49 protein-coding genes and 2 pseudogenes (2 of these 51 running past the window's edge) are annotated in these 57,671 nt (G+C 69.8%); 28 read left to right on the top strand and 23 right to left on the bottom strand.

Going from position 1 to position 57,671, the window contains the following annotated elements:
- The 5 genes and pseudogenes from OG538_RS07585 to OG538_RS07605 form a co-directional block, all read left to right on the top strand.
- Positions 1-424 (top strand): annotated as a pseudogene (locus tag OG538_RS07585) (dihydrofolate reductase family protein) (it extends 763 nt beyond the left edge of the window).
- 310 nt (positions 425-734) lie between these two features.
- On the top strand, positions 735-1,508 hold the full coding sequence (locus OG538_RS07590; RefSeq protein WP_386300859.1) for a hypothetical protein: 774 nt from the start codon (positions 735-737) through the stop codon (positions 1,506-1,508).
- A complete protein-coding gene (locus OG538_RS07595; protein ID WP_406091388.1) occupies positions 1,505-2,632 on the top strand; it encodes a PD-(D/E)XK nuclease family protein in 1,128 nt (375 codons plus the stop codon). Before OG538_RS07590 ends, OG538_RS07595 begins: the two co-directional genes overlap by 4 nt.
- Positions 2,633-2,841: 209 nt before the next feature.
- The gene (locus tag OG538_RS07600) at positions 2,842-3,330 is read left to right on the top strand and encodes a hypothetical protein (RefSeq protein WP_037830884.1); all 489 of its coding nucleotides are present in this window, start codon (positions 2,842-2,844) and stop codon (positions 3,328-3,330) included.
- A gap of 35 nt (positions 3,331-3,365) precedes the next feature.
- A complete protein-coding gene (locus OG538_RS07605; RefSeq protein WP_037830882.1) occupies positions 3,366-4,427 on the top strand; it encodes a serine/threonine-protein kinase in 1,062 nt (353 codons plus the stop codon).
- A gap of 821 nt (positions 4,428-5,248) precedes the next feature.
- Here OG538_RS07605 and OG538_RS07610 read toward each other — a convergent pair.
- Positions 5,249-5,632, bottom strand: a complete 384-nt coding sequence (locus OG538_RS07610) for a hypothetical protein (RefSeq protein ID WP_332416792.1) — start codon at positions 5,630-5,632, stop codon at positions 5,249-5,251.
- A gap of 73 nt (positions 5,633-5,705) precedes the next feature.
- Here OG538_RS07610 and OG538_RS07615 point away from each other — a divergent pair, with 73 nt between their 5' ends.
- Positions 5,706-6,473, top strand: a complete 768-nt coding sequence (locus tag OG538_RS07615; RefSeq protein ID WP_406091391.1) for a transposase — start codon at positions 5,706-5,708, stop codon at positions 6,471-6,473.
- A gap of 157 nt (positions 6,474-6,630) precedes the next feature.
- Here OG538_RS07615 and OG538_RS07620 read toward each other — a convergent pair whose 3' ends face one another.
- Positions 6,631-6,864 carry an AlpA family transcriptional regulator gene (locus tag OG538_RS07620; protein ID WP_078863285.1) on the bottom strand — a complete coding sequence of 78 codons (234 nt, stop codon included), beginning with the start codon at positions 6,862-6,864 and terminating at the stop codon, positions 6,631-6,633.
- 418 nt (positions 6,865-7,282) lie between these two features.
- On the opposite strand from OG538_RS07620, the gene OG538_RS07625 reads away from it, so the two are divergent.
- The gene (locus tag OG538_RS07625; RefSeq protein WP_406091393.1) at positions 7,283-8,557 is read left to right on the top strand and encodes a tyrosine-type recombinase/integrase; all 1,275 of its coding nucleotides are present in this window, start codon (positions 7,283-7,285) and stop codon (positions 8,555-8,557) included.
- A gap of 610 nt (positions 8,558-9,167) precedes the next feature.
- Here OG538_RS07625 and OG538_RS07630 read toward each other — a convergent pair.
- Positions 9,168-9,425: a hypothetical protein gene (locus OG538_RS07630; protein WP_406091395.1), complete on the bottom strand. Its 258-nt coding sequence runs from the start codon at positions 9,423-9,425 to the stop codon at positions 9,168-9,170.
- 440 nt (positions 9,426-9,865) lie between these two features.
- On the opposite strand from OG538_RS07630, the gene OG538_RS07635 reads away from it, so the two are divergent.
- The 3 genes from OG538_RS07635 (at position 9,866) to OG538_RS07645 (ending at position 13,275) form a co-directional block, all read left to right on the top strand.
- Positions 9,866-10,816: an RDD family protein gene (locus OG538_RS07635; RefSeq protein WP_406091397.1), complete on the top strand. Its 951-nt coding sequence runs from the start codon at positions 9,866-9,868 to the stop codon at positions 10,814-10,816.
- A gap of 915 nt (positions 10,817-11,731) precedes the next feature.
- Positions 11,732-12,511 (top strand): hypothetical protein, encoded by a 780-nt coding sequence (locus tag OG538_RS07640; RefSeq protein ID WP_406091399.1) that lies wholly within the window; start codon positions 11,732-11,734, stop codon positions 12,509-12,511.
- 98 nt (positions 12,512-12,609) lie between these two features.
- On the top strand, positions 12,610-13,275 hold the full coding sequence (locus OG538_RS07645; protein WP_406091401.1) for a hypothetical protein: 666 nt from the start codon (positions 12,610-12,612) through the stop codon (positions 13,273-13,275).
- A gap of 115 nt (positions 13,276-13,390) precedes the next feature.
- Here OG538_RS07645 and OG538_RS07650 read toward each other — a convergent pair whose 3' ends face one another.
- Positions 13,391-13,615: a hypothetical protein gene (locus tag OG538_RS07650; protein WP_406091403.1), complete on the bottom strand. Its 225-nt coding sequence runs from the start codon at positions 13,613-13,615 to the stop codon at positions 13,391-13,393.
- A 402-nt stretch (positions 13,616-14,017) separates the two neighbouring features.
- Here OG538_RS07650 and OG538_RS07655 point away from each other — a divergent pair, with 402 nt between their 5' ends.
- The 9 genes from OG538_RS07655 (at position 14,018) to OG538_RS07695 (ending at position 23,650) form a co-directional block, all read left to right on the top strand.
- On the top strand, positions 14,018-15,112 hold the full coding sequence (locus tag OG538_RS07655; protein WP_406091405.1) for a sugar ABC transporter substrate-binding protein: 1,095 nt from the start codon (positions 14,018-14,020) through the stop codon (positions 15,110-15,112).
- A gap of 98 nt (positions 15,113-15,210) precedes the next feature.
- On the top strand, positions 15,211-15,987 hold the full coding sequence (locus OG538_RS07660; RefSeq protein ID WP_406091407.1) for an ATP-binding cassette domain-containing protein: 777 nt from the start codon (positions 15,211-15,213) through the stop codon (positions 15,985-15,987).
- Positions 15,984-17,264 (top strand): sugar ABC transporter permease, encoded by a 1,281-nt coding sequence (locus OG538_RS07665; protein WP_406091409.1) that lies wholly within the window; start codon positions 15,984-15,986, stop codon positions 17,262-17,264. The genes OG538_RS07660 and OG538_RS07665 overlap by 4 nt, the downstream gene beginning before the upstream one ends.
- Before the next feature lie 37 nt (positions 17,265-17,301).
- The gene (locus tag OG538_RS07670; RefSeq protein WP_406091411.1) at positions 17,302-18,537 is read left to right on the top strand and encodes an ROK family protein; all 1,236 of its coding nucleotides are present in this window, start codon (positions 17,302-17,304) and stop codon (positions 18,535-18,537) included.
- 325 nt (positions 18,538-18,862) lie between these two features.
- Positions 18,863-20,077, top strand: a complete 1,215-nt coding sequence (locus OG538_RS07675; protein ID WP_406091413.1) for an MFS transporter — start codon at positions 18,863-18,865, stop codon at positions 20,075-20,077.
- A gap of 255 nt (positions 20,078-20,332) precedes the next feature.
- The gene (locus tag OG538_RS07680; protein ID WP_406091415.1) at positions 20,333-20,848 is read left to right on the top strand and encodes a hypothetical protein; all 516 of its coding nucleotides are present in this window, start codon (positions 20,333-20,335) and stop codon (positions 20,846-20,848) included.
- Positions 20,849-20,931: 83 nt separating this feature from the next.
- On the top strand, positions 20,932-21,777 hold the full coding sequence (locus OG538_RS07685; protein ID WP_406091416.1) for a DUF4097 family beta strand repeat-containing protein: 846 nt from the start codon (positions 20,932-20,934) through the stop codon (positions 21,775-21,777).
- Positions 21,778-21,884: 107 nt separating this feature from the next.
- On the top strand, positions 21,885-22,868 hold the full coding sequence (locus OG538_RS07690; protein ID WP_406091418.1) for an ABC transporter ATP-binding protein: 984 nt from the start codon (positions 21,885-21,887) through the stop codon (positions 22,866-22,868).
- A complete protein-coding gene (locus OG538_RS07695) occupies positions 22,865-23,650 on the top strand; it encodes an ABC transporter permease (RefSeq protein WP_406091420.1) in 786 nt (261 codons plus the stop codon). Before OG538_RS07690 ends, OG538_RS07695 begins: the two co-directional genes overlap by 4 nt.
- A gap of 315 nt (positions 23,651-23,965) precedes the next feature.
- Here the strand turns inward: OG538_RS07695 and OG538_RS07700 are convergent, their stop codons facing one another.
- The 9 genes and pseudogenes from OG538_RS07700 to OG538_RS07740 form a co-directional block, all read right to left on the bottom strand.
- The gene (locus OG538_RS07700) at positions 23,966-25,285 is read right to left on the bottom strand and encodes an MFS transporter (protein ID WP_406091422.1); all 1,320 of its coding nucleotides are present in this window, start codon (positions 25,283-25,285) and stop codon (positions 23,966-23,968) included.
- Complete coding sequence (locus OG538_RS07705; protein ID WP_406091424.1) at positions 25,252-26,169, bottom strand: alpha/beta hydrolase; 918 nt, start codon at positions 26,167-26,169, stop codon at positions 25,252-25,254. Before OG538_RS07705 ends, OG538_RS07700 begins: the two co-directional genes overlap by 34 nt.
- Positions 26,170-26,433: 264 nt before the next feature.
- A pseudogene (locus OG538_RS07710) lies at positions 26,434-27,530 on the bottom strand (P1 family peptidase).
- A gap of 221 nt (positions 27,531-27,751) precedes the next feature.
- Complete coding sequence (gene mnhG, locus OG538_RS07715) at positions 27,752-28,105, bottom strand: monovalent cation/H(+) antiporter subunit G (RefSeq protein ID WP_406091426.1); 354 nt, start codon at positions 28,103-28,105, stop codon at positions 27,752-27,754.
- Positions 28,102-28,437 (bottom strand): monovalent cation/H+ antiporter complex subunit F, encoded by a 336-nt coding sequence (locus tag OG538_RS07720; RefSeq protein ID WP_406091428.1) that lies wholly within the window; start codon positions 28,435-28,437, stop codon positions 28,102-28,104. Before OG538_RS07720 ends, mnhG begins: the two co-directional genes overlap by 4 nt.
- A complete protein-coding gene (locus tag OG538_RS07725) occupies positions 28,434-29,078 on the bottom strand; it encodes a Na+/H+ antiporter subunit E (RefSeq protein WP_406091430.1) in 645 nt (214 codons plus the stop codon). The genes OG538_RS07720 and OG538_RS07725 overlap by 4 nt, the downstream gene beginning before the upstream one ends.
- Positions 29,075-30,727, bottom strand: coding sequence for a Na+/H+ antiporter subunit D (locus tag OG538_RS07730; protein WP_406091432.1), 1,653 nt, complete (start codon positions 30,725-30,727; stop codon positions 29,075-29,077). The genes OG538_RS07725 and OG538_RS07730 overlap by 4 nt, the downstream gene beginning before the upstream one ends.
- Positions 30,724-31,353 (bottom strand): Na(+)/H(+) antiporter subunit C, encoded by a 630-nt coding sequence (locus OG538_RS07735; RefSeq protein ID WP_406091434.1) that lies wholly within the window; start codon positions 31,351-31,353, stop codon positions 30,724-30,726. The genes OG538_RS07730 and OG538_RS07735 overlap by 4 nt, the downstream gene beginning before the upstream one ends.
- A complete protein-coding gene (locus tag OG538_RS07740; protein ID WP_406091436.1) occupies positions 31,350-34,268 on the bottom strand; it encodes a Na+/H+ antiporter subunit A in 2,919 nt (972 codons plus the stop codon). Before OG538_RS07740 ends, OG538_RS07735 begins: the two co-directional genes overlap by 4 nt.
- Before the next feature lie 380 nt (positions 34,269-34,648).
- On the opposite strand from OG538_RS07740, the gene OG538_RS07745 reads away from it, so the two are divergent.
- The 5 genes from OG538_RS07745 to OG538_RS07765 are packed head-to-tail and all read left to right on the top strand — an operon-like array spanning position 34,649 to position 40,207.
- The gene (locus OG538_RS07745; protein ID WP_406091438.1) at positions 34,649-37,591 is read left to right on the top strand and encodes a nitrate- and nitrite sensing domain-containing protein; all 2,943 of its coding nucleotides are present in this window, start codon (positions 34,649-34,651) and stop codon (positions 37,589-37,591) included.
- A complete protein-coding gene (locus OG538_RS07750; RefSeq protein ID WP_406091440.1) occupies positions 37,588-38,025 on the top strand; it encodes a roadblock/LC7 domain-containing protein in 438 nt (145 codons plus the stop codon). Before OG538_RS07745 ends, OG538_RS07750 begins: the two co-directional genes overlap by 4 nt.
- Positions 38,022-38,447, top strand: coding sequence for a DUF742 domain-containing protein (locus OG538_RS07755; protein ID WP_406091442.1), 426 nt, complete (start codon positions 38,022-38,024; stop codon positions 38,445-38,447). Before OG538_RS07750 ends, OG538_RS07755 begins: the two co-directional genes overlap by 4 nt.
- 6 nt (positions 38,448-38,453) lie before the next feature.
- Positions 38,454-39,023 (top strand): GTP-binding protein, encoded by a 570-nt coding sequence (locus OG538_RS07760; RefSeq protein WP_406091444.1) that lies wholly within the window; start codon positions 38,454-38,456, stop codon positions 39,021-39,023.
- Positions 39,024-39,073: 50 nt separating this feature from the next.
- A complete protein-coding gene (locus OG538_RS07765; protein WP_406091446.1) occupies positions 39,074-40,207 on the top strand; it encodes an FAD-dependent monooxygenase in 1,134 nt (377 codons plus the stop codon).
- A 78-nt stretch (positions 40,208-40,285) separates the two neighbouring features.
- Here the strand turns inward: OG538_RS07765 and OG538_RS07770 are convergent, their stop codons facing one another.
- Together OG538_RS07770 and OG538_RS07775 are read right to left on the bottom strand one after the other, a co-directional pair.
- Positions 40,286-40,687 carry a RidA family protein gene (locus OG538_RS07770; protein WP_406091448.1) on the bottom strand — a complete coding sequence of 134 codons (402 nt, stop codon included), beginning with the start codon at positions 40,685-40,687 and terminating at the stop codon, positions 40,286-40,288.
- Positions 40,684-41,811, bottom strand: a complete 1,128-nt coding sequence (locus OG538_RS07775) for an acyl-CoA dehydrogenase family protein (RefSeq protein ID WP_406091450.1) — start codon at positions 41,809-41,811, stop codon at positions 40,684-40,686. Before OG538_RS07775 ends, OG538_RS07770 begins: the two co-directional genes overlap by 4 nt.
- A 122-nt stretch (positions 41,812-41,933) precedes the next feature.
- Here OG538_RS07775 and OG538_RS07780 point away from each other — a divergent pair, with 122 nt between their 5' ends.
- From OG538_RS07780 to OG538_RS07790, 3 genes are read left to right on the top strand one after another with little or no spacing between them, the layout of a single operon-like run.
- Positions 41,934-43,571, top strand: a complete 1,638-nt coding sequence (locus OG538_RS07780; protein ID WP_406091452.1) for an AMP-binding protein — start codon at positions 41,934-41,936, stop codon at positions 43,569-43,571.
- Between the two features lie 4 nt (positions 43,572-43,575).
- On the top strand, positions 43,576-44,403 hold the full coding sequence (locus OG538_RS07785; RefSeq protein ID WP_406091454.1) for a PaaX family transcriptional regulator C-terminal domain-containing protein: 828 nt from the start codon (positions 43,576-43,578) through the stop codon (positions 44,401-44,403).
- An 18-nt stretch (positions 44,404-44,421) separates the two neighbouring features.
- The gene (locus tag OG538_RS07790) at positions 44,422-44,853 is read left to right on the top strand and encodes a hypothetical protein (RefSeq protein ID WP_406091456.1); all 432 of its coding nucleotides are present in this window, start codon (positions 44,422-44,424) and stop codon (positions 44,851-44,853) included.
- Here the strand turns inward: OG538_RS07790 and OG538_RS07795 are convergent.
- Both OG538_RS07795 and OG538_RS07800 read right to left on the bottom strand, forming a co-directional pair.
- Positions 44,840-47,194 carry a bifunctional salicylyl-CoA 5-hydroxylase/oxidoreductase gene (locus OG538_RS07795; RefSeq protein WP_406091458.1) on the bottom strand — a complete coding sequence of 785 codons (2,355 nt, stop codon included), beginning with the start codon at positions 47,192-47,194 and terminating at the stop codon, positions 44,840-44,842. The two genes, OG538_RS07790 and OG538_RS07795, sit on opposite strands and share 14 nt — an antisense overlap.
- Before the next feature lie 4 nt (positions 47,195-47,198).
- On the bottom strand, positions 47,199-48,026 hold the full coding sequence (locus OG538_RS07800) for an enoyl-CoA hydratase family protein (RefSeq protein WP_406091460.1): 828 nt from the start codon (positions 48,024-48,026) through the stop codon (positions 47,199-47,201).
- Positions 48,027-48,277: 251 nt separating this feature from the next.
- Between OG538_RS07800 and OG538_RS07805 the strand changes: the two genes are divergently transcribed.
- Positions 48,278-48,691: an ATP-binding protein gene (locus OG538_RS07805; RefSeq protein ID WP_406091462.1), complete on the top strand. Its 414-nt coding sequence runs from the start codon at positions 48,278-48,280 to the stop codon at positions 48,689-48,691.
- Positions 48,692-48,724: 33 nt separating this feature from the next.
- Here OG538_RS07805 and OG538_RS07810 read toward each other — a convergent pair whose 3' ends face one another.
- The 6 genes from OG538_RS07810 to mmuM form a co-directional block, all read right to left on the bottom strand.
- Complete coding sequence (locus OG538_RS07810) at positions 48,725-50,173, bottom strand: amino acid permease (RefSeq protein ID WP_406091464.1); 1,449 nt, start codon at positions 50,171-50,173, stop codon at positions 48,725-48,727.
- 184 nt (positions 50,174-50,357) lie between these two features.
- On the bottom strand, positions 50,358-51,362 hold the full coding sequence (gene argF, locus OG538_RS07815) for an ornithine carbamoyltransferase (protein ID WP_406091466.1): 1,005 nt from the start codon (positions 51,360-51,362) through the stop codon (positions 50,358-50,360).
- Positions 51,363-51,477: 115 nt separating this feature from the next.
- The gene (locus OG538_RS07820) at positions 51,478-52,710 is read right to left on the bottom strand and encodes an arginine deiminase (protein ID WP_406091468.1); all 1,233 of its coding nucleotides are present in this window, start codon (positions 52,708-52,710) and stop codon (positions 51,478-51,480) included.
- Between the two features lie 102 nt (positions 52,711-52,812).
- Positions 52,813-55,473 (bottom strand): polynucleotide kinase-phosphatase, encoded by a 2,661-nt coding sequence (locus OG538_RS07825; RefSeq protein WP_406091469.1) that lies wholly within the window; start codon positions 55,471-55,473, stop codon positions 52,813-52,815.
- Positions 55,470-57,017 carry a 3' terminal RNA ribose 2'-O-methyltransferase Hen1 gene (locus OG538_RS07830; RefSeq protein WP_406091471.1) on the bottom strand — a complete coding sequence of 516 codons (1,548 nt, stop codon included), beginning with the start codon at positions 57,015-57,017 and terminating at the stop codon, positions 55,470-55,472. Before OG538_RS07830 ends, OG538_RS07825 begins: the two co-directional genes overlap by 4 nt.
- 236 nt (positions 57,018-57,253) lie before the next feature.
- On the bottom strand, positions 57,254-57,671 hold the 3' end of the coding sequence (gene mmuM, locus OG538_RS07835) for a homocysteine S-methyltransferase (protein WP_406091473.1). It continues 530 nt past the right edge of the window; 418 of the gene's 948 nt are visible here — the last part of the coding sequence; the start codon falls outside the window, past its right edge — the gene reads right to left on this strand; its stop codon occupies positions 57,254-57,256.

Here is a 57,671-nt window from a genome sequence, read left to right on the forward strand (position 1 = left end):
GCTCATCCTCGCCTGTGAGCTGGCCGCTCTCTGCCCACCTTCGGAGACCGCCTTCAGCGTGGGGGCAGTCGTCGTCGCGGCCGACGGGACCGAACTCGCCCGCGGCTACTCCCGCGAGAGCGACCCCCACGACCATGCCGAGGAAGGGGCCCTCGCCAAGCTCCCCGCCGAGGACGCCCGGCTCGCCACCGCCACGATCTACAGCTCCCTGGAGCCCTGCGCCAGGCGAGCATCCCGACCTCGTCCCTGCGCCCAGCTCATCCGCGACGTGGGCCTCCGCCGCGTCGTCACTGCTTGGAACGAGCCCGACACCTTCGTCGCCGGCGCCGAAGGCACCGAAACCCTGGAGGGCGCCGGCGTGACTGTCGTCGCACTGCCTGAGTACGCGAACGCCGCACAGGCACCCAACCTGCACCTGCTCTGAACCTCGGTCTCTCAGGGACTTCTCAGAAACTTCGGTCCTGCTGGAGGCGCTTTCCGTCGCCTGACCTCGCGCCTTCGCGAGTGGGCCTGTACGGGCCTTGATTAAGTAAGTGGAGAGTGCCGCTGAACTGCAACGATAGGATTTGCCGAGGGTCCTGTCAGCTGCGAGGAAGAAGCACTCGCTAACTGGTCCGCACCGACTCCGGCGGCAGCATCCACGCCTGATGGGCAAAAGCCGCACCCCACACGCACAGCGTCCCCGTCAGCGAACTGATGAGAACTCATGAACGATTGGGGCTAACCTCCGTTACATGCAGTTCACCCTCGATGGCGAATCCTTCGAGCTGACGCCCACGCTTGTTCGTGGGCGTCTTGCTGGTCACGTACCCGAGGAGATCCGCGAGTACTGGGTCGAAGTAGATGGTGTGCGTTGGCCGGTCAAGCAGGTCATCTTCCTTGCGACAGGTGCCAAGCGCAGCAGGTTTCAGTCGCAGGCCTCTCGGCGGTGGCTGCAGAATCTCGGGTTCTTGATCGGTGCCGGATCCTCGGCCACCGAGAGCGGCTCAATCCCGCGGCTGACCGGCGCGTCTCGTCGTGGGCCTTTCGACGAGTCCCAGCTCAAGGAACTGGAGGCACTCGACGTCCGCGTTGCGTTCTCGTGGCTGAGCGCCGGCCCGATCACGCTGGACGAAGCGGGCCTGCCGAGGTTTCCCGGACTTCCGCGAGCGCCAGGGCTCTACCGCTACGATTTCGGTGTGGACGACGACGGCATCCGCGTGCTCTACATCGGGGAGTCCGTGGAGCTGGCCAGGCGAGCCAGCAACTACCGCAACGCCAAGACGGATCGCTCTAGTCAGCGCACCAGCCGCCGCATCCACAAGGAGATCGTTGGCCACTTGGAGTCCGGTGGTTCGATCGCATTCGCCATCGCAACGTCAGTCCGCTGGGGTGACGATGTCGAGCTGGACCTGCGGCTCAAGTCCGCCCGTCGCCTTGCCGAGAACGCTGCGGTGCTCCTCGCGCAGTCGCAGTCCAGGATCCGCGTGCTCAACATCGATGCGGAGCTGGGAGGGGGCAGCGAGTGAGCAGTCTTCCGGACCTTCGCTTCCTACTCTCGATCAACAGCGAGAACGCGTGGAGCGATCTGCTCGCCACCCTTATGAATGCCGACCAGGCGATCACCCGCTCCGTCCTCGACATCGACGCTGTTGGCCCGCTCCAGATCCGTCGGGAGGTCTCGAAGTCGCGGGGCCGGAAGGCATCGGATCGCCCCGACCTGGTGGTGGAGGCGAACGGTCAGGTTGTCGCTGTCGTCGAAGTGAAGCTGCTTGCCGGCCTCGGAATTGAACAACTGGAGCGGTACTACAAATACGTCGCCGAGGAGGACCGAGGCGACTGCCGGTTCGTGGCGGTCTCGCTTCAGCGCATCCGCCTCGACACCGCCCATGCCCAGGACTGGCAGAACCTCACCTGGGAGAAGCTCATCGCTCCCTTCGCCTCGTCCTCGGTGCCATGGGTCGCGACGACCGCCACAGCCTGGAAGAGCCACATCGAGTCCCAGGTGCCGGAGGTGGATGGCGACACCGTCTGGAATCAGATCGACGGTATCGACCTGTACCTTGCCCTCCGGCTTCGTGCTTCCTATATGTACGACAACGTCGCCTTGCCCGGCGGCTCATCGAAGTCCATCCGGGAGATCGGCTCCGGTGGCCTGTACGTCGCGATCGTGGACGCCCCGATTCCGGGTAGCGGTTACACCGTCCGTTGGGACGCCACCGAGAGTTTGCCGACTCAGGAGGTTGGCAAGCTTGTCGACAGCAGCGGGCTTCGTGGGGTCGACTTCCGCTTCTTCCTCGTGCAGCAGCAGGTCACCTCCTCCAAGGCCTACGACTGGGATCACCTGGCTCTGCTCTGGCAGGAGTACCTCGCCCAAGAGGACTGGATTCCGTGGAGACCCCATCCGCCGCGCAAGACGTTGCAGTGGGAGAAGGATGGCGTGGCTCGACTCAAGGCGCTCGGAGCTCCAGCGTTCCTTGGCGCTGGCTACGGCGAAGGGCAGGCCAAGCTCAGCGGTGAGGTCGAGTTCGGCGCGCGCTTCGGGCTGCCGCCCTCAACCACACTTAAGGAAGCCGCCGAGGTGCTCAGCAGGGTGGCTGTGATCGGGTCCCGGATGGCACAGCACGCGACTCAGCCGCAAGGGAGACTGTGATCGCATTGATCGACGGAGAACCTGACAGCGGCGGTGCAGGGGTGGACGGATAGATGTTCGGGCTTGTTCCCGTCGGAATTGACGGCGGGGGCCGGAGCTCACCGCCTGCCAGGCCCGGACTCCACCTTGTACGCGGCTGAACTACCAGTTCCTGCCGCAATGCCGCACCTTCCCCGCGACCTCCCTGTCCCGTCAGAAAGTAGTGGTACGTGAAAGTCCTCGGGATAGCCATCGCCGCCGGCGCTCTCCAATACGGCGCTCTCCAGTACGGCCCCACCACGTCCCTGATCCCCGGTGCCCCCGAGCGCCTGGTCAAGGCAAACGGGCTGACGGGCACCGACCTTGTCGCGGACACCTACCGCCGCATCAAGCAGGACATTCACGGAATGTCGCCCAGCCTGGTGATCCTTGTGGCCACCCGCAAGTACGCGCAGTGGCCCTACCGGCCGGCCGCCGACCGTGCGTCCCTGGAAACCTTGGTCCACCTCGCCTGCCACGAGGAAGGTATCCGGTGCGAGGAGTGGAAGACCGACAAGATCGGCAAGCTCCTCGAGGTGCCGCCCAAGGCGATCGACAGTTTCGAGCTGGAACAACTGGGCCTCACCACTCGGCCGGTGTACTGGACCCAGGGCCGAGGCGACGCCTTCGCCGCAGCTCTGGCAGCACTGTATGAGTCAACGGCACAGACGGACCGGTAACCCGGGAACCATCCCGACCGACGGAGAGCGCACCAGTGACCGAGCAGAAGCGACGCCTGAATCTGGACTACGAGTGCCTGCATAGCATGCCGACCGGTGTCCACGAGGTGCACGTCTGGTGGGACGGCAACCTGCAGAACTGGCTTGTCGGTAAGTGCGTCGACCTCACCGAGTTCCAGGATGACGAGGACCTGATCGAGCCGCAGCTCATGGAGAGGATCAAACACAACAACATTGTCCCGGTGCGGGCAGTGGCTTCAGTTCCCGGCTTCCCGCGGCCAATGCGCGTGGTCGAGATCCTCATGCCGTACTACGAGGCGGGAAGCATCACTGACGCGCTGGAGGCTGGCCACACCTTCACGCCCAGGACGTCCCTCAAGATCATCCAAGCTGCGCTCCACGGGCTGCGGGAGATGCACGAGCAGCACGGGATCCTGCACCGCGACATCAAGAGCCCCAACCTGTTCCTGACCGGCGACGCCGATCTTGTCAAGATCGGTGATCTCGGAGTGGCGGGCCGAATGGACGCCGCCGGATCCACGCCACCCGTAAAGGTTGCCCACCTGTACGCACCGCCGGAGCTCATGATCGGACCGCGGGTCACCCCTGCGTCGGACCTCTACTCCCTCGGCGTGGTGCTGGTAGAGCTACTGGCTGGAAAGTTCGACTACGCCGCCTACAGCAGCACCATCGTCGTCGATGCGCTCCAGGAAGGCCGCCCGCCGCTGCGGGCCGAGGACCGCAACCTGCCCGTCTGGGCCTGTCGGCGCCTACGCCAGCTGGTGGCCAAGGCCACCCACCCGGATCCGGCTCGGCGATTCACGACAGCTCGCGACATGAGTACGGCACTGGCCGCGATCAAAATAGCCGATTGGCAGGCAGTTGAACCCAACGTCTGGCAGACGCCTCACCTGCAGAAGGACGAGACCTGGAGGGTTACTGCGGCTCCCGCCCGTGCGGGTGGGCTCGAACTGACTCTCTGGCGTCGCAGAAAGGCTACATGGCGACGCGTCGGTGACTCTGAGGTGGTTGTCTCGCTTCAGGACGGCAAGGCGCTTAGCTACTTTGACCACGCGAACAACCGGGCGGTCAACTGATCGACTGCGCAAGTCACGACGTCGGAGTCGGAGCAGCTGATCGGGACCACCGATTTGCAATCTTCGACCGCCTGCGACATCGCGGTGAACCGCGCCATGCGGCCGGTCCCGGCTGCTTCGAGGGCACCACAGCGAGCGAGCTCCCAGACCTCGCTGCGCACTCGACGTGCATCGGCAGTTCCGCGAGCGATCATTGGAGCCAGTAGCGGTCGCCATTCGTCGAGGCCAGCCTGAACGGAGCAGGCCCAAAGTTGTTCGACGAGTACTTCCGCTGCCCAAGCATGCCTGGGCAGCGACTTTCCCGGTAGGCGGGAGATGCACAGAGTCAGCAATGCCCCCTGCGGACTCATCGTCTCCATGGCACCTCCTCAAATCACGCCCCTGCAGGTCAGGTCAACTGCAGTCGCCTAGGATCCCAGCGTGCCCGACCCTGGGAAGGCGTGCAAGGGTGCTCAAACCTTGAATCGAACGCCAGATCTAATTTTGAGTCGCGAAGGCACCCAGGGACCACCGTTAGTGTCGGGGTGCCAGCTAGCTTGCCATCCCGGCTTTGGGTGGGTCGCGCAACCAGCAGAAGTGGGCCGTACTGCAGCGCACCGTCTCGCTGACCTCACGCAGGAGCATCTCCAGACTCCGTCGTCGTCGAGGACCTTCGGGTCATTGCGGGCCGCTTCCCCGTTTCAGCCGCACATGCGTCTTCCTTGAAGGTAGAGCTGGAGCAGGCCGCCAGGGTCGCGGAGCGGGATCGAGCGTCACCCACCCTCTGCCGACAGAACACCTAAGGGTTGTCCCGTAAGTTGCGGGCGCCCGCGATCCGGTGGTCAGCCGAAGATGATCTCAACGTCTTTGTCCAGGCAGAACTTCATGACGGTGACCAGTTGGCGGGTGTCATCGATGCGTCGTTCGAGAGCGGGGTCGCTGCCATCGTGGCGCCGCTCATCGATGATGGCTTCCAGCCGGGGCAGCATGGCCGCGCATTGAGCGGGCGTGAGGTCCGGACCATTGTCATCTGGATGGTCGAGTAGTGGTGTCAGCGTTGTGGAGACGCTGCTCCACGGGCGGTCTCCGTCGAAGCCGTGCATCTCGGAGAGGGTGAACCCCTCGGCCTGGGCCAGCCATTCCCGGAACATGTTGAAGCCGGTGTAGGACCAGGAGATGTCCGGGCTGGTCACATCGTCGTCTCCGGGGAAGAGCACGAGCCCCATCCTGTCCTCCTTGTTTGTCTGGTGCTCAGGATCGGTCGTGGGGAGCGTGTCAGCAACTGAAATGATCCACCGCATGGTTGGTGTGATCACGGCGTCGCAGTCGTCCTGGATAGCTCCATTCACCGGGCTGACGCCACGAGCTTTCGGCAAGTTGGTGACCGCACTGCGCCGCGAGGGAGCCGACGTGCCGCTCCGGGGTCCGCCCTGGCGGCTTTCGCTGGAGGATCGTGTGCTGCTCGTCGTGGCCTACTGGCGGACGAACTTGACGTTGCGCCAGCTTGGCCCGCTGTTCGGGGTCTCGAAGTCGGCGGCTGACCGGGTCATCGACCATCTGGGGCCGCTGCTGGCGCTCCAGCCTCGGCGGCGCTTCGCGAAGGATGCCGTGCTCATCGTGGACGGCACCTTGGTGCCCACCCGGGACCACACGATCGCGGAAAAGTCCAAGAACTATCGGTACTCCACCAACCACCAGGTCGTTATCGACGCCGACACGCGGCTCGTCGTTGTTGTAGGCCGACTGCTGCCGGGCAACCGCAACGACTGCAAGGCGTGGGAGGAATCCGGGGCCCAGTCCGCCGTTGGCAAGGCCACGACAATGGCCGACGGCGGCTATCCGGGCACCGGGCTCGTGATGCCGCACAGACGCCAGGCCGGCGAGAGCCTGCCCGGGTGGAAGCAGGAGCACAACCGCTCGCACAAACAGGTTCGCGCCCGCGTCGAGCACACCTTCGCACGGATGAAGACGTGGACGATCCTGCGGGACTGCCGCCTGAAGGGTGACGGCGTCCACCACGCCATGCTCGGCATCGCCCGCCTACATAACATCAACCTTGCAGGATGAGCGGACAGTTATCACCACGATCAACCGCAATCATCCCGAGTAAAGATTACTTACGGGACAGCCCTTAGCCCGGCTTGTCAGTGCCGCAGCGGGGTCGGCGTGTACGCCGGGTTCTGTCGCCCGACCTAGGACAAGGGCACCAGCCAATCTTGGCCGATCAGGTCGCGCGATTCACTGCTTGAGCTTCCAGCCATGCCTCTACTTCCGACCAGCGGTAGCGCAAATAGCGCCCGACCTTGTGGGCTCGCGGACCCTGGTGTCGGTGATTCCATATGTAGACCGTATTCAGAGGCACGCCCAGAAAGTCGGCCAGCTCCTCCGCGCTCATCAAGGGACAACGGGCCCCCGCGCCACTAGCGGCTTCTTCCGCGCGGGCAGTGGTTCGACGCATGGGAACTCCAGAACGGTTCGAAGCGGGCAGGAAAGAACCAAGTGAGCGGTATTCCGCCGTGGTGGTGCACAGTACATTTGCATTAATTTCCGGCCGGACCAAACAGAGGGCCTTTCGATGAAACGCCTACGAATCTTGCGAACTCTCGAAGGACAGCGGCGAATCTTCGCTGAGGGTTCGGCGAGCCCTCGTCGAACCCTCAGCGAGCATTCGCATAGGTGAAATCTTCTCTGCCACTCTGCACCCTTTGTCGCGAAGACCCCAAGAATGCATTTGACATCTTCAGCTCGCCTGGATCAACATCCAATTCACTCAGGGCGCGATGAACGGGCAGACAATCTCGCCGTCGACGATGGCCCTGATTAAAAAGAGTCCACAGATAGACTCAAAGGGCCGTTGGAAACTAGGAGTTGAGTCGATGCCGTACGACCGCTGGCACAAGTCGCGCCCGAAAGACGGGGAGTCGACCTGCAAGGAACACGGCAAAGTCCCGACGCGGGATCACGGGACGGGGAAGCGGTGGCAGGCCCGATGGCGCAACCGGGAAGATGTCCAGCAGACGGAGCTGTTCCGCACCGAGGTCGAAGCCCGCAGGCACGAGACCAAGATGCGGTCCGGAGTGGACGACGGCTCGTACATCAACCCTCGTGCCGGCGAGGTCAGGGTCGGCGAACTCGCCCTTACGTGGCTCAAGGGGCACGAACACAAGAATCCACGGACTTACCGACGCCACAAGGAGCGGATTCACCTGCACGTCGTTCCTACCGCAGTGGGGAAGATGCGCGTAAAGGACGTGAACGCCTCATCTTTGCTGGACTGGCTGCACGACCGTCGCAGGCTGCTCGAAAGTTCCACGCTGCGCCTGGTCTTCGACAACCTTCGGGCCGTCTTTGACCTGGCCGTGGACGACAGCCTGATACACAAAAATCCGTGCCTCGCCAAATCGGTGCAGAACGCCAAGCCGAAGCGAGGAGGTGGCGGCCGGGCAGAGCTGACCCTGACATGGGAGGACACCGAGAAGATCCGTGCCGAACTTCCCGACCGCTATAAAGCACTCGTCGACTGTGGTCGCGGCCTGGGTCTTCGGCAAGGAGAGATATTCGGCCTGTCACCAGAAGATATCGACTGGGCGCATCCGGACGGCGCCATGGTGCACGTGCAACGGCAAGTAGTCCACGACGGCTCGTTCCTCGTATACGCCCTCCCCAAGGGCGGAGACGACGAGGATCCGAAGGACCGGTGGGTCGAGCTGACCGACGACGTGGCCATCCCCCTGCGCGAGCACATGCAGAAGTACCCGCCGGTCGAGGTGACGCGACCATGGGGCAGCAAAGGCGGCGACCCGGTCACGGTGCGGCTGATCTTCTACACCCGGGAGAAGACCGCCATTCAGTCGAATTGGTTCAACTCCTACCGCTGGAAACCCGCCCTGGCGTCGGCCGGCCTCATCAAGCCCCTTGAGCCCGACGCGAAGGGGCGACGCTGGGAGAAGTCCCGCGACGTGATGATGCACGCGCTCCGACACCTGTACGCGTCGATGATGATCAACGGCGGGGTGGACGTGTACACGCTCGCGGACCGCCTCGGACACGCCGATCCCGCGTTTACCCTGCGTAAATACGTGCACCGGGTCGTGGGAGCCGGTTCCAAGGTCCGCATCGCGGTCCGTAGCGCCTACAGCAGGGCCGCGTGACTCCTGCTCCGTTCGGCTTGTGCAACAACCGTGCAAGATGATCTTCAAGAGGGGTCATTTGCCCAGGTCAGAAGCTTTGTGCATGAGTTCCGGGACATCTGAAAGCTCTGAGGAAAAGTAGCCCGAAACTCCTCCTGGCCTGTACGTATGCGAGCCAGGAGGGGATTCGGCTTCGTCTGTGGGACTTCTCAAGGACGTTCGGACCTCCTCGGCAGTCCCGAAGTGGACGGAGACGAGTGCGTGCCGGCCGATGCCCGAGTGCTGGTGTTCAGGGTTGCAGTACGCGATGAACGCGTCGAACCACTCGCGGGCGTGGGCCAGCGAACCGAACCGTTCGGGAGAGTCCGACATGCACTTCGCGGTCTTGGACTGTGCCTCGCTGTAAGGGTTGTCGCAGGACCTTCGGCCTGGAGTGCGACCTCGTCACGCCCAGGTCGATCAGCAGTGGGGAGACCTTCTTCGACGTCATCGAGGTGCCGCGGTCCGCGCGCACGGTCTGGGGCACGATGCCCTTGGGGGCGATGCTCGCGGATCAGCTCCTCGGCCCGCACGGCGGATTCGGCTCGCTCGACGGTGTGGCCGACGATGTACCGGCTGAAGACGTCGATGATCATGTAGGCGTGATACCGGACGCCCTAGTCGGTCCGGCCGCCTTGGCGATGTCCCAGGTGAACACCCGCGAGGGCCCGGTGGCGACCAGCTCGGACTTCGCCTTGGCGGGACGGGCGGCCTGCCGCCGGCGCACACCGGACTGCTCCTGCTCGCGCCGGATCCGGTACATCGTCGTGACGGAGCAGGAGTGCCCGGCGCCCAGCTCGCGGGCCCAGATCTGCGCGGGCGACAGCGCGGCGTACTCGTCGCCGTTCATCAACTCGCGTACCGCAGAACGCTCTTCGGCCGTCAGGACCGACGGCTGCACCTGCGGGGCACGTGCTGTGCGTGGTGGTGCCGGCCGGAGCGGGCGGTAGTACGTGGCGCGGGAGCGCGGCCGGTCAGCCGACAGGCCGCCGTGCTGCCCAGCTGGGCCTCGACGTCGGTGAACGCCTCGTCCACGACAGGATCAGCAGGCTTCGGCCCACGCTCTCGGAGATCATCCTCCCTACCCGGCGCACGACCGCACCCGGCCCGCGTCCGGGTCCTCCTTGCCCACGCGCACCTGCCCGCTGCCATCTTGCCCACGCGCACCTGCCCGCTGCCATGGGGCTGCGCTAACCTGTGGCTGTCGGTTCTGTCTGCTGACTCTGCGTCATCACGGGGGCGTGCATGTCTCACTATTCGAGGCCGTTAGGTTCATCCGGCGGACCGCATATGCCCGGGGCCAGTCGACGGATCATGGCCTGGCTGATCGACTTTGTTCTCGTGGTCGCGGTAGCCGTGCTTCTCGGCTCCTTCACCTTCCATCGCATCAGCGCGCTGATGACCGACACCACCGAGCTGGTCGGCAGCAGTGCCTGGACGGTTCTCACCTCGGGCGGTCACCCTCTCGCCGCCACCGAGCAGGGGTGGGACCACATCTGGGGCTCCGCCGTGAGTGCCGTCCAGCAGGCTTTCGTCGCGTTGGTACTCATCACCTTCGCCTACCACTTCACGGCGCTCGTGCTGACCCACCGCACGGTGGGCAAGCTGTTGCTCGGCCTGCGCGTCTCCCCCACTGAGCCGGGTGTCCTCGGGCCTCGCCGGGCCGCGATCCGAGCCGGTGTCACCACGCTCGCCGACGTCGGCTGCTTCGCGCTGGCCTGCTACGTGCTGATCAGCGGCTCAGTCGCGCTGTCGGTGTTGTGCTGGATGGTCGCGGTGACCGTCTTCTGGGCCAACGGCGTCCCCGCCCTCCGGGGCCGAAGGCTCTCCCTCGCCGACCGCCTGGCCGGTACCACCGTCGGCAACATCACGCTGCCCCAGCCCGATTGGGGCGCCGCACGGCGGGGTGTCTCCCAGACGATGGACCTGGGGCTCACCCGGGCCCGTGACAGCCGGGCAGCCTGGATGAACGTGGTCCAGAACACCCCGGACAACATGCAGAGGGTCGCCGGGTACGAGACCGTGCGGCGAGTTGCCGACTCCGAACTGAGCCGCGCTGCGGCGAGCAAGGGCCGGGCTGCGTTCGGCCGCGCCAAGACCGCCACCCGCAAGCGCCGCGAAGACGTCCCCCCGCTTCCGCCTCACACCCCTCTCACCGACTTCCGCACCCCCGAGGCCCCCGTCCCTTACCCCCAGCGTCCCCCGGGGGCACCTCGTCCACCGACCGACCGGAGGGACTGACCTTTTCCCGGCGTGAGGGCCGTCAGGCAGTACCACGCCGCTGTCGGGACAGCCCTTGGGCCGGTGGCCTCCACGAAGCGGATACGGCGCGCCGGTGCGTGCAGTGATGACGGCGGGCAGGGTGCCGCCGAGGACGCGTTCCAGCGGCGAGGCGGTGTCCACGACGGTGATCGGGATGCCTCAGGCTCCGGCCGCCTCCATACCGAGGAAACCGGCGCCGACCACGCCGCCCGAGCCGGGTACGCCAGCCGGTGGCGGAGCCCGGCTCGGGCGTCGTCGGTCATCAGGACCCCAGGATCTCGCAGGGCATCGGCTGAGCGCCAGGCACTCGACATCCAGGTTGTAGTGCTCTCGTTGCCGCTCCACCCTCCCTGGCCTGCACGGCTCTCAGGGCCGGCCGAGCTGTTCGGCGCGGGCACGGCACCGGACTTCGGACCAGCGAGGGGCAGCGAGGGCTTCTCCCGCCTCGCGGCGGGCGGAGTCCCCTGCGACTTCCGGCACACCGGCCACCCCGGACCACCGCTGGGCCGACGCACCCGGCACGGCCATCGAGGAGTAGTTCGGCAACGTCCCCGGCAACCACAGCCCCCGCTTCACCCCCGGCCTCGCCGCACCCCCCGCGGTCATGCCTCGGTGTCCGCCCGCGCTCACCTGCTTTGGCGCCTGACCGACCCGGCACCCTCGCCGGTCCTGACCACTCCGGAGGACGCGCGACTGCCGCCTCGCCGCGCGCGCCTCTCGCCCGCCGTCCGGGAATCGGGGCCAAGGCGATGCCGTGGTGATCAAATCGTTGCCGCACCGCGTACAACCGCGTACAGCCCTCTCCTGTCCCACAGTCAGCCAAGGGGGATCAACCTCCGGCCGGTGCGCCTGCGCGTCCGGTCCAGGCTGCGAGGGGTAAGGGCGAGCTCGAAGATGCGAAAGACGATGTGGAAAGCGGCGGTGGCCGGTGGGGTGGCGGTCGTGTTCACGGGGGCGGCGGCGGTGCCGGCCGGGGCTGCGGAGGGCGGGGTCTCCTTCAGCCGGGTGTCGGTGAACGGCGGGAAGCCGATCGTGATCGGGGTGAAGGAGGAGGTCACGGTGCAAGCGGCTTTCCGGATGACGACCACACTCAAGTACGACTTCGGGCCGACGGTGTTCCCCTACCGCGGCAAGCCCGACGGCGGCGACACCCTGCACAGCTCCGTCATCACCAGCGACTGCAAGGTGGCGGACAAGGCGAAGGGAATCTGCGACTTCAAGGAATGGCTGTACATCGACCCCCGGGACCATGACTTCGGGAACGAGGACGCCGGAACCTGGCGAACTGCCGCTCGGGTCTTCCTCGCCGGCGACGCCTACGACACCGACGACAAGGACCTTCCGTTGCAGGTCAAGCGGGCCACACGCGTCACCGTCAACGCCTCGCCGGAGCCGGTCGTGAAAGGGAAGACGCTCACCGTGACCGGGCTGGTCACGCGGGCGAACTGGGACACCCACACGTACCAGGGCTATGGGGGCCGCACGGTCAGCCTGGAGTTCAAGGCGGCGGGAGCCTCTTCGTACGCAGCGGTCAAGAAGGCGATGTCGAGCACATCGGGGGCGCTCAGGACCACGGTGAAGGCCACCGGCCCGGGGACGTGGCGGTGGACGTACTACGGGAACCCCACCTCCGGGGCGAAGTCGTCGACCGGGGATTACGTCGCCGTGCGGTAGGCGATGGGCGGCGCGCGGTGCGCAACGGGCGGAGGCCGGTGGGCGACGGGTGGCCTCCGCCCGAGGAGCTCCCGGACCCGCCCGTAGACTCCGGCACCATGACGGCCACCGCTCCCGCATCTCTCGTCCCGGTCGCGCCGGCCGGTCTGACCCGCAGGGCCAGGAGGTTCGTCGAGGCGGAGGGGATCCGCGTGCCCCGGCAGGGCATCGAGCGTCACCGCGACGCCTGGATCGAGCACGGTGTTCCGGCTGCCGAGATCGACCGTGCGGCGGCCTTCCAAGACCGTTGGGGCGGCCTCGCGCTGCCCCCGGCGCCCTTCTACGAGAGCGGCCCACGCATCCTGGGCGCCGACCTTCCCGAGGGCTCGTCCACCGAGGGCTGGTACATCCCTGCCGGGGACTGCCGGGTGTCCATGGCTTACGGCTTCATGATCGGCCCCGGGGGTGAGTTCGGCATCTACGGCTCTCGTTGGGCACCACTGCATGCCAGTACCGAGGGCTGGGTGGAGTCATTGGCACTGGCCGGCCACGCGAGACGCTGGGCCGGAAACATGACGAGGGTCGCCGGCAAGGCCGTCGACTCCCTCGACCTCGCCGGGTATGCGCCGGTACCCGAGGTGCAGGGCTTGACCGATACCTGGTGGCGGGGCAAGCACACACTCGTCGCCCTCTACCAGGGCGAGGCCGTCGGCATGGACGCTCCGCGATGCCTGGAAGCCCATGTCTACGAGGGCCTTGACGAGTGGGGTCTCCAGGGCGGCTGACCGTTCGCCGGCTCCGCGGACCTGAGCACCGCGTTGGCCGGACCGGCCAGCTGTCACGCCCGTGGGCGACGGCCACGGGCGAGGGTGGCGATGACGCCGCGGTTCCGTGCCGCGGTCAGGTCGTGTGCTGAGCACGGCAACGCGTCTGAAGCCCCCAGCAGATGCACGGCAACGCGTCTGAAGCCCCCAGCAGACGCGCAGCAGGATCAGTGATGACCTGCACGTTCGTCCCGTGGCACTTCTTCTCCCCCGGGTAGTACTGGGGGTGGGCGGCGATGCGGTCGATGAGCAGGGCTGTGCCGTCGAGGATCACGTACGTCCTCTTCCGTACGGTCGCCACGGCCTGCGCAGGCGTAGGAGCGCGAAGGGCCGGGAGCCCAGCCGCCTCACACATGCAGTGGTGGTCGGTCGCCATCCCGATGCGGAAACCGCTTCCAGCCCCCGGCAGCGCCATGGAGGGTGCGCGGGGCGCTTCCGTGCCCGGTGGCATCAGAGCCTGCACCGGCTTCCGACGATTCGTCAAGTGGCTGATTCGTTACCGGATTTAGTCGATCCCAGGGTTGCGCAGGACTGGCCGCGAGAGGGCTCGGGGTCGTATGTTCTGGCCCACAACATTCAGCGCGGCAGATCAACCGATACCCCGCCGAAGCAGGTCAAGCGCGCCCTTTTGTCACCACACCCCGATGTGAACCACCCGTGGGCCGGTGCTCACCCGGCCTCGCTCCCAGAAAGGACCCTGCCCATGCGCAAGGGACTCCTCCTCACCACCGCCTCCATGGCGCTGCTGACGACTCTCACCGCCTGCGGGAACTCCTCGTCGGACAGCGCGTCGTCGGGTTCCGACGGCACGAAGGCGAAGATCGGCGTGATCCTCCCGGACAGCAGATCGTCCGCCCGCTGGGAGACCGCCGACCGCCCGTTCCTCACCAAGGCGTTCAAAGCCGCCGGTGTCGACTACGACATCCAGAACGCGCAGGGCGACAAGCAGGCGTTCCAGACGATCGCGGACCAGATGATCAGCAGCGGCGTGAACGTCCTGGTGATCGTCAACCTCGACAGCGGCACCGGCAAGGCGGTCCTGGACAAGGCCAAGTCCCAGGGCGTGGCCACCATCGACTACGACCGGCTGACGCTCGGCGGCTCCGCCCAGTACTACGTGAGCTTCGACAACACGGCGGTCGGCAAGCTGCAGGGCGAAGGCCTGGCCAAGTGCCTTGCGGACGGGAAGGCGAAGAAGCCGGTCATCGCCGAGCTGAACGGCTCGCCCACCGACAACAACGCCACGCTCTTCGCGCAGGGCTACAACAGCGTCCTCGACCCGAAGTACGCCTCCGGCCAGTACACGAAGGGCCCCAACCAGTCCGTGCCCGACTGGGACAACGCTCAGGCAGGCACCATCTTCGAGCAGATGCTCACCAGCCAGCCCAAGATCGGCGGGGTGCTGGCGGCCAACGACGGTCTGGGCAATGCGGCCATCGCAGTGCTGCGCAAGAACCACCGCAACGGCCAGGTGCCGGTGACCGGACAGGACGCCACCGTGCAGGGGCTGCAGAACATCCTGGCCGGCGACCAGTGCATGACGGTCTACAAGGCGGTCAAGAAGGAGGCCGACGCGACCTCCGAGCTGGCCATCGCCCTGGCCAAGGGGCAGAAGGGGAAGACCGATTCCAGCGTCCAGGACCCCGAGGGCAAGCGTGAGGTGCCCTCCGTACTGCTCACCCCGGTCGCCATCTACAAGGACAACGTCAAGGACGTCGTGAACGACGGATTCGTGACGAAGGCCGACCTGTGCGCCGGCAAGTACGCCGACCTGTGCACCAGGTCCGGCATCCAGTAACCCCCTCCAGCCCGGACCCCCTCGGCCGGCCGCCGGGTCCTGGGACCGACGCACCCGCTGCCCGGGGCCCGCGGCCACGACTTCAGGAGCCGTCCTCCATGACTGAGACCCCCATCCTTCAACTGCGCGGAATCAACAAGAGTTTCGGCGCGGTGCAGGTGCTGCATGATGTGGCGTTCAGCGCCCACCCGGGCGAAGTGACCGCTCTCGTGGGCGACAACGGCGCCGGCAAGTCCACCCTGGTGAAATGCATCGGGGGGATCCACTCCACCGACGCCGGCGAGTACTGGTTCAACGGCGAGCAGGTACAGATGCACAGCCCGCGGGACGCCGCCGCGCTCGGGGTGGAGATCGTGTACCAGGACCTCGCCCTGTGCGACAACCTCGACATCGTCCAGAACATGTTCCTCGGCCGGGAGAAGCGCAGCGGCCTGGTCCTGGACGACGCGACCATGGAGGAGATGGCAGCCAAGACCCTCGCCGGGCTGTCGGTCAGGACCGTCAAGTCCCTCAGGCAACGGGTCTCCAGCCTCTCCGGCGGTCAGCGCCAGACCGTGGCCATCGCCAAGGCCGTGCTGTGGAACAGCAAGCTCGTCATCCTCGACGAACCGACCGCCGCGCTCGGCGTCGCCCAGACGGCCCAGGTCCTGGAACTGGTGCGGCGGTTGGCCGACAACGGCCTGGCCGTGGTGCTCATCTCGCACAACATGAACGACGTCTTCGCGGTGTCCGACCAGATCGCCGCTCTCTACCTGGGCCGGACGGCCGCCCAGGTCAGGACCTCGGACGTGACACATGCCCAGCTCGTCGAACTGATCACCTCGGGCCGCAGCGGGAGCCTCGGCCTCACCGAGACCAACGGAGCCGCAGCATGAGCACCGCCGTAGCCCCCGAGAGGCCGGAGCAGCCTCATGGCCCTGCCGCATCCCGCGAGGAGAGCGGGGTCACCGCCCTCGATGTCCGTTCACTGGCCCGCGGCTACCGCGACCGGCTGCGCGGCGGCGAACTCGGGGCCCTGCCCGCCGTGCTCGGCCTGGCCGTGCTCTGCGTCTTCTTCGGGATCCTGAGCCCCGTCTTCTTCTCCGAGCTGAACTTCGCCAACCTGCTCACCCAGGGAGCAGGCAGTATCGCGATCGCCATGGGGCTGGTCTTCGTCCTCCTCCTCGGGGAGATCGACCTGTCCGCCGGGTACGCCAGCGGTGTCTGCGCCGCAGTCCTGGCCATCCTTCTCACCAACCACGGATGGCCGTGGTACGGCGCCGTCGCCGCGGCCATGCTGACCGGAGTGGTCATCGGCCTCCTGCTGGGCACGCTGGTCGCGAAGATGGGCATTCCGTCGTTCGTGGTCACCCTGGCCGCGTTCCTGGGCTTCCAGGGCATCGTGCTGATCCTGCTGAAGGAAGGCACGAGCGTCTCCATCGAGGACAAGACCCTGCTCGCCATCGCCAACAACAACCTCTCCCCCGCGGCCGGATGGCTTCTGCTGGCAGGCTGCGTCGCGGTGTACGCGGCGATCCTGCTCCGCCGCAACCACAACCGCCGGCGTCGGGGCCTGACGACCACCCCGTCGATGCTGATCGCCCTCCGTCTCGGCGTGCCGACCGTGCTCGGCGCCGTGGCCGTGTACCTGCTCAACCAGGAACGCAGCCGTAACGCCGTGGTCGTCTCGCTGCAGGGCGTGCCCATCGTGGTGCCTCTGATCGGCTTCCTCCTCGTGCTCGGCACGTTCGTCCTCCAGCGCACGCCGTTCGGTCTCCACATCTACTCGGTCGGCGGCAACCCCGAGGCGGCGCGCCGGGCCGGCATCAACGTCGCGTTCATACGGATCGCCGCTTTCGTGATCTGCTCCGCCATGGCTGCGGTGGGCGGCATCATCGCGGCCTCCCGGGGCAACTCCGTCGACCCCAACACCGGCGGGAGCAACGTCCTGCTGCTCGCCGTCGGTGCCGCAGTCATCGGAGGTACCAGTCTCTTCGGCGGGCGGGGCCGGGTCGTCGACGCCGTCCTGGGCGGGATGCTGGTGGCCGTCATCCAGAACGGGATGGGACTCATGGGCTACAGCTCAGGGGTCAAGTACGCTGTCACAGGTTCGGTTCTGCTGGTGGCCGCGGGTGTGGACGCATTGTCCCGACACCGGTCCGTACAGCGATGAACGCTTCGTGCCCCCGCGACAATGAGGTCCCCGTGCCATGAAAGCCGGTCATTCCCAGGAAGAGATCCGACGGCACAACCTCAGCACCCTCCTGCGTCAGGTACACATAGGAGGGCCCGTCTCCCGGGCCGTTCTCGCCGATCGCATGGGGCTCAACCGCAGCACCATCCTGGGACTGGTCACCGAACTGACCACAGCCGGGCTCGTACTCGAGGAGCTTCCGCGCGACACCGGCCGCGCGGGGCGGCCCTCGCTGGTCGTACGGCCGGAATCGGCACACACGTACGTGTTCGCGTACGACGTCGGAGTGGACCGCCTCGCGGCCGCCCGCATCGGACTCGGCGGTGTCTTCCTCGACCGTCGTGAAAGCGCCTGGCCCCTGGACGTACCGACCGAACCCGGGAAGGTCGCCGGCGTTCTCACCGGCTTCGCCCGGCAGATGCTGGCGGCCGCGGAGCCCGGAAGTCGCTGCGTCGGCGTCGGCGTGGCGGTACGGGGCATAGTCCGCCACCCCGACGGCCTGGTACGACACGCGCCGAACATGGGCTGGACGGATCAGGACTTCTGCGCGGAACTCGCCGGCCGGCTCAGTCTGGGCGTTCCCATCGAGGTGGACAACGAGGCAAACCTCGGCGCCCTCGCCGAACACCTGCGGGGGGCCGGAGTCGGCCATGACAACGTCGTCTACCTCCACGGGGACATCGGAATCGGTGGCGGCCTGGTCACTGGTGGCCGTCTGCTTCGGGGCACGGACGGCTACGGCGGCGAGGTCGGTCACATGATCGTCAACCCGCGGGACGGCAGCCTCTGCGGATGCGGTGCCCGCGGCTGCCTGGAGGCGGAGGCCGGCGAACGTGCGCTGCTCGCCGCCGCCGGCCGCGACCCGCAGGCCACCGGTCAGGAGGTGGTACGCGCCGTCGTCTGCGCCGCGGACCGCGGGGACATCGTCGCGCGCGCCGCGCTGCACCAGGTCGGCGACTGGCTCGGCGTCGGTGTCGCCAACCTGGTCAACGTCTTCAACCCCAGCGTCGTCATCTTCGGAGGCATGCTTCACGACGTGTTCCTGGGCGCGGCCGCACAGATCCGCAGCCGCATCAACGTCAGCACACTCTCCGCCTCGCGCAAGAACCTCCGCCTGCGCGTCAGCGCACTCGGCGACGACGCCGTTCTCGTGGGCGCCGCCGAACTGGGCTTCTCCGCGCTGCTCGCCGATCCCTTGGCGATTATGGCCGGCGCTCCGGGAGAACAACCGGTCCCGGCGTCTTCCAAGTAGCGCCCCTTCGCGACCGGACCCCCGGCAACTGCCGCTCGTCCCGGACCTGATCACCGGTCCGACCCTGCTGCGAACAGTGCGCCGGTGCTGCCCTGCCCGCACGCCTGGGCAGGCCGCCGGCCCCCTGCACCCGGACGCCCTATTCGCCATCACCCCATCCGGGCGGGGCGGCCCGCGGTGCGCCCCCGAGGTGCTGTGCACCCCCTTCCACCCCACTCCCCTTGGACGAAACATGCCCCATCATGTTGATCGCCGCTCCTGTTCCGCCGGTCGCGCGGAGCTCTCCCCCGGCCGTGCGGCCGAGCCCGGCAAGAGGAGCTGAACGGTGCGTAGATGGCTGTCCGCCCCCGGCGCCGAGGCCGAACCGGCTGCGATATGGGCGCTGTGCGCCCTGATGACTGCGACCTTCTGCCTCGTGACCACGGAGCATCTGCCGGTCGGTCTCCTTCCCGAGATCTCGTCCGGTGTCGGGGTGTCCCTGTCGGCCGCCGGTCAACTGGTCACGGGGTACGCCATCACCGTGACGCTGCTGACCGTGCCGCTGACGTACGCCACCCGCCGGGTCCCGCGCCGCCCGCTGCTGCTGGGCCTGCTGACGGTGTTCGTGGTGGCCGGCCTCGGCTCGGCCCTCGCACCGAACTACACCCTGTTGCTCGTCTCGCGCGCCGTGACGGCACTGGTGCACGCGGTCTTCTGGGCAGTGGTCACGGTCACGGCGATAGGACTGTTCGCACCGGCGGTCCGGGGCCGGATACTCGCCACGGTGTACGGGGCCGCCTCGACGGCCACGATCGTCGGCGTGCCGGCCGGAAGCTGGGTCGGCCAGCACGCCGGCTGGCGTGTGGCATTCCTGGCGCTGAGCGGGATCGGGCTGCTCGCGCTGGCCACCGTGGCGCTCTTCCTGCCGGCCACGGCCGTCGCCGACCCGCGCACCGACGACAGCGCCGCCCCGGACACGTCGCGCTATGTCGTGCTCCTGGTGACGATCGTCCTTGCGCTGGCGGGCCTGTCGTTGGCTTCCACGTACACGGTGCCGTTCCTCACCGACGTGAGCGGGTTCTCCGCGGCGGCGGTCGCCCCCCTCCTGCTGCTGCGCGGTGCGGCCGGTGTCGCCTCGGTGACCGTCGCCGGCAACCTCGGGGACCGCCACCCGAACATGGCGACGACGGTGCCGGTGGCCATGCTGTCCCTGTCACTGATCGGGATGTACCTCGCGGGGACGGTGCCCCTCGTGATGGTCGTACTGACAGCGATCTCGGGTTTCGCGGTCTTCGTGATGATCACGACGCTGACGAACGAGCTTCTGGTGGTCGCGCCCGGCAACCTCTACATCGCCTCGGCCGGAGGAAACGCCGTGTTCAACGCGGGCACGGCCATCGGCGCAGCGTCCGGCGGAGTGGTGCTGTCGGACATCAGCGTCCGCGACACCGCACTCGCGGGTGGCCTGCTGGTTGCCGCGGCCGTGATGGTCCTGCTCGGGGACCAGATGTTCCGACGGGCTCCGCGCGCGGCACACGAGAGGGCCACCGACCTCCCGTAGGGCGGTCACGCCGGGCCCACCTGCCGCTGGCACCACTTGGCACCGCTTGGCGCCACTCGGCGCCACTCGGCGCCAGATGGTGCCAAGTGGCGCCTCCGCATGTCGCCACACATGCATGGACGCACCTGGCGCCACACGTAGAACGACCGGCGTCAATCACATCTTCGCAGGTCAGAGAGACACCCACCACCCAGACAACCGCGAATGACACCGCACGGCTTGCGCATGGCACCATCATGGTGCCATGATGGCGTCATGGACCTCACCCCGTATGTCGACACCCTCCGCCGCGAACTCGCGGTGGCTGCCGAGGCCGGCGGCGACGACGCCCGCGCGCTGGCAGAGAGGCTCACCGCCCCCCTGGAGTCGGCGACCCGGCTGACCATGCTCAACGTGCTCTCCGCCGCGATGGACGAGATCACCCGTGAACTCGCTCCCGGCTCGGTCGACGTACGACTGCGCGGGCTCGACCCCGACTTCGTGGTGACACTGCCGGCCACCGGTATCGCCCCCGCGGAGCCGGCCGCTCCCGCCGAACCGCTCAGGACCCCGCCCCCGACGGACGGCGACGAGGGGGGCACCGCCCGCGTCAACCTCCGGCTGCCGGCCCACCTCAAGGCGCGCGCCGAAGAGGCCGCGAGCCGCGAAGGCCTGTCGGTCAACGCATGGCTGGTGCGAGCCGTGTCGGCCGCGGTCGACGGCGGCACCGGGCCGCGTACGACAGAGAAGAGCCAGACGCTCGGACAGGGCTACACCGGCTGGGTGCGTTAGCCGCGCCCCCAGCTCGCACCACTTCACCCACACCACGTCCCACCAGCGGGGACGCCACCAAGACCCAAAAGGACGGGACAGCCATGCCTTCTTTCGACACCTCCGCGCCGATCTCGGTCACCGCACACGTGGACGCCGGCTCCATCCAGTTCACCGCGGGCGACCGCACCGACACCGTCGTCGAGGCGCGGCCCCGCGATCCGAAGAAGGACCAGGACGTCCGGGCGGCGGAGCAGACCGAGGTCACCTACGCCGGCGGCGCACTGACCATCCGGACGCCCAAGCAGCGCTACCTGATCGGCCGCACCGGCACCGTCGACGTAGCGGTCGAACTGCCCACGGGATCGAACATCGATGTCACGGGCGCCTGGGCGCAGGTGCTCGGCGAGGGCCGGCTCGGCGAGGTCCGCGTGAAGACGTCGTCGGGCGACGTCCGTCTCGACACGACCGGCCCGCTGCATCTGACCGCGTCGCACGGCTCGATCACCGTGGACCACATCGAGGGCAAGGCCGAGATCACCACCAGCTCCGGCAGCCTGCGCGTCGGCCTCGTCGACGGACCCGCCGTCCTGAAGAACTCGCACGGCACGACGACAGTCGGCGCCGCGACCGGCGAGTTGCGGGTGAGCGGCTCCAACGGCGACATCGACATCGCCCGGGCCGAGGGATCGGTGACGGCCACCACCGCCCACGGGACCCTGCGGGTCGCGGAAATCGCCCGCGGCACCGCCCAGTTGGAGACGAACCACGGAGCCATCGAGGTCGGTATTCGCGAGGGCACGGCGGCCTGGCTCGACGTCAACTCCGGTTCCGGCCAGGTACGCAACACCCTCACCGCGTCCGAGACCCCGGCGGAGACCGAGGACACCGTCAAGATCCACGCGCGCACCCGGTACGGCAACATCGACGTCCGCCGCGCCAAGGCCTGACCTCCGCGACGCCCGGCCTCTACTCGCGCAGCCCCCAGCTCAGCCCTCAACGCCACCCCCGGACACCTTCAGCCTTCGAATGGGAGGGCCCCGTGCCTTCGTCTGTCATGCCCACATCCAAAAGCGCCAACAACCAGAAGCTGCCCGCCATCTCGGCGAACGGTCTGCGCAAGTCGTACGGCGACAAGGTCGTCCTCGACGGGATCGACCTGCACATCCCCGCGGGCACGGTCTTCGCCCTGCTCGGCCCGAACGGCGCCGGCAAGACCACCGCCGTGAAGATCCTCTCCACACTCGTCACCGCGGACGCCGGCGAACTCCACGTGAACGGCCACAACCTCACCACCGACCCCCAGGCCGTACGCGCCGCGATCGGCGTCACCGGACAGTTCTCCGCCGTCGACGGCCTGATCACCGGCGAGGAGAACATGCACCTCATGGCCGACCTCCACCACCTGCCCAAGCAGGAAGGCCGACGAGTGACCACCGAACTCCTCGAACGCTTCGACCTCACCGACGCCGCGAAGAAACCCGCCTCCACCTACTCCGGCGGCATGAAACGACGCCTCGACATCGCCATGACCCTCGTCGGCAACCCCCGGATCATCTTCCTCGACGAACCCACCACCGGACTCGACCCCCGCTCCCGCCACACCATGTGGGGCATCATCCGCACCCTCGTCACCACCGGCGTCACCGTCTTCCTCACCACCCAGTACCTCGACGAAGCCGACGAACTCGCCGACCACATCGCCGTACTCAACCACGGCAAAATCGCCGCCCACGGCACCGCCGACGAACTCAAACGCCTCATCCCCGGCGGACACATCCGCCTCCGCTTCACCGACCCCACCACCTACCGCACCGCCACCACCGCACTCACCGACACCACCCACGACGACCAGGCACTCACCCTCCAGATCCCCAGCGACGGCAGCCAACACGCCCTACGCACCCTCCTCGACCGCCTCGACACCGCCCACATCCAAGCCACCGAACTCACCGTCCACACCCCCGACCTCGACGACGTGTTCTTCGCCCTCACCAGCCCCACCCAACTCCCCCACCAGACCAAGGACACAACCCGATGAACACCCTCACCCTCGCCGCCCGCGACTCCCACACCATGCTCCGCCGCAACCTCCTGCACGCCCGCCGCTACCCCTCCCTCACCCTCAACCTCCTCCTCACCCCGATCATGCTCCTGCTCCTCTTCGTCTACATCTTCGGCGACGTCATGAGCGCCGGCATCGGCGGCACCAACCGCTCCGACTACATCGCCTACATCGTCCCCGGCCTCCTACTGATGACCATCGGCAGCACCACCATCGGCACCGCCGTCTCCGTCTCCAACGACATGACCGAAGGCATCATCGCCCGCTTCCGCACCATGGCCATCCACCGCGGCTCCGTCCTCGTCGGACACGTCATCGGCAGCGTCCTGCAATGCATCACCAGCGTCGTCCTCGTCGGCGCCGTCGCCGTCGCCATCGGCTTCCGCTCCACCAACGCCACCACCCTCGAATGGCTCGCCGCCTTCGGACTCCTCGTCCTCTTCGCCACCGCATTCACCTGGATCGCCGTCGGCATGGGCCTCATCAGCCCCAACGCCGAAGCCGCCAGCAACAACGCCCTGCCCATGATCCTGCTCCCCCTGCTCTCCAGCACCTTCATCCCCGTCGACACCATGCCCGGCTGGTTCCAGCCCATCGCCGAATACCAGCCCTTCACCCCCGCCATCGAAACCCTCCGCGGACTCCTCCTCGGCACCCAGATCGGCCACAACGGATGGCTCACACTCACCTGGTGCCTCGGCCTCACCGTCCTCGGATACCTCTGGGCAACAGCGAAGTTCAACAACGACCCGAAGTAGCAAACGATCCGGTCGCCGGCCCGAAGGCCGCAGGCCTACTCGTCCCGCCCCCGGGGCGGCGCACTCCGACATCCCGTCGGCGTACGCCGCCCCGCCGCGTGCCACCCGCACCGTTCGCGGGGCCGGTGGACCGCCGGGCGGCTCAGTCGCACCGTCCGCCGCGCCTGCCGCGGGACGAGTACCCGCCGCCCCGGGGGCCCGGATGCGGCAGCTCGTAGTCGTGCTGCCGGGCCAGGTGCAGTACCGCGAGCTCCAGGGCCACCGGATACCGCCATAACGACCTGGCTTCAGGGATCCGGTCCTGCGGCGCGGCGTTCAGGGCCGTGTGTTCCCGGTCCGTACGTCATCGGCGGCCGGCCCGTCCGTGGCCGGCCCCTCCCCGGCGGGGTCGGGCCCGCTGCGGCCCGCGCGCAGGCTGAGGGCGGCGAGGCCCGTTCCTAGTGAGGCGAGCCCACCGACGACGAAGGCGCTTCGGGCGCCCCGGGTCTCGGCGAGGTACCCCACCATGAGGGCGCCGAGCGGTGTGGAGCCCTGGAGAACGAGGGTGTAGAGGGCGAGGACCCGGCCCCGGTAGAGGGGGTCGCTGCCCAGCTGGATGCGGTGGTTGACGGCCTGGGCGAAGTAGACGGAGGCGCCACCGGTGAGGAAGAGCAGGACCAGGGCGGCAGGGTAGGCCGGAGCCCATCCGACCGTCGCCTCCAGCGCCCCGAGGACGAGGGCGGACACGGTCACCAGCCGGGCCGAGGGCCGCGCGGTGCGGGTCGTGGTGAGGAACGCCGCGGTGAGCGACCCCGCGGCGAAGACGGTGGTCAGCAGGCCGAAGGCCGAGGCATCGGTGTGGAACACGGTCCTGGCGAGCAGCGGGAGCGTGAGCTGGAAGTTGAGACCGAACAGGCCGACTCCGGCGATCAGGGCGAACGGGATCGTGAGATCAGGGCGCCCGCGCACGTACCGCAGCCCGTCGGTGACACGCGCACGACCCGCCGCACGCGCTGTGCGGTAGAGCTCGTCGGGGCGGATCCGGCGCAGGGCGACGACCGTGGCGAGGTAGCTGAGCGCGTTGACCAGCATGACCCCGCCGGTCCCGAGAACGGTGAGGAGCAGGCCGGCCGCGGCGGGGCCCGCGACGCGGGCGACGCTGAAGTAGGCGGCGCTCAGCGCCGAGGCGTTGGGCAGCAGGTGGGCGGGCACCAGCTCACCGACGAAGGCCATCCGGGTGGGGACCTCGACGGCGTTGACCAGTCCCAGGCAGAACGCGAAGACCTGGACGTGCGCCGGACCGGCCGCACCGGTGAGGACGAACGCCGCCAGGAGGAGGGCGAGCAGGCCCGACAGGACGTTGGCGGCCAGCAGCAACGCCCGCTTGTCGTACCGGTCGGCCAGCCGTCCGCCGTGGAGCGTGAGGAGCAGCATCGGGGTGAACTGCAGGGCGGTGACAGTGCCGAGGGCCGTCGCCGAGTTGCCGGTCAGTTCCAGAACCAGCCAGTCCTGGGCGACGACCATCATCCAGGTGCCCGCGGCCGAGATCACCTGGCCCGCGGCGAACTGCCGGAAGTTGCGGATCCCGAGTGCGCGAAAGGGGCGGGCCCGGGCGTCGGCGGTCACGGTGCGGCGGGCCGCGCGGTCCGGAGGCACTCGTCGAGGAAGGCCAGGGCCCGTAGGTGGTACGGCCTGGCGGCGTGGCCGAGGCTGATGTTGTGCCCGGCTCCGGGGAGCCGGTCGACGAGGACCCGGGGTGCTGCCGACAACTGTGCGGCGAGGTCGGTGAGGTCGGCGTCGCCCTGGCACCACCAGGCCTCGTGCTCGGCGAAGGTGAAGCGCACCGGCACCCGCACGCGCGGCAGCAGACGGGCGGACAGTCCGCCCCACTCCCGCGCCGATTCGATCTCCTTCCCCGGCATGGGGGCGACGACTGCCGCGACCTCGCGGAAGGTTCCGTCCGGATAGAGCCACAGGGGGCCCCAGTTGAGCCGGCGCAGACCGGTGCGTGGCTCGCGGCCCAGGAGTGCCACGGAGGAGGCCGGCCGGTGTCCGCAGCCGGAGACGTCCAGGCCGAGGAAGGAGTCGGGCGGGGCGTGAGCGGCCAGGGCGAGGGCGAGCTTGCCGCCGAAGGAGTGGCCCAGCAGGAACAGCGGACCGGACACATGGCGGGCCTGAGCGTCGGCGAGCGCGGAGCGGACCGTCGCCACCTGTGCCAGGAGATGCTGCCCGGCAGGCAGGTGCGGGGCCGAGGCGCCGTATCCGGGCCGGTCGAGCGCGAGCACGGCGCAGCCGAGGCGGGCGCCGAGCGTCAGCAGGGAGACGTCCGGATGGGCCTGCCCGTCGAAGTACCCGGCGCTCATTCCGCCACCGTGCAGTGCGACGACGGTCGCGCGTGGCGGGCGCCCGCCGGCGGGTTCGCTCAGCAGGGCGGACAGGGGGGTCCCTGCCGCGTCGAGAGTGATCCTGCGGACCCCCGGTGACAGGCCGCCGGGTGCGGGGGGCTCCTGATGGGGGTGTGCGGTCGTCGTCGGCATCATGCGTCCCCGTTCCTTTCCGGCCGCCTCGGGCGCTCTTCCTCCAGCATCGGGTGCGGCCGGAGGAAACGGGACGAGGCGTCCCGGCGCGGGGCTCCCGCAGAGCTCGGTCCCCGCGCCGCCGAGGAAGGTGCGGACCGCGGTCAGGAAACGGCCCGGGACGGGCCCGCGGCGGGGTTGCGCCGGTGCCGGCGGGTGGGAGGCCGCCCGTTCGGGGCCGGCACGGAGGGCTTCGCCCGCACGGGTGATTTCTCGCGATCCCGGGGGCTACGTCACCACTCCCCGCGCCGCCAGCAGTACGGACACCTGGTCCAGCGGCAGGGCCTGGACACGGTGACCGGCCCGGCCCGTCATCGAGTGTGCGCCGGTGAGCACGTTGAGGACCGCCTCCTCCACCGACTCGACCACGCACCGTAGAAGGGGTCCATCCGGCCCCATGGCACGAAGCGCATCGACTCGTACGGGGCGCTGCCGTCGTCCTCCGGGAACGTGCTGGTCAGCGCACCGGGGTTGGCCGTGGAGAAGGCGAGGAAGATGTCACCGGAGAAGTGGCTGCCGGTGGTGCCGGTGCGAGCGAGGCCCAGGGTCGCCCGCCGTGCCAGCGCCTCGCACTGGCCGGGCAGGAGGGGTGCGTCCGTGGCCACGACCACGATGACCGAACCCGCGCCGGGCGGGACCTGGCGCTCTCCGTCGGGCTCCGGCACGGGTCCGTCGGGCAGTTCACGGCCCACCGGGACGCCGGCCACCACCAGTTCGCGCCGCGCGCCGAAGTTGGCCGGCACGAAGGCGCCCACCGTGTATCGGTCCTCGCCGTACGCCACCACCCGCGAAGCCGTGCCCGAGCCGCCCTTGAAGCCGTAGCAGCGCATTCCCGTACCACCGCCGACGCATCCCTCCTCGACCGGGCCGGAGGTCGCCGCCTCGATGGCTTCGGCTGCGTGGCGGGACGTCACAGCCCTGCCGTGGATGTCGTTGAGGTGGCCGTCCCAGGTCTCGGTGACCACCGGCAACAGCCACTCGGGGGCCATGTCGCGGCGATGGGCGCGCACCCATTCGACGACGCCGCGGTGCACGGGGCCGACCGCATACGTGTTGGTGATGAGCACCGGGACGGCGAGCAATCCGCTCTCCTCGATCCACACGGTGCCGGTCATCTCGCCGTTGCCGTTGAACGAGTGCAGGCCTGCCGCGCAGGGTGCGCCCACGCCGCCCCTGCCACGCGGGAGAAGCGCGGTGACTCCGGTGCGTACGTCATCGCCCTCGCAGAGGGTCACATAGCCGACCTCGACACCGGGAACGTCCGTGATCGCGTTCCAGGAACCCGGCTCGCCGGCCAGGGGTATGCCCCACTCGCGTGCCCTCATGCGGTTGTCGTCCACAGGTTCCTCCCGCGTGCCGTCGTCGCCCGTGCGGGCAGAGAGTACGGAACAGAGGGACGGGGGCGCCCCCGCCCGGCCAGGGCCTTCTCGCGCCGGACGGTCGGTAGCGATCGCGCCGAGGAGCGGGGCCGGCCGACGAGCGGGGCGGCGTCGCCCGTTCGGACCGCGGCCGCTCGCCGTCTCCACGCAGCCGGGCTGAGGCGCGGTCAGCTCTCCTCGGTGAGCTGCTCGTCCAGTTCGTCGAACAGCAGCTCACTGTGGTCGATCTGCCCCGTGCGGTACGCGGAGCGGGCGACCAGGTGTGCGGCCACCGGACCGGTCATCAGCTGGAAGAAGCCGATCAGCGCCAGCGTCGCAAGGTCCATGCCGCTGCGCAGTCGCAACGCGACCCCGGCCAGTACCAGCAGCATGCCGAGCGACTGCGGCTTGGTCGCGGCATGGCTGCGGGAGAGCACGTCCGGCAGCCGCAGCATGCCGATCACTCCGAGCAGGCAGACGGCCGCACCGATGAGCAGCAGGACCGCACCCGCGGTGTCCGCGATCTGGAGCCAGAGGTTCATGGCGCCTCCTTGCCGGTTCGCGGGTCGCCGGCGGGGCGCGGTCGGCCCGGCGGCCGGTCGCGCACCGCGATGAAGCGGGCGATTCCGACCGAACCGGTGAAGCCGAGGAAGGCCAGCACCAGCATGATCGGAAAGTAGAACGGATCCCGCGCGAAGGCGGACTTGGCGCCGAGTCCGGAGATGATCAGGGCCGCGCAGACATCCAGCGAGAGCGCCCGGTCCAGCATCGAGGGCCCGCGCCAGATCCGGAGCAGCAGGCCCGCTCCGGCGACGACGATCAGGACGACGGATGCGGTCAGCAGCACCTGGTCGACGGTCTCCGGCGCACTCATGCGTCCTCCTCCTGGTCTCCCGGCCGCTCGCCGGTGTGCGGTGCGGGCGGGGGCGGTCCGGCGACGCGGTCGATCTCGTCGCGGGTGCCGAAGGCCCGTACGGTCAGTTCCTCCATGCGCCAGACGGAACGCCGGGCCGCGTCCAGTTCGGCGGGCCGGTCCGCGTCGAGGACGTGCACGAAGACGGTGGCGGTGGCGCGGCGCACCTCGACGACCGATCCGCCCGGTACGTTCGACACCGCGACGGCGGTCGCGGTGAGCATGAGGTCGGAGCGGCAGCGCAGAGGCACGGCGATGACAGCGGCCCGGTGCGGGCGGTCCCCGAAGATCTGCCGGGTGACCCGCACGCCGGAGGTGTACATGTCGTAGAGCAGGTACACGGCCAGCCGCAGGATGCCCCACGGGTGCAGCCGCAGCCCCAGATCGACCTTCGGCAGGGGGAACGCCAGACAGACGGCCACCGCGACCACGGCGCCGGTCAGCAGGTTGGCCCAGTTCAGGCTGGACCAGAGCAGCACCCAGATAACGGTGAGCCAGGCGATCAGCGGCAGGTCGAGCACCCGCGGCCGGCGGGCGCCGAACTCGAAGCTGAACGGGGGCAGGTTCTTGTTCCTGCGGGGGAACGTGATCAGGCGTTTCACCGGCCGAGCACCGCCTCGATATAGGGGACGCGCGCGATGAGTTCGGCGGCCGAGCGGTCGGTGTACGAGGTCAGTGGCCCGGCGAACACGGTGAAGGCGAGGCCGAGCGCGACCGTCGCCGCCGTGGCCCACACCATCAGATGCGGCAGCTTGGTGGTGGTCGTGACGGCGTGACCGTGAAGGGTGGCCGCGACCGCGCGTCCAGCCGGCTCGTGGCGGGCACGCACCCCTTCGTCGCCGGTGCCGCGCATCCGGTCGGGGCCCTCGTCACTGTCGTCGTCGCTGTCGTCGTCCGACTCCAGGACCGTGCCGTCCGCGGCCTGGCCCGGGGGTGTGGCCCGCCAGAACGCGAGGTTCCAGACCTTGGCCATCACGTACAGCGTGAGCAGGCTGGTCACCGTCGACCCGATGACGAGGATCCACGCCCATACGCTGCCGTCGGCGACACCGGCACGCGTGAGTCCGAGCTTGCCGATGAATCCGGACAGCGGCGGGATGCCGGCCAGATTCATCGCGGGTACGAAGAAGAGGACGGCCAGCAGCGGGGCGGCCCTGGCGATGCCGCCGAGCCGGGTGAGCTCGGTGGTGCCGCCGCGCCGTTCGATCAGTCCGGCCACCAGGAACAGCGTGGTCTGAACGGTGATGTGGTGGACGACGTAGACGATGGCTCCGCCGTACGCCTGCCTGGTCGCGAGGCCGATACCGAAGACCATGTAGCCGATGTGGCTGATGAGGGTGAAGGAGAGCAGCCGCTTCAGGTCGGTCTGGGCGACGGCGCCCAGGATGCCGACGACCATCGAGGCGAGCGCCGCGGCCATCAGGAGATCGCCGAGCCGGTTGCCGGGGAAGAGCAGGGTCTCGGTGCGCAGCATGCAGTAGACGCCGACCTTGGTGAGCAGTCCGGCGAAGACCGCGGTGACGGGGGCCGGCGCGGTCGGGTAGGAGTCGGGGAGCCATGCGGCGAGGGGGAAGACGGCGGCTTTGATGGCGAAGACGGTCAGCAGCATGGCCTGGATCAGGGTCTGGACGCCCAGCGGGAGTTCGGAGAGGCGGCCGGCCAGCTGGGCGAAGTTGGCGGTGCCGGTGGCCGCGTACGTCATGGCGATGGCGGTGAGGAAGAGCATCGAGGAGAACAGGGAGATGATCACGTAGGTCGAGCCCGCCCGGATCCGGGGGCCGGTGCCGCCCAGCGTGAGCAGGACGAAGCTGGCGACCAGCATCATCTCGAAGCCGACGTACAGGTTGACCAGGTCGCCGGCGAGGAAGGTGCAGGAGACTCCGGCGACCAGGATGAGGTAGGCGGGGTGGAACACCGCGACCGGTGTCTCCTCGTCCCGGTCGGCCATGCCCTGGCCCAGGGAGTAGACGAGGACGCAGAGGGTGACGGCCGAGGAGACGGTCAGCATCAGTCCGGAGAGCCGGTCGGCCACGAGGGTGATGCCGAGCGGCGGTGCGAAGTCGCCGAGGTGCACGCTGAGCGGCCCGTTCATGTCGGCGGCGATCATCAGGGCCACCGACAGTCCCAGTACGGCGGTGAGCACGGCGACGCTGATGATGCGCTGGAAGCGTTTGAGCCGGGTGCCGAAGGCGAGACTCAGGCCGGTGGCACAGAGCGGCAACAGCACCGGCAGGGGGACGAGTGCGTTCACCCGGTGTCTCCTCGGTTCGCGTCGTCGGGGGTGCCGGGAGTCCCGGGCCCCTCGGTGGGCCGCTGCGCCGCGTAGTCCTCCGGGTCCGCGCCCAGGACGTCGTGCCACAGGTCCCCGGTCGCGTCACGTCCGCGGGCCTGGAGGGCGCGGTCGGCGCGCAGCCTGGCGCGCAGGCGACGGCGCTCCTCGCGGTAGCGGCGGCGTTCCTCGGCCGAGCGGTCGGACTCGGCCCGGTACTGCTCGCGCAGTTCGTCGCGCTCCCCCAGCACCTCGGCGCGCAGCGCGATGCGGCGGTCCTCGTCGTCGTCGTGCACCTCGTCCGTGCCGGTCAACTGGTGGCCGCGGTAGGCCATGGCGAGGAGGAACGCGGTGGTGGCCAGGGTGATGACGAGCGCGGTGAGAGCGATGGCCTGGGGAAGCGGGTCGGTGACGCGGTCCAGTTCGACGCCGTAGAGCAGGGGTGCGAGGCCTGCCGATCCGGTGGCGGCCAGGACGAGCAGGTTGATGCCGTTGCCCGCGATCACCGCGCCGAGCAGGATTCGGGTGAGGGGCCGGGTGAGCATGAGGATTCCGCCCACCGCGCACAGGACCGCGGCGGTGGCGAGGAGCGAGGCGCTGACGGTCACGGGGCGGAACCCCCCGTCTCGGGAGCCGGCCCGGAGCCCGGGCCGACTGCCGCCTGTTCGGCGGCTGCCCGCTCGATCTGCCGGTCGATCTTGGCGCCGAGGGCCCGCACGATGTCCAGCACCACTCCCAGGACCAGCAGATAGACCCCGCAGTCGAAGATGACCGGAGTGCCGAATTCGTAGTCGCCGATCAGCGGCAGGTGTCCGTGGTGGGTCCAGGCGTGCAGGACGGTGCCGTCGGCGAGGCCGACCAGCGCCACTCCGGTGGACAGGAACAGGCCGAGGCCGGTGAAGAGCCCGGGCTGCAGGGGCGCGGCCTCGGCGAGTTCGAAGCGGCCGCCCGCCAGGTACCGGGTGATCAGGGCGACTCCGGCGACCAGTCCGGCCACGAATCCACCACCCGGCATGTTCTCGGCGCAGAACAGCAGGTACACCGAGAGCACCAGGATCGGGTGGAACAGCAGCCGGGCCACGACCTCGAAGACGACGGAACGGTGCTCGGGCGCGAGTGTGGAGCCCGCCGCCAGCCAGCTGCGCTCGGGCGCCCCTTCGTCCCCCCTCGGAATGCCCGTCAGCGGGGGGGTGGCGACCGACCAGGCAGTGTGCTGCCGTGACTCCAGTGGTGCGGGGTCTCCCTCGGCGCGGCGGTGCAGGTAGATCAGGCTCGTCACGCCGATCGCCGCGGCGGCCAGGACGGCTGACTCCCCCATCGTGTCCCAGGCCCGCAGGTCCACCAGGATCGTGGCCACCACGTCCTTGAGGCCGTGGTGCGCGGTCTCCTCGACCATGGCGGCGCCCGCCGGCGCCGCGGTGCGGGCGGCCGCCGCGACCCACACCACCACGCTCAGGGTGGCCGCGGCGGCCAGCGCCACCGGGATGCGGACGGCCCGCCGCCAGGTGCTCACCGATTCCTGGAAGTGCACCGGCATCCGCCGCAGCACCAGCACGAAGACGATCATCGACACGGTCTCCACGCAGAACTGGGTGAGCGCCAGGTCCGGCGCGCCCTGGACGACGAAGAGCAGCGCGGTCCCGTATCCGGTCAGCCCGGCCAGCACGACGGCCTTCATGCGCCGCCTGACGGTGAGGCAGAACAGCGCCGCCGCGCAGGTCAGTACCGCGACGGCGCCCTGCAGGGGTACGTCCCAGAGCCGCGGCGGCGCGGCGCCGTGCCAGGGCCGGTCGACGCCGAGGACGGTGAGCTGGCCGGCGAGCATCACGAGCAGGGTGGTGGCGAGGTAGACCGACAGGGAGCCGCGCTGGACGAACCCGGTGATCTGGAGGGAGAGCCGTTCGAGGCCCAGCAGGAGATGGCCGAAGACGCTGTCCGCGGTCGGCCAGGCGATCCGCCGCGAGAGCCGGACGACCGGGCCGCGCACGGCGAAGAGCACCGCACCGCCCGCCGTGGCGACGGCCGACAGCAGCAGGGCGGTGCCCCAGCCGTGCCAGAGCGCGAGGTGGTACGGGTGGGCGGGGGCGGGGAAGGCGTCCGCGTAGGCGCTCAGCAGCCGGTCGGTCCAGCCGACGCCGGGGCCCAGCACCAGTCCGCAGGCCGAGAGCAGGGCGGGCGGGGCGAGGAAGGACCAGCCGACTCGGTGGACCGGGGTGTCGGCGACGCCGGGTTTGCGCCAGAAGGCGCCCCAGACGAACCGGACGGTGTACGCGATGGTCAGCATCGATCCCGCCACCGTGATGCCCAACGCCCAGCGGTCCGCGGTGTCGCCGTGCAGCAGCGCGTCGAAGGCTGCCTCTTTCGCGGCGAAGCCGAGCAGCGGCGGCAGAGCGGCCATGGAGGCGGCGGCAGCCACGGCGACGGCACAGACGTGCGGCAGCGACCGTCCGACGCCGGAGAGCCTGCGCAGGTCCCGGGTGCCGGCTGCGTGGTCGACGATGCCGGTGACGAGGAAGAGCGGTGCCTTGAAGAGGGCGTGGGCGAGGATCATGACGGCGGCGGCCAGCGCCGCGTCACGGTTGCCGACACCGGCGAGCAGGGTGAGGAAGCCGAGCTGGCTGACGGTGCCGTAGGCGAGGACGAGTTTCAGGTCGTGGAGCCGGAGGGCTCGCCAGCCGCCGAGCAGCATCGTCGCGGCACCGAGGATCATCACGACGGGCCGCCAGACGGGTACGTCGGCGAAGCCCGGAGCGAGCCGGGCGACCAGGTACACACCGGCCTTGACCATGGCTGCGGCGTGCAGGTACGCGCTGACGGGGGTCGGCGCCGCCATGGCGTTCGGGAGCCACAGACTGAACGGCCAGATCGCCGACTTCGACAGGGCCCCGGACAGGATCAGCACCACCGCCACGGAGACGGCGAGACTCGTGGGGGGCGGGTCGGCGAGGATCGTGGAGATGCGGTAGGTGCCCGAAACCTGCCCGATGATCAGGAAGCCCACGAGCATGGCGAGTCCGCCGAGCGTGGTGACGGTGAGCGCCTGCAGGGCGGAGCGACGGCTGTGCCGCTGCTCGCTGTCGAATCCGATCAGCAGGTAGGAGAAGACCGTGGTCAGCTCCCAGAACACGTAGAGGGTGATCAGGTCGTCGCTGAGGACGAGGGCGAGCATGGCCCCGGCGAAGGCGAGCAGGTTCCCGGCGAATCCAGCCAGTTGCGGAGTGTCGCCGGTGAAGTAGGAGGCGCAGTAGAGCAGGACGAGCGTGCCGACGCCCGCCGCGAGCAGCACCATGAGTTCGGCGAGTGCGTCCAGACGCAGGGCGACGGAGACGTCGTACGCGGGGATCCAGGTCCACGACCAGGTGACCGAGGCACCGGAGGCCGCCGTGTCCCACTGGGCGAACGCCCAGCATGTAGTGGCGGCCGGGGGCAGCGCGAGGACCACGAAGGCGCGTGCGCCCAGCCGCCGCACCAGCGGGCGGGCGCACGCGGCGAGGAGGAAGTGGCAGATGACGAGCGCGGTCATGCGGCTGGTGCGGCGGGAGAGACGACAGAACAGACAATGGGCACTAAGTACAGATATATCGCCGCCTCTGCTTCACCCGTACGGCGCGCCGGACGGACGGTGACGGGCCGCCCTCCCGTCCGCCGCGAAAGCCCCCGGACCAACGTGTCGGTCCGGGGGCTGCCGACGTAACGTCACTTTCCAGACAGCTCCGCGCGTTGATGGTGATTCTGTGGGTGATCGGTGTTGCACACGTGAGCCCGCTTCCTCTCCATTTTTGCAGTGTGACTAATATCTATCTGTCGAAGTTTCCAACGGATTTGACCAGTCGCGAGGCTGGCATCATCGTCAAGGAGCATGCCCTGCGCACGCGCGCGTCAAGGCGGAGCGACTCGACCACAATGTCGCTGCGGACGGCCCTGCTCGTACTGGCCATCGTCCCCGGTGTCGCACTGGCCGCCCTCTGGGCCGTCACCAGTGGTCAGACTCTGCTCGACTTCCAGAGACAGGCAGCCCAGGGGCAGTTGGCCCAGAAGGCCGGCCAGCCGTCCAACATCGTGTACTACAACCTGCAGGAGGAGCGGCGGCTGAGTGCCGAAGCTCTGGCCCGCCACGGAGGTGTCACCGACGCGCTGCGCAAGCAGCGCAAGCTCACCGACGAAGCGATCACCGGCTTCCAGACCCTCTCCGACATCGCCACCGACGATGCCCCCGCCGAGGTCCGGGACGCGGTCGCCCAGGCCCGTACGGCCATCACCCAACTCCCGGCCCAGCGAACCCTCGTCGATGAGGGTGACAACGACCAGCAGAAGGTCGTGTACCGCTACTACACGGACCTGATCGCCGTCGATCTGAAACTCTTCACGGCTCTCAGCCATGTGGACAACGGCGAGATCACCACGCTCTCGCAACCGCTGGTCGACCTGTTCTGGGCCAAGGAGATGATCTCGCGCTCGGACGCCCTGCTGGCCCGTGGCTGGGTCAAGGGCAAGTTGAGCACGGAAGACCTCCAGCAGATCCGGCAGGCCGTCGCCGGCCAGTCCTTCCAGTACGCCACCAAGGTCGCTCCGTACCTTCCGGCGGACGAGAAGGCCATGTGGGAGGAGATCGAGGCCAGTTCGGCCTGGAAGACCAAGACCCAGGTGGAGAACGAGGTACTGCGGCCCGCCGCACCGGACAGCGCCGGCTTCGTCCGCCTCGGCGTCGAGGAGCAGACCTGGCGCGGCGCGATGGACGAGGTCACGCCCCAGCTCGTGAACCTGATGGAGCACCGCACCGACCTGGTCGTCGCGAACGGCAAGGACAGTGTCATCTCCCTGCTGATCAGGGTCGTTCTCACCTCGGTCGTCGGTCTCCTCGCCGTCGTCGCGGTCATCTGGATCACCTGGCGCCTCACCCGCAACCTGCGTCGCCGGATCGGCCGGCTCCAGGAGCGGGCCGAGGAGCTGGAGAAGTCGCTGCCCGACGTCGTCGAGCGGCTCGGCCGCGGCGAACGGATCGATGTCGAGGCCGAGGCCCGTGCCATCGGACACGACCGCAAGGAGGGCGGCAAGGCCGACGAGCTGACCCAGCTCGGCGACGCGCTCGACCTTGCCCGTACCAGTGCCCTCCAGGCGGCCGTCAAGCAGGCCGACCAGCACCGCGGCTTCGAAAGGCTGTTGCAGCGCATCGCGCGCCGCACCCAGCAGTTGATCGGCCAGCAGCTGAAGAAGCTGGACGAGCTGGAGCGCAAGCACGAGGACCCCGAGGTGCTGGACGGCCTCTTCGACCTCGACCACCTCACCGCCCGGCTCCGGCGCTACGAGGAGAACCTCGTGATCCTCGCCGGCGGCTCCCCGCACCGGCGCTGGCGCAAGCCCGTACCGCTGCTGGACGTCATGCGCTCCGCCCAGGGCGAGGTCCAGGACTACCGGCGCGTGGTGCTGGACCTGGACGGCGCCCCATGGCTCTCGGAGCGGGCCGTCGGCCCGGTCTCCCATGTGCTGGCGGAGCTGATCGAGAACGCCCTCACCTTCTCCAAGCCGCCCAGCCCCGTCGAGGTCAGGGCGGCCCGGGTCAGCCGGGGTCTGGCCATCGAGGTCGAGGACCGCGGACTCGGCATGGAGGAGGAACAACTCGCCGAGGCCAACGAGCTGATGAGCAGGCCGCCCCGGATGGACGTACTGGCGCACGCCGACGACATCCGGCTCGGTCTGTACGTGATCGCACGCCTCGCCGACCAGCACGGTCTGCGCGTGGAGTTCCGTCATTCGGCCTTCGGCGGTACCCGGGTCGTCGTGCTCGTCCCCGACGCGCTCACCGTCCCCGGTCCGCACTCCGGCCCGGTGGCCGTGCCGTCCCCCGAGGACACGGGCGCCGCACCGGCCCCGGAGCCCGCGCCGACCCCCGACGCCGACGCGCTGCCCAGCCGGGGCCGCGGTCAGGCGCTCGCCGGAGTCACGGCACTGCACGCCTCGGGCGCCCCGTTCGACACCACGGGTACGCAGGCGGGCGGCGCCCCGTTCGACACCACAGGTGCGCACACCCCCAGCGCCCCGTTCGAGACCACCGGTGCGCCCTACACGGTGGCGGACGAGCTCTTCCCCGACCGGGAGGAGCAGCCGCAGCCGGCCCCCGCCGACGACCCGTTCGGTGCCCTGGGGACTCCGTACACCCCGTACGCCGACAGCACTCCGGGGAGTACGTACGGCCACACCCCGCCCACGTCTCCGTACGGCGGCACGGACCAGAACGTGTACGGCAACCGGGGCGGCTCCGCGTACGGCGGCGCCCCTCAGGTCCCGTACGCCGATGCCGAGCAGCCGTACATGAAGGCCGAGGGCCAGTACCCGGTGCCGCACCAGCCCTACCAGACGCCCGGGGAGCCGCACATGACTCCGCATCAGCCGTACTCGGGACCGTACGCGGCGGGCGTCCCGGACCGCACCGGCTTCCCTGTCCCGGTCCCCGGGCCCCGGCGGCCAGAACCGCCGGCGGGGCGCCCCGGACAGCTGCCGGTGGCCGAACCCGACCATCCGGCTCCTCCGGCGGCAGGCACGACCGGCCGGGAGAGCGGGCCGGGGCGGCCCGCACTGCCGGCAGGCCCCGCTGCGGAACCCCCGTTGCCGCGCCGGGTACGACAGGCCAGCCTCGCGGACGAACTACGGATCACGCCGGCCGCCGGGCCTGCCGCAACCCAGTCGCCGAACCGGTCGGCGAACCCGCAGCCCCGCCCGGCCCCGCGCCGCGCCGGTGCCGCCATCGGAGCCTTCCAGCGTCGGTCCCGCGCCGCCCGCGCGAGCGACGAGCCGCCGACGCAGCCCGGCCCTCCCGCACCCCTCACCACGAGAGAAGAACGGTCATGACACGCACAACCGCCACTCACCAGGACCTGGACTGGCTGCTCGACGGTCTGGTGGACTCGGTGGCCGAGACCCTGAACGCAGTGCTGCTCTCCGACGACGGCCTGGTGGTGAGCCATTCGCGCACCGTCGAGCGGGCCGACGCCGAGCGGCTGGCGGCCATCTGCACCGGCCAGCAGAGCCTGGCCCGCGGCGTCGGCCAGCTCTTCAACGGCGGCGACGTGCACCAGGTGATCGTCGAGCTGTCGGATCTGTGGCTCTTCATCATCTCGGCCGCCCAGGGCACGCACCTGGCCGTGGTCGCCTCCCAGGAGGTGGACGCGGAGATCATGTCGCTCGCCATGCACAACCTCGTCCAGCAGGTCGGCCAGAAGCTCAGCACGCCCGTGCGGGGCGACTTCAACGCCTTCGGCGGCGGGGACGGGCCGCGCGCGTGACCCCGCACTGGGAGGACGAGGATGCCGATGAGGGCTGGGCGGACGGGGAGGACGGCGCGGGCACCATGGTGCGCCCGTACACCATCACCCGTGGCCGGACCGCTCCCGAGCGGGACGACTTCACCCTCATCACCGTGCTGACGACCGCGCACGACCCGCGGGACGGGCACGGCGCGGCGATCCATCCGGGCAGGCTCCAGCCGGAGCACCGGATGATCCTGGACCGCTGCCGGCGCCCCGCCGCCGTCGCCGAGGTCTCCGCGGACCTCAACCTCCCGGTCTCGGTGACCAAGATCCTGCTGGCGGACCTCGTCGCCCAAGGCCTGCTGCTCGCCCGTGCGCCCCTTTCGGTGGCCCGGGCGGCCGGCGGCGCCGACATGGGGATGCTGGCCGCCCTTCGCGACGGACTCGGGAGACTCTGAGCCAAGATGACCATCAGTCAGGCGGCCCCCGCCGCCGTGAAAATCCTCGTCGCCGGCGGTTTCGGCGTCGGCAAGACCACCCTCGTGGGCGCTGTCAGCGAGGTCGCGCCCCTGCGAACCGAGGAGTTCCTGACCAAGGCCAGCATCGGCGTCGACGACCTGGCCGGTGTCGGACAGAAGGACACGACCACCGTGGCCCTGGACTTCGGCCGGATCACGGTCAGTCCGGAGCTCGTCGTCTACCTGTTCGGCACACCGGGCCAGGAGCGCTTCTGGTTCATGTGGAACGACCTGGTCAACGGGGCCCTCGGCGGCGTCGTGATCGCCGACACCCGGCGCCTGGAGACCAGCTTCGCCTCGATCGACTTCTTCGAGAGCCGGGACATCCCGTTCGTCGTGGCGATCAACTGCTTCCACGGCCACAACAGCCGCACCCTGGAAGAGATCCGAGCGGCTCTCGACCTCGATCCGCATGTCCCGCTGCTGGTCGGCGACGTACGCGAGCGGCCGTTCGGCCGTGACGTGCTGCTGGCCCTCGTGGACCACCTGATGAGCCTGCCCGTCGCGGCCGGCTGATCCCCCTCCCCCGGTACTTCGCACTATTTCCGCACTGGAGAGAACCCGATATGGCAACACCTCTGCGCGTCCTGATCCACGGCGGCGGTATCGGCGGGCTGACGCTCGCCACCGCGCTCGCCCGACGCGGCCACACCGTCGAGGTCGCCGAACTCCGCGACGAGCTGGAGGCCTTGGGCGTCGGCATCATCCAGCCGTCCAACGCCCTGCACGTGATGCGGGAGATCGGGGTCCTCGACGACTGCCTCAAGGCGGGCTTCGAGTGGGAGATCCTGACGATCGCCGACCCCACGGGCAAGGTCCTGGCCGAGATCCCGCAGCCCCGCATGGGCGACGCCCCGTCCAACAACGGCATCCCGCGCCCCGCCCTCGCCCAGATCCTCGGCGCCGCTGCCACGGCGGCCGGTGCGACGATCCGCTTCGGCGCGACCATCACCGAGCTCACCGACGACGGCGAGGGCGTGGACGTCACCCTGTCCGACGGCTCGGCCGCGCGCTGGGACCTGGTCGTCGGATTCGACGGCATCGGCTCGCCGCTGCGCACCCGCCTGTACGGCGACCGCTACGCCCCTGAGTACACCGGCTTCGCCAACTGGCGTGTCACCGTCCCCCGTCAGGAGCAGGTCAGGGGCGTCGTCATGGGCACCGCGGGCCAGGCCGCCAAGGCACTGCTCACCCCGATCACGGACGAACTGATGTACCTGGGAACGGTGTTCGCGGAGTCCGAGGACTTCCGGCCCGATGCGGAGAAGGCGCACGAGCAGCTCAGGGAGCGGCTGCCGATGTTCTCCGGACCGGTCGCCGAGGCGCTCGCCTCGATCACCGGACCGGAAGCGGTGGTCTACTCGCGGATCTCCCAGGTGACCGTCGAGGAGCCGTGGCACGTCGGCCGGGTGGTCCTGGCCGGTGACGCCGCGCACGCGAGCACCCCGCACATCGCGCAGGGTGCGGCGATGGCGGTGGAGGACGCGCTGGTACTCGCCGAGTCGCTGGACGCCGAGGCGGACATCGCCGCCGCGCTCGATGCCTGGGAGGCGCGCCGCCGTCCCCGTGCCATGTGGGTGCAGGCCATGTCGCGTGCCGTTCTCAAGCAGGAGACGGGCGGGGAGACGACGCCCGAGGAGGACGAGCTGCTGAAGGTCGGCATCCCGGGTGCGGCGCACGTGCTGGTGCAGCCGTACTGACCCGGCACCGATCGCGCTGAACGTTCCGAACGCCCCGTGCGGCCCCGATTCCCGGGCCCGCACGGGGCGTTCGTCCGGTCAGGGCAGGACCGCCACTCCGTCGATCTCGACCATCGCCTGCTCGTCCCAGAGCCGCGCCGCCCCGATGACGGCCATCGCCGGGTAGTCGCGGCCCGCCAGTCTGCGCCAGATCCGGCCCAGTTCGGCGGCGTTGGCCCGGTAATCGGCGACATCGGTGGCGTAGACCGTGACCCGGGCCAGGTCCGCGGGGGCACCTCCTGCCGCACGCAGGGCGGTGAGGAGGTTGGTGAGGGCGAGGGCGAACTGCTCGGGCAGGGCGTTCCCGGTGATCTCGCCCCGCTGGTCCAGGGCGGTCTGCCCGGCGAGGAAGACCAGTTGGCTCCCGGTGGCGGTGACCGCGTGCGAGAAGCCCGCGGGCGGTGAGAGTTCGGCGGGGTTGATCCGGTGGATCGGGCTCATGCGGAAGGCTCCCGGTTCGCGTACAGCTCCTTGGCGATGATGGTGCGCTGGACCTCGCTCGCGCCCTCGTAGATGCGGGGGGCGCGGACCTCGCGGTAGAGGTGTTCGAGCAGGTGGCCGCGGTGCAGGGCACGGGCACCGTGCAGCTGGACGGCGGTGTCCACGACGTACTGCGCGGTCTCGGTGGCGTACAGCTTCGCCATCGCTGCCCGACGCGGCACACCCGGCTCCCCCGCGTCGTAGGCGGCGGCGGCCGCGTAGACCAGCAGCCGGGCGGCCTCCGTACGGGTGGCCATCTCCGCGACCTGGTGGGAGACGCCCTGGAGGTCGCCCAGCGCGCCGCCGAACGCGGTGCGGGTGGCGGTGTGCTCCACCGTGGCGTCGAGGGCGGCGCGGGCCATGCCGACGGCGAAGGCGCCGACGCTGGGCCGGAAGAGGTTGAGGGTGTTCATGGCGACGCGGAAGCCCCGGTCCGGCTCGCCGAGCACGTCGTCGGGGGTGACCGGGACACCGTCGAAGTGGAGCGCGCCGATCGGGTGCGGCGAGAGCATGTCCAGCGCGGTGCCGGTCAGTCCGGGGCGGTCGGCGGGGACCAGGAACGCGGTGACACCGCGCGCTCCGGCGCCCTGCGTCGTCCGGGCGAAGACGGTGTAGAAGTCCGCTTCCGGGGCGTTGGAGATCCAGCACTTCTCGCCGGTCAGCCGCCAGCCGTCGGAGGCGGGCGCGGCGTCCAGGGCGAGTGCCGCCGCGTCGGAACCGGCCCCCGGCTCGCTGAGCGCGAAGGCGGCGACGGCGCGGCCGGCCCGGACCTCGGGGAGCCAGCGCTCGCGGTGGGCGGGAGTGCCCGCCTGCACGACGGGGTACGTCCCCAGACCCTGGAGTGCCAGCGAGGTCTCCGCCTCCGTGCAGCCGTAGGCCAGCGATTCGCGCAGCAGGCACAGGTCGAGCGCGCCCGAGCCGAGCAGCCGGTCCAGCAGCCCGAGCTCGCCCAGCGCGGCGACCAGGGGGCGGTTGACGCGCCCCGGCTCGCCCTCATCGGCGAGCGGGCGCAACCGCTCATCGGCCAGGGTGCGCAGTTCCTCGCACCAGGCGGTCTGTGCCGGATCGAGCGAGAATGCCGTCATACCGGCGCCTCTCCTGTCGAAAGCCCCGGTGCCGTCCCCTCGGGGACCGGGACTTTATCGCGGACCGTTGACTACCGTCACCCAAACGATACGCTCCAAGGGCGACAAGGGGGCGATCCTTCATGGACCCGAATACCTCAGCGCACATCGACAGCTTCGCCAGGGAACATCTGCCACCCGCCGACCAGTGGCCGGAACTGGTCTTCGACCTGCCCGAGCTGCACTATCCGGGCCGGCTCAACTGCGCGGCCGAGCTCCTGGACCGTACGACCGAGCGCTTCGGACCCGACCGGCCCGCCTTCCGCACGCCCGACGGAGGGGTGCTGAGCTACGGGGGGCTACAGGATCTGGTCGACCGGATCGCCCACGTCCTCACTTCGGACCTGGGCGTCGTGCCCGGCAACCGGGTGCTGCTGCGCGGCCCCACCACGCCCCACCTCGCCGCCTGCTGGCTGGCGGTGCTGAAGACCGGCGCGATCGCCGTCACCGTACTGGCCCAGCAGCGGGCGGCCGAACTCGCCACGATCTGCTCGATCGCCCGGATCAGCCACGCCCTGTGCGATGTCCGGTCCGTCGACGACCTGGTGAAGGCCGAGGTACCGGGGCTGCGGATCACGGCGTACGGAGGCGACGCCCCCGACGACCTGCTGCGGCTGGCCGCGGCCCGGCCGGGCCCGTACCGGGCCGTGGACACGGCGGCGGACGACGTGGCGCTGATCGCGTTCACGTCGGGGACCACCGGGCGCCCCAAGGGCTGCATGCATCTGCACCGCGATGTGCTGGCCATCGCGGACACGTTCTCGCGGCATGTCCTGAGGCCGGTGCCCGACGACGTCTTCGCCGGCAGTCCACCGCTCGGCTTCACCTTCGGGCTGGGCGGTCTGGTCGTCTTCCCGCTGCGGGCCGGCGCGTCGGCGCTGCTGCTGGAACAGGCCGGCCCCAAGCAACTGCTGCCCGCCCTGGCCGCACACCGCGTCTCGGTGCTGTTCACTGCCCCGACCGCCTATCGGGTGATGCTCGACCAGCTCGACGGGCATGACCTCTCCGCGCTGCGCCGCTGCGTGTCCGCGGGCGAGAACCTGCCGGTCGCGACCTGGCACTCCTGGTACGAGCGGACCGGTCTGCGGATCATCAACGGCATCGGCGCCACCGAACTCCTCCACATCTTCGTCTCCGCCGCCGACGAGGCGATCCGCCCGGGCACCACCGGCGTCCCGGTCCCCGGCTGGCAGGCCCGCGTGGTGGACCGGGACGGCAAACCGGTGCCGGACGGCGAACCGGGGCTGCTCGCGGTGCGCGGGCCGGTCGGCTGCCGCTATCTCGCCGACGAGCGGCAGCGGGAGTACGTACAGCACGGCTGGAACCACACCGGCGACACCTATGTACGCGACGCCGACGGCTACTTCCGGTACGTGGCCCGCGCCGACGACATGATCATCTCGTCCGGGTACAACATCTCGGGCCCCGAGGTCGAGGATGCCCTGCTCCGCCACCCCGAGGTGGCGGAGGCCGCCGTGGTGGGCCGGGAGGACGAGTTGCGCGGCAGCATCGTGGCGGCGTACGTGGTGCGGCGGGAGGACTCAGCCCTCTCGGCCGACGCCCTGCGCGCCTTCATGCGGTCCGAACTGGCTCCGCACAAATGCCCCCGCCTCATCACGTTCCTGCCCGCGCTGCCCCGCACCGCGACCGGCAAGCTGCAACGGTTCCGGCTCCGTGAGGGCGAACCCGGTGCGGACTCCGGCGCACCGGACCGAGAATGATCACATGGTCGAACCGCACACTCCCCGCTCGCTGATCGTCACCCTCTACGGTGCGTACGGCCGCACCCCGGGCAACGCCCCGATGCCGGTGGCGGAACTCGTCCGGCTGCTCGGGGCCGTCGGCGTCGAGGCCCCCGCAGTGCGGTCGTCCGTCTCCCGGCTGAAGCGGCGCGGACTGCTGGTCGCCGCCCGGACGCCCGGTGGGGCAGCCGGCTACGCGCTCTCGGCCGATGCCCGCCAGCTGCTCGACGACGGGGACCGGCGGATCTACCGGCATCCGGACCCACGCATCGAGGACGGCTGGGTGCTCGCCGTGTTCTCGGTACCGGAGTCCGAACGCCACAAGCGGCATCTGCTGCGCTCCCGCCTGTCCGGCCTCGGCTTCGGCACGGCCGCACCCGGGGTGTGGATCGCTCCGGCCGCGCTGTACGACGAGACCCGGCACACCCTGGAACGCCTCGGCCTCGCCCCGTACGTGGAGTTGTTCCGCGGCGACCACCTGGGTTTCGCGGCCACCGCGGAGTCGGTGGCGCGGTGGTGGGACCTCGACGCCGTAGCCCGGCTGCACGAGGGCTTCCTCGCGCGGCACGAGCCGGTGCTGCGGGCTTGGGAGGAGCAGCCGGACGAGCTGCCGGTCGCGGAATCGGCGTACCGGGACTACCTGATGGCGCTGGACTCCTGGCGGCAGGTGCCGTACGCGGATCCGGGACTGCCGAAGGAACTGCTTCCGCGGACGTGGCCGGGCAGCAGGTCGGCGGAGGTGTTCGGGCTCCTGCACGAGCGCCTGCGGGACGCGGGGGCGGAGTACGTCCGCGGATCAACCGGCCGCTGATCATCACGGAGGCGAACGATGGATGAGGCGCCCGAGCCGCTCTGGCTGGTCGCGGCGAACGTCGTGCGGTGGCGGCGGTACGGGGATCTGGGGCAGGAGTTCCGGCCCGGCACGAAGGCGTTCCGGGGCGGGGCGAAGGTCTACGTCCTGGACACGTATCCCGGGACGGGAAACGAGCAGCTGACCGCGGTGGGCCACGCCCGGCACACCGGGCGGTGGATCACCATCGACACCGGGACGCGGCATCTGCACACCTTCCGGCCACAGTTGGTGTACACCCCGGCCGTTCTCGAACGGTGCGCCACCATGCCCGCGCGGACGCGTGAGGAGGCGGCGGAACTGGCGGAACGGCTGGCCAGGACAGCCCGGCTGGGGCGCCGCACCTCTCATGCGGCCCCGCACCCCGATCCGTGCCTGTGCCACGAGTGCCTGCCGCTCAGTCCAGGGTGAGCCGCGGTTTCGGTGCGTCCGTGCGGCCGGTCGGCGGGGTGCGGCTGCCCGCGCGGTAGGGGAGTGGCCAGGGAGCGCCCGGCCCCGTGTAGCCCTGGTCGGCCGCCGCGTGGAGGGTCCAGTGCGGGTCGTACAGATGCGGGCGGGCCAGCGCGCAGAGGTCGGCGCGGCCAGCGAGAAGCAGCGAGTTGACGTCGTCCCATGAGGAGATGGCGCCGACGGCGACGACGGGCACGCACAGGGTGTTGCGGATCCGGTCCGCGTACGGGGTCTGGTAGGAGCGCCCGTACTCGGGCTGCTCGAAGGGGACGACCTGGCCGGTGGAGACGTCGATGGCGTCGGCGCCGTGCGCGACGAAGGCGCGGGCGACCTCGATCGCGTCCTCGTCCGTCATCCCGCCCTCGGCCCAGTCCGTCGCCGAGATGCGGACGGTCATCGGCCGGTCGTCGGGCCACCGTTCACGCACCGCGTCGAAGACTTCCAGCGGGAAGCGGAGCCGGTTGGCCAGGGTGCCGCCGTAGGCGTCGGTGCGGTGGTTGGTGAGTGGGGAGAGGAAGCCGGAGAGCAGATAGCCGTGGGCGCAGTGCAGTTCGAGGAGGTCGAATCCGCAGCTGTCGGCGCGTTCGGCGGCGGATGCGAACTGCTCGCGCACGGCGGCCAGGCCGGCGCGGTCCAGCGCGCGCGGGACCTGGTTGACGCCCGGCGCGTACGGGAGCGGGGAGGCGGCGGTGAGCGGCCAGTTGCCGTCGTCGAGCGGCTGGTCGATGCCCTCCCACATGAGCTTGGTGGAGCCCTTGCGGCCGGAGTGACCGAGCTGGATCCCGATCGCCGTGCCAGGCGATCCGGTGTGCACGAAGTCGGTGATCCTGGTCCAGGCGGCCGCCTGCTCCGCGGTGTAGAGGCCGGTGCAGCCCGGGGTGATGCGGCCCTCGGGGCTGACGCACACCATCTCCGTCATGACCAGTCCGGCGCCGCCGAGCGCCCTGGCCCCCAGGTGGACGAGATGGAAGTCGCCCGGGACGCCGTCGGTGGCCGAGTACATGTCCATGGGCGAGACGACGACGCGGTTACGCAGCTCCAGGCCCCTCAGCCGCAACGGGGTGAACATCGGCGGAGTACCGGGCGCGCAGCCGAACTCGTCCTCGACGGCCGCGGTGAACGAGGCGTCGCGCAGCCGCAGGTTGTCGTGGGTGACGCGGCGGCTGCGGGTGAGGAGGTTGAAGGCGAACTGGCGGGGCGGCTGGTCGACGTACGTACCCAGCTCCTCGAACCACCGCAGGCTGGCCGCCGCGGCGCGCTGGGTCGACTCGACGACGGGCCGGCGCTCGCTCTCGTACGCCGCGAGGGCGGCGGGCAGTCCTGAGTGTTCCTCGATGCAGGCGGCGAGGGCGAGGGCGTCCTCGACGGCGAGTTTGGTACCGGATCCGATGGAGAAGTGCGCGGTGTGTGCGGCGTCCCCGATGAGGACCGTGTTCCCGTGCGACCAGCGCTCGTTGACGACGGTACGGAAGGTGAGCCAGGAGGAGTTGTTGGAACGCAGCGGCCGGTGCCCGAGCGCGTCGGCAAAGATCTTGGCGCAGTGCCGGGTCGATTCGGCGGCGTCACAGGTGTCGAATCCGGCCGCGCGCCAGACCTCTTCGCGCATCTCGACGATGACGGTCGAGGCACCGGAGTCGTCCGGCGGCCCGCCGGGCCTCGCCGAGGGGCCGTGGCCCGGCGACGGGCGGGCGAAGGGGTAGGCGTGGAGCTGCATCACGCCGTACGCGGTCTCGGCGGTCTCGAAGCGGAAGGCATCCAGGGCGAAGTCGGCGGCGAGCCAGATGTAGCGGCAGCGGTGGGTGGTCAGACGGGGCCCGAAGTGCTCCGCCTGTGCGTCGCGGGTGCCGCTGTGCACGCCGTCGGCCGCGATCACCAGGTCGTACGCGGCCGCGAGTTGGGCGGGCGGAGGCGCCTCCTCGCCGAAGCGGAGGTTCACCCCCAGGCCGGCGCAGCGCTCGTGCAGGATCTTCAGGAGCCGGCGGCGGCCGAGCGCGGCGAAGCCGTGACCGCCGGAGGTCTGGGTGTGGCCGCGGTGGACGATGTCGATGTCGTCCCAGCGGACGAACTCCCGCTGGAGCGCGGCGTGGACGACGGGGTCGGCGTGCTCGATGCCGCCGAGGGTCTCGTCGGAGAGGACGACGCCGAAGCCGAAGGTGTCGTCGGGGGCGTTGCGCTCCCAGAGGGTGATCTCGCGTTGCGGGCCCAGTCGCTTGAGCAGCGCCGCGGCGTAGAGTCCGCCGGGCCCGCCGCCGATGACGGCGATACGGCGGAGCGTGGCCGGCTCGCTTTCGGGGCGCGTCATGACGTCACCGGCCCTGCCATTTCGGCGGGCGTTTCTCGGTGAAGGCGGCGTGGAACTCGGTGTAGTCCTCGCCGTGCATCAACAGCGCCTGGGTGGCGGCGTCCATCTCCACGGAGGCGGCCAGCGGCATGTCGAGTTCGGCGGTGAGCAGGGCCTTGGTCTGGGCGAGGGCGAGTGCGGGTCCGTCCGCGAGGCGCCGGGCGAGGGCCGCGGCCCGCTCGTCGGCCCGGCCCTCCTCGGCCAGTTCGCTGATCAGCCCGATCCGTTCGGCCTCGGGGGCCCGGACGGCGTCGCCCAGCATCAGCAGCCGGGTGGCGTGGCCGAGGCCGACGACCCGGGGCAGCAGGTAGGCGGCGCCCATGTCACCGCCGGAGAGCCCTACGCGGGTGAAGAGGAAGGCGAACTTCGCCGAGGGGTCGGCGACCCGGAAGTCGGCAGCCAGCGCGAGGACGGCGCCCGCTCCGGCGGCGACCCCGTGCACGGCCGCGACGACGGGGAACGGGCACTCCCGCAGGGCGCGCACGACCTGGCCGGTCATGCGGTTGAAGTCCAGAAGCTGGGCGGTGTCCATCGCGAGGGTGGCGCCGATGATCTCGTCCACGTCACCGCCCGAGCAGAAGCTGCGCCCCTCACCGGCCAGCACCAGAGCACGCACCGAGCGCTCCCGTGACAGCTCGGCGAGCAGGTCGCGCAGATCCGCGTAGGCGCCGAAGGTCAGCGCGTTGAGCTTCTCCGGCCGGGCGAGAGTGACGGTGACGACGCCGTCGTGCGTCGTGACCCGCAGATGGCGCCAGTCCTCCGTGCGGGACGCGGAGCTGGGAAACGGACTCATCGAGGGTGGTCCCCTTCGGCCGTCGGGCTGCTGTCGCGAATTTATCACTCGTACGTGACTTCCGTCACGAGTACGCGATAGGCCGGGCGTGGGAACGCGGTGCCGGGCGTAGTGACGAACGTCCCCTTCGTGCCGGTCGGCAGACCCTTGCCCGCGTCATGGGGATTCGTATGGTTGAAGCCAAGAAGTCCTGAGCTCCGGAAGGTCCGAGACCAAGACTGTTCCACGCTCTCCCGAACGGAAGCCCCGCCGTGCCGCCCGAAGCCCCCGCACCCGCCACCTGGCGCATCGCACTGCCGCACTCCGCGGCTGCCGTGCCGATCGCCCGCGCGCTGATCCGTACGGTGCTGGCGGACCTCGACGCGCCCGCCGACAGCGAAACCGCCGAGCTGCTGACCGCCGAGCTGGTCGCCAACGCCGTCGAGCACACCCCCGGCGACGAGCCCGTCGAGCTGGTGGTGGAGCTCCTGCCGACCGGCTGCCAGGTGGAGGTGCACGACGGCGATCCGGCTCCGCCGGGCGATCTCTCCCGTCCGGAGCCCGGCTCCCTGCCCGATCCCTGGCAGGAGCACGGCCGGGGGCTGCTGCTGATCCGGACCCTCAGCTCGTCCTGCGGTCACCGCACGACGGAACGCGGCAAGGCCGTGTGGTTCACCCTTCCGTAGTCCCGTCGGTCACGGCCTGACGGCGCGGCCCTTTCAGCCGCGGACTCGGCCTGTTCCGCCTCCGGCCCGGCCGGCCAGCCGCGACCGGCTGCGCCCGTAGCCGGCATAGACCCCCGCGCCGACCACCAGGAACACCGCGAACTGCACCCAGGTCGACCAGCCGGTCCCGTACATCAGGTACACGCAGAAGGCGACGCCGAGGAGCGGGCTGAGCGGGTAGAGCGGGACCCGGAAGGAGCCCCTCACCTCTGGATTGCGCCGGCGCAGCACGATCACGGCGATGTTCACCGCGACCATCGTGGCCAGCGTGCCGATGGTGGTCAGGTTCACGACCACGTCGAGCGAGGAGAAGGCCGCCGGCACGGCGAAGACGACGGCGACGATCCAGGTGTTGGCCACCGGGGTCGCGGTGCGCGGCGACACCCGTTCGAAGACGCGTGGCACCAGGCCGTCGCGTGACATCGACATCAGGATGCGGGTCTGTCCGTACATCACCGCGAGGACGACCGAGGCGATGGCGACGACTGCGCCGAACGCGATGATCCCGCCGCCGACGGTCGAGTCGGTGACCTGGTCGACGATCAGGGAGAGCGCGGCCGGTTTGTCGGACACGGCGTCCGGGCCGAGGGCGCCGATCGCCGCGAGGGCGACCGCACAGTAGAGCAGCGTCACCAGGCCGATGCAGATCATGATCGCGATCGGAATGTTCCGCCGGGGGTTCTTGACCTCCTCGCCCGTCGTGGTGATGGCGTCGAACCCGATGTACGAGAAGAACGCCAGCGACGCGCCCGCCGTCACACCACCCGGGCCGTGGGCCAGGAACGGAGTGAGGTTGCCGCGTTCGAAGGCGGTGAAGGCGATGACGCAGAACATGATCAGGATGGTGATCTTGAGGACCGCCATCGCGGCCGTGGCCCCGGCGCTCTCCCGGACGCCGCGCACCAGCAGCGTCGCCGCCATCATCACCACGAGCACGGCGGGCAGGTTGATCACACCACCGTCGCCGGGACCGGCGGAGAGTGCGGCCGGCAACTGCCGTCCGAAGAGGCTGTCGAGCAGCTCGTTGACGTACTGGCTCCAGCCCACCGCCACGGCGGAGACCGATACGCCGTACTCCAGGAGCAGGCACCAGCCGACGAGGAAGGCCGTGCGCTCGCCGAGGGTGGCGTAGGCGAAGGAGTAGGAACTTCCGGAGACCGGGATCGCGCTGCCCAGCTCGGCGAACGAGAACGCCGTGAAGATGCAGGTGACGGCCGCGAGGACGAAGGACAGCACGACGGCGGGGCCGGCCTCGGCGACGCTGTCGGACAGGCCGACGAAGATGCCGGTGCCGACGACGGCGCCGACCCCGAAGCACACCAGCTGGAAGAGCCCCATGGTGCGCTTGAGCCCGTGGCCCTCCAGGTCGGCGCCGGACTCGGCGATCAGCTGGTGCGGGTCCTTGACGCGGTGCGGCGGGCCGGGCAGGCGCAGGGGGCTCACGGCGGGGGTCTCATCTCTGGCGGTACAGGTGGGGGGACGGTGCGGTGACGGCAGTGGGGGCCGGTCGCCGCACACGAAAAATGGGGTTCGAGCGTGCGAGCTCGAACCCCACCAACGGGCACCATAATAGACACCCGCATGCATGTTCACCCAATTCGATGCATGACCATGCGGTACGACCGTGTCAGCGCGTGGCCATCGTCGCCACCAGAACGGCCTTGATCGTGTGCATCCGGTTCTCCGCCTCGTCGAAGACGACGGAGTGCGCGGACTCGAAGACCTCGTCGCTGACCTCCAGCTCGGTGAGGCCGTGCCGGGCGTGGATCTCCCGCCCCACCTTGGTGCCGAGGTCATGGAAGGCGGGGAGGCAGTGCAGGAACTTCACGCCGTCGTTGCCGCTGGCCCGCAGGACGTCCATGGTGACGGCGTACGGCGCGAGGGCGGCGATGCGCTCGTCCCAGACCTCCTTGGGCTCACCCATCGAGACCCAGACATCGGTGGCGACGAAGTCGGCGCCGCGCACGCCCTCGGCAATGTCCTCGGTGAGCGTGACCGTCGCCCCGCTCGCAGCGGCGAGCTCGCGAGCCTGCGCGACGACGGCTTCGGCGGGCCAGTAGGCCTTCGGCGCGACGATCCTCACGTCCATGCCCAGCAGGGCGCCGGTGACGAGGTAGGAGTTGCCCATGTTGAACCGGGCGTCGCCGAGGTAGGCGAAGGCGATGCGTTCCAGGGGTTTGCCGCTGTGCTCGGTCATCGTGAGGACGTCGGCGAGCATCTGGGTGGGGTGCCAGTCGTCGGTCAGCCCGTTGAAGACGGGCACGCCACCGTAGGCCGCCAGCTCCTCGACGGCCTGCTGGCTGTCACCGCGGTACTCGATCCCGTCGAACATCCGGCCGAGCACACGGGCGGTGTCCTTGACGGACTCCTTGTGCCCCATCTGCGAACCGGAGGGGTCGAGGTAGGTGGTGGAGGCGCCCTGGTCGGCGGCCGCCACCTCGAACGCGCAGCGGGTGCGGGTCGAGGTCTTCTCGAAGATCAGCGCGATGTTCCTGCCGCGCAGCTGCTGGACCTCGGTCCCCGACTTCTTGGCGGCCTTGAGCTCGGCGGCCAGGGCGATCAGGCCGCGGAACTCCTCAGCCGTGAAGTCCAGCTCCTTGAGGAAGTGGCGGCCTGCGAGGTCTATGGCCATGGTGACTGCTCCTGAGTCGGACGGGGACACATACGATATCCCTGGAAGTCTATACGACATATTGCATCAATATACAGAGCCCTGAGGCCCTCGTCCCTCAACTCGCGCATCCTGCCTACACCGGGTCCCGGACCACCGGGCAGCTCATGCAGCGGGGGCCTCCCCGGCCCCGGCCCAGTTCGCTGCCGCGGATCTCGATGACCTCGATGCCTTCCTTGCGCAGATGTGTGTTGGTGGTGGCGTTGCGCTCGTAGGCGACGACGACACCCGGTTCGACGGCCAGAACGTTGCAGCCGTCGTCCCACTGCTCACGCGCCGCCGCGTGCACGTCCTGCGTGGCGGTCAGGACCCGGATCGAGTCCAGCCCCAGCGCCTCGGCGATGGCGCGGTGCATGTGCTCGGGCGGATGGTCGGTGACCTTGAGGTCGCGCGGCCCCGCCCCGGGTTCGATGGTGTACGAGCGGAGCATGCCCAGGCCCGCGTACTTGGTGAAGGTGTCCCCGTCGACCATCGTCATCACCGTGTCGAGGTGCATGAACGCCCGGCTCTTGGGCATGTCCAGCGCCACGATCGTGCGCGCGGAGCCGGCGTCGAAGAGGCCGCGGGCCAGCATCTCCACCGCTTGCGGGGTGGTGCGTTCGCTCATCCCGATGAGCACGGCGCCCCGGCCGATGACGAGGACGTCGCCGCCCTCGATGGTGGACGGGTAGTCGTGCTGCCCCTCCGACCAGTGATGGAACGCGCCGGCGTCCGGGCCCGTGAAGAGCGGGTGGTGGCGGTAGATCGCCTCGAAGTGCACGGTCTCCCGCTGCCGGGCCGGCCACCGCATGGCGTTGATCGAGACACCGTCGTAGATCCAGGCCGAGGTGTCCCGGGTGAAGAGGTGATTGGGCAGCGGCCCGAGCAGGAAGTCGTCCAGGTCCATGACGTGGAAGCGCACGGACGTCGGCTCGGGGTACCGCTCCAGGAACTCACGTTTCGTCATCCCCCCGACCAGTGCCTCACAGAGCTCGGCCGTGGACAGCTCCTCGAACGCGGCCCGCAGGTGCTCGGTGGCCAGCGGTCCGTACTCCTTCTCCTCGAAGACCCGGTCCAGCACGAGCCGTCGGGCGACCGGAATCTCCAAGGACTCCTGGAGCAGGTCGCCGAAGAGATGCACCTCCACGCCACGGTCGCGCAGCACGTCCGCGAAGCCGTCGTGCTCCTGGCGGGCGCGGCGCACCCAGAGCACGTCGTCGAAGAGCAGCGCGTCCTTGTTGCCCGGCGTGAGCCGTTTCAGTTCCAGATCGGGGCGGTGCAGGATGACGCGGCGCAGCCGCCCGGCCTCGGAGTCGACATGGAATCCCATGCCCTCATCCTCACCGCGCGGGACGTCGTTCACCCGGCGAATCGCCAACCGGTTCTTCCGGTGGGCCGGGACCCGTCGCGGTCCCGGCCCACCCTTGTGGCACTACAGCCGTGGGTCCACCGGCTCCGACTCCAGCGCCAGCACCGCGAACACCGCCTCGTGAACCCGCCACAGCGGCTCCCCGTCGGCCAGCCGGTCCAGGGCTTCGAGGCCCAGGGCGTACTCGCGCAGGGCGAGCGACCGCTTGTGGCCGAGGAAACGGCCACGCAGCCGGTCCAGGTTCTCCGGTCGGGTGTACTCGGGACCGTAGATGATCCGCAGGTACTCCCGGCCGCGCACCTTGATGCCGGGCTGCACGAGGCGGTCCTTGCCGTCCCTGACGAGCGCGCCGAGCGGTTTCACGACCATGCCCTCACCGCCCCGGCCTGTCATCTCCAGCCACCAGTCGATGCCGGAGCGCAGTGACACCTCGTCGGCGGTGTCGACGACGAGCCGCCGGGTGACCTGGAGCAGACCGGTGGGGTCGTGCTCCACCAGCCGGTCCAGCCAGTCCAGTTGTTCGTCGTGGGGCACGGCGGCGAGCGAGCGGCCCTGCACAGCGAGGATCTGGAAGGGCGCCAGACGTACGCCGTCGAGCCCCTCCGTGCTCCAGCAGTAGCGGCGGTAGGACTCGGTGAACGCGGCCGCGTCCTCGGCCCGTTCTCGCTGTCGGTCCGCGAGCGCACCGACGTCGATACCGCGTGCCACCGCCGCCGCGAGCGCCCCGGTGGCCGCGGGGAAGACTGCGCCCGATGCGGCGCCGACCGCCGCGTACTGCGAGCGGAGCAGTCCGGCCGCCTTCAGGGACCAGGGCATCAGCTCGGCGTCGAGCAGCACCCAGTCGGTGTCCCACTCCTCCCACAGCCCCGCGGCGGTGATGGCCTCGCGCAGCCTGCCCAGCACCGCTTCGGTGAGCGCGGGGTCGTCCAGGAACGGCCGTCCGGTACGAGTGTGCAGCGCACCCGTGGGGCCGCCCTTGCCGAGACCGCCGGGACCGAAGTCGCCGCCGGTACCGAAGCGTTCCCGCGCCGCGTCCGCGTCACGGCAGACCAGGGCCACGGCCCGGGAGCCCATGTGCTTCTCCTCGCACACGACCTTGGCCACGCCGTCCGCCCGGTACTGCGCGAACGCCTCTGCCGGGTGCTCGAGGTATCCCTCCTCGTGCGAGGTGGCGGTCGGTGCCATGGTCGGCGGCAGGTAGGCCAGCAGCCGCGGGTCGACGGCGAACCGGCTCATGACCTCCAGCGCGGCCGCCGCGTTCTCCTCGCGCACCGCGATCCGGCCCATGTGCCGGGTCTCCACCACTCGGCGGCCCTGCACGTCGGCGAGGTCCAGCGGCCGGCCATCCCTGCCGCCCGGCGCCTCGGTGGTCAGCGGCTTCACGGGCTCGTACCAGACCTGCTCGGCCGGCACGTCGACCAGCTCGCGCTCCGGCCAGCGCAGCGCGGTCATCTTCCCGCCGAACACGGCTCCGGTGTCCAGGCAGATGGTGTTGTTGATCCAGGAGGTGGTGGGGACGGGGGTGTGGCCGTAGACCACGGTGGCGCGGCCACGGTAGTCCTCCGCCCACGGGTAGCGCACCGGCAGCCCGAACTCGTCGGTCTCGCCCGTGGTGTCCCCGTAGAGGGCGTGCGAGCGGACCCGCCCGGAGGTACGTCCGTGGTACTTCTCGGGCAGACCTGCGTGGCAGACGACCAGCTTGCCGTCGTCCAGCACGTAGTGGCTGACGAGCCCGTCGATGAACTTCCTAACGCGCTCCCGGAACTCCGGGTCCCTGGCGTCCTCCCGCTCCAGCTGCTCGATCGTCTCGGCGAGGCCGTGGGTCTGCTGGACCTTGCGGCCCTTGAGGTAGCGCCCGAGCTTGTTCTCGTGGTTGCCGGGCACGCAGAGCGCGTTGCCGTCCGAGACCATGGACATGACGCGGCGCAGCACACCGGGGCTGTCGGGTCCGCGGTCGACGAGGTCGCCGACGAACACCGCCGTGCGCCCCTCGGGGTGCGAGCCGTCCACGTACCCGAGCTTGCCGAGCAGGGTCTCCAGCTCGGAGTTGCAGCCGTGGATGTCACCGATGATGTCGAACGGGCCGGTGAGGTGGCGAAGGTCGTTGTAGCGGCGCTCCAGGACCACTTCGGCGTGCTCGGCCTCCTCCTCGGTGCGCAGGATGTGGACCTTGCGGAAGCCCTCGCGCTCCAGGCCGCGCAGCGAACGGCGCAGCTCCCGTCGGTGCCGCTGGATGACGTGGCGGGGCATGCCGGCGCGGTCCGGGCGGCCCGCGTTGCGCGCGAGGCAGACCTCTTCGGGCAGGTCGAGGACGATGGCGATGGGCAGCACATCGTGCTCCCTGGCCAGTTGCACCAGCTGGCGCCGGCTCTCGGGCTGGACGCTGGTCGCGTCGATGACGGTCAGCCGTCCGGCGGCCAGGCGCTTGCCCGCGATGTAGTGCAGCACGTCGAACGCGTCCCGGCTCGCGCCCTGGTCGTTCTCGTCGTCGGCGACCAGGCCCCGGCAGAAGTCCGAGGAGATGATCTCGGTCGGCTTGAAGTGCCGGCGCGCGAAGGTGGACTTGCCCGAACCGCTCGCTCCGATGAGGACGACGAGGGAGAGGTCGGTCACCGGCAGGGTGCGCCCGGCGCTGCCGCTGGTGCTGCCGGTGCAGCTGCCTCCGGTGCTGCCCGTGCTGCTGTCACTGTTCCTGCCCGTGCTGCTGTCACTGTTCCTGGTCATGCGGCTTTCGCCTCCTTCTCGGTCCTGTCGGCCCTGGCCGTCGCGTCGGTGCTGTCGGGCGCGTCGGTCCTGTCAGTCGCGTCGGTCCTGTCGATCGCGTCGGCGGCGGCCAGCGTGAACACGGCCAGCTGGGTCGGCGGACCGACCTCGGGGTCATCGGGGCCCACCGGCACGAACTCCACCCCGTATCCATGTCTGTGGGCCACTCCGCCCGCCCACTCCCGGAACTCGGCACGGGTCCACTCGAAGCGATGGTCGCCGTGCCGGACGTGCCCGGCCGGAAGGGTCTCCCAGCGGACGTTGTACTCGACGTTCGGCGTGGTCACGAGCACGGTGCGGGGACGGGCCACGCCGAACACCGCGTACTCCAGGACCGGCAGTCGTGGCAGGTCGAGGTGCTCGACGACCTCGCTCAACACCGCGGCGTCATACCCCTTGAGCTGCTTGTCCGTGTACGTGAGCGAGCCCTGCCGGAGGGTCACCCGGGCCGCCTGACGCTCCCCCATCCGGTCCAGCTTCAGCCGGCGCGAGGCGATCGTCAGGGCGCGCATCGAGACATCCACGCCGACGATCTCGGTGAAGCGCACATCCTTCAGCAGCGCCTGCACCAGCTGCCCCTGGCCACAGCCGAGGTCGAGCACCCGGCTCGCCCCCGCCGCGGTCAGCGCCTCCAGAATCGCGGCCCTGCGCTGCTCCGCGAGCGGCACCGGTCGCTCCTCCGTGTCCGCCGTCTCGTCGACGGCGTTGTCGATGCTCTCCACGTCGAGGTCATCGGACTCGGCGAGCCGCACCAGCTCCAGCCGCTGCATCGCCTGCCGGGTCAGCCCCCAGCGCCGCGACAGATACCGGCTGGTGATCAGCTTCTGCTCGGGGTGGTCGGCCAGCCAGCCCTTGCCCGCCCGCAGCAGCTTGTCCACCTCGTCCGGCGCCACCCAGTAGTGCTTGGCGTCGTCGAGCACCGGCAGCAGGACGTACAGCTGGCGCAACGCGTCCGCGAGCCTCAGCTCACCCTCCAGAACGAGCCGTACGTACCGCGAGTCCCCCCACTCCGGGAACTGCTCGTCCAGCGGCACGGCCACCGCGTCCACGCTCGACCAGCCGAGCGGCCCGAAAAGCTTGCGCACCAGCTCGGCACCACCACGGGCCGGCAGAGCGGGCACCTCGATCCGCAGCGGCATCGGTGCCGCCGCCCGCTCGGGCATCGCCTTGCAGGTGCCGCTCAGCGCTGACTTGAAGACGGTGCTCATCGCGACGGAGAGCAGCGAGGACGCGGCGTAGGGGCGGTCGTTGACGTACTGCGCGAGCGCTGCGTCCGGGGCACCGCCGCGGCCCTTGCCCTTGCCCCGCCGCACCAGCGCCACGGGATCCACCTCCAGCAGCAGCGCTGCCGTGCACCGTTCCGCGGATGCCTCGGGATAGAAGACATGCGCGGTGCCGTGCGAGGTGGAGAACGTCTGCGCCTTCTCGGGATGCTTGTGCAGCAGGAAACCGAGGTCGGTGGCGGGACGCTCTGGGATGCCGGTGGTACTGATCGTCAGGAACACGCGTCCGAGTATGGTCCGGTTCACTTGCCCTCACCAGGCATTTTCATCTCTCCCCGGGCTTCGGCGCGCGCCTACTCTCCGGGCTTGGGTGCTGTCCTCTCCAGGCTGGGTGCTGTCCTCCCCCGGCTTGGGTGCTGTCCTCTCCGGGCTTGGGTGTCGTCCCTCCTTCGCCGAGCGGCGCGGCTCTTCGTCGAGCGGCACGGCCAAAGCGCGTCTCGGAAGTCCCGCCTGCCCCGTCAGGCGGACGGCGCTCCTTTCGAAACACGCCCCAGGTCCGCGATGGTGGCCGGACCGACCCGGCAGCAGCCGCCGATCAGCCGCGCTCCGGCGTCCTGCCAGGCCAGGACCCGTCCGGGGTCGAGCGTGGCGCCCCCGGTCCATCTCCTCCCCGTCGCATCCCAGTGTTCACCGCTGTTCGGATAGACGACGACCGGCTTTCCGCTCGCCTCCGCCGCCACACGGACTGCCCCGTCCGCGTCGGCCGGATCGCAGCAGTTCACCCCTGCCACCACCACTTGCTCGTTGCCGTCGGCTAGGGAGAACGCCTCCTCCAGCCGCTGTCCGGCCCTCGTCCGGTCACCGGCCACGGTGTAGGAGAGCCAGACCGGCAGTCCGCACTCTCCCGCCACCCGCAACAGCACCTGGGCCTCGTCC

Source organism: Streptomyces sp. NBC_01013 (genome assembly GCF_045162765.1).
GTDB lineage: Bacteria > Actinomycetota > Actinomycetes > Streptomycetales > Streptomycetaceae > Streptomyces.

Bases quoted from the DNA above. Each gene is read 5' to 3' on its own strand.
- OG538_RS07590 (WP_386300859.1), top strand. From the start codon at position 735: ATGCAGTTCACCCTCGATGGCGAATCCTTCGAGCTGACGCCCACGCTT.
- OG538_RS07610 (WP_332416792.1), bottom strand. From the start codon at position 5,632: ATGGGGCTCGTGCTCTTCCCCGGAGACGACGATGTGACCAGCCCGGAC.
- OG538_RS07615 (WP_406091391.1), top strand. From the start codon at position 5,706: ATGGTTGGTGTGATCACGGCGTCGCAGTCGTCCTGGATAGCTCCATTC.
- OG538_RS07620 (WP_078863285.1), bottom strand. From the start codon at position 6,864: ATGCGTCGAACCACTGCCCGCGCGGAAGAAGCCGCTAGTGGCGCGGGG.
- OG538_RS07625 (WP_406091393.1), top strand. From the start codon at position 7,283: ATGCCGTACGACCGCTGGCACAAGTCGCGCCCGAAAGACGGGGAGTCG.
- OG538_RS07630 (WP_406091395.1), bottom strand. From the start codon at position 9,425: ATGAACGGCGACGAGTACGCCGCGCTGTCGCCCGCGCAGATCTGGGCC.
- OG538_RS07635 (WP_406091397.1), top strand. From the start codon at position 9,866: ATGCCCGGGGCCAGTCGACGGATCATGGCCTGGCTGATCGACTTTGTT.
- OG538_RS07640 (WP_406091399.1), top strand. From the start codon at position 11,732: ATGCGAAAGACGATGTGGAAAGCGGCGGTGGCCGGTGGGGTGGCGGTC.
- OG538_RS07645 (WP_406091401.1), top strand. From the start codon at position 12,610: ATGACGGCCACCGCTCCCGCATCTCTCGTCCCGGTCGCGCCGGCCGGT.
- OG538_RS07655 (WP_406091405.1), top strand. From the start codon at position 14,018: ATGCGCAAGGGACTCCTCCTCACCACCGCCTCCATGGCGCTGCTGACG.
- OG538_RS07660 (WP_406091407.1), top strand. From the start codon at position 15,211: ATGACTGAGACCCCCATCCTTCAACTGCGCGGAATCAACAAGAGTTTC.
- OG538_RS07665 (WP_406091409.1), top strand. From the start codon at position 15,984: ATGAGCACCGCCGTAGCCCCCGAGAGGCCGGAGCAGCCTCATGGCCCT.
- OG538_RS07670 (WP_406091411.1), top strand. From the start codon at position 17,302: ATGAAAGCCGGTCATTCCCAGGAAGAGATCCGACGGCACAACCTCAGC.
- OG538_RS07680 (WP_406091415.1), top strand. From the start codon at position 20,333: ATGGACCTCACCCCGTATGTCGACACCCTCCGCCGCGAACTCGCGGTG.
- OG538_RS07685 (WP_406091416.1), top strand. From the start codon at position 20,932: ATGCCTTCTTTCGACACCTCCGCGCCGATCTCGGTCACCGCACACGTG.
- OG538_RS07690 (WP_406091418.1), top strand. From the start codon at position 21,885: ATGCCCACATCCAAAAGCGCCAACAACCAGAAGCTGCCCGCCATCTCG.
- OG538_RS07695 (WP_406091420.1), top strand. From the start codon at position 22,865: ATGAACACCCTCACCCTCGCCGCCCGCGACTCCCACACCATGCTCCGC.
- OG538_RS07705 (WP_406091424.1), bottom strand. From the start codon at position 26,169: ATGATGCCGACGACGACCGCACACCCCCATCAGGAGCCCCCCGCACCC.
- mnhG (WP_406091426.1), bottom strand. From the start codon at position 28,105: ATGAACCTCTGGCTCCAGATCGCGGACACCGCGGGTGCGGTCCTGCTG.
- OG538_RS07720 (WP_406091428.1), bottom strand. From the start codon at position 28,437: ATGAGTGCGCCGGAGACCGTCGACCAGGTGCTGCTGACCGCATCCGTC.
- OG538_RS07740 (WP_406091436.1), bottom strand. From the start codon at position 34,268: ATGACCGCGCTCGTCATCTGCCACTTCCTCCTCGCCGCGTGCGCCCGC.
- OG538_RS07745 (WP_406091438.1), top strand. From the start codon at position 34,649: ATGTCGCTGCGGACGGCCCTGCTCGTACTGGCCATCGTCCCCGGTGTC.
- OG538_RS07750 (WP_406091440.1), top strand. From the start codon at position 37,588: ATGACACGCACAACCGCCACTCACCAGGACCTGGACTGGCTGCTCGAC.
- OG538_RS07760 (WP_406091444.1), top strand. From the start codon at position 38,454: ATGACCATCAGTCAGGCGGCCCCCGCCGCCGTGAAAATCCTCGTCGCC.
- OG538_RS07765 (WP_406091446.1), top strand. From the start codon at position 39,074: ATGGCAACACCTCTGCGCGTCCTGATCCACGGCGGCGGTATCGGCGGG.
- OG538_RS07770 (WP_406091448.1), bottom strand. From the start codon at position 40,687: ATGAGCCCGATCCACCGGATCAACCCCGCCGAACTCTCACCGCCCGCG.
- OG538_RS07775 (WP_406091450.1), bottom strand. From the start codon at position 41,811: ATGACGGCATTCTCGCTCGATCCGGCACAGACCGCCTGGTGCGAGGAA.
- OG538_RS07780 (WP_406091452.1), top strand. From the start codon at position 41,934: ATGGACCCGAATACCTCAGCGCACATCGACAGCTTCGCCAGGGAACAT.
- OG538_RS07785 (WP_406091454.1), top strand. From the start codon at position 43,576: ATGGTCGAACCGCACACTCCCCGCTCGCTGATCGTCACCCTCTACGGT.
- OG538_RS07790 (WP_406091456.1), top strand. From the start codon at position 44,422: ATGGATGAGGCGCCCGAGCCGCTCTGGCTGGTCGCGGCGAACGTCGTG.
- OG538_RS07795 (WP_406091458.1), bottom strand. From the start codon at position 47,194: ATGACGCGCCCCGAAAGCGAGCCGGCCACGCTCCGCCGTATCGCCGTC.
- OG538_RS07800 (WP_406091460.1), bottom strand. From the start codon at position 48,026: ATGAGTCCGTTTCCCAGCTCCGCGTCCCGCACGGAGGACTGGCGCCAT.
- argF (WP_406091466.1), bottom strand. From the start codon at position 51,362: ATGGCCATAGACCTCGCAGGCCGCCACTTCCTCAAGGAGCTGGACTTC.
- OG538_RS07820 (WP_406091468.1), bottom strand. From the start codon at position 52,710: ATGGGATTCCATGTCGACTCCGAGGCCGGGCGGCTGCGCCGCGTCATC.
- OG538_RS07825 (WP_406091469.1), bottom strand. From the start codon at position 55,473: ATGACCAGGAACAGTGACAGCAGCACGGGCAGGAACAGTGACAGCAGC.